Origin of the sequence: uncultured Alcanivorax sp. (assembly GCF_947258575.1) — a bacterium.
Taxonomy (GTDB): Bacteria; Pseudomonadota; Gammaproteobacteria; order Pseudomonadales; family Alcanivoracaceae; genus Alcanivorax.
In genome coordinates this window covers 283215-340659 of record NZ_CAMYIV010000005.1, presented here as the reverse complement: position 1 = coordinate 340659, position 57445 = coordinate 283215, and the positions used below count along the sequence as shown (strand labels likewise).

Genomic DNA, 57445 nt, shown 5'->3' with positions numbered 1-57445 from the left:
CGTAGCTCGTAGCTCGTAGCTCGTAGCTCGTAGCTCGTAGCTCGTAGCTCGTAGCTCGTAGCTCGTAGCTCGTAGCTCGTAGCTCGTAGCTCGTAGCTATTACGCCTTGTCGGTCTTGAACAACGCCGCCGTGCCCGCACCGCAGGACACCACGGTTTTCATCATGCTCTCCACGCCGATTTCCGGGTGTAGCTCCACCAGGCTCTGATCCACGTGATAGATAAAACCGCTGGTGGGATTGGGGCCGGTGGGCACGAAGACGGTAACATGGCCGTCCGCATGGCGGGAGGTAACCAGTGCAGTGACCGACACATCCGTGTCTCTGCCATACAGCCACACCCGTGCAACCTCGCCACGGCTGAACGGGCTGTCGCTGTTGCTGCCCATCAGTTGGCCGATCACTTCCTTGACCGTCTTGTAGCCCGGCAGTCGGGTCATGACGTTCTCTTCCCACTGATGCCACAGCCAACTGCCCACCCTTGTGGCCACCAGGGTACCCACCAGAAAGCACAGCACCAGAACCGCCAGCACCGACAACCAGTCGGCCACGAATTTGGGCAGGTCAAAGGCGCGGATAAATACCGTGGTAAACGGCGCGATCATTTCCGTCACCGTCTGGTAAATCCAGCGGAAGAAAAACACGATGATGGAAATGGGCAACAGAATGGTCAGGCCACCCAGCAGGGACTTGCGGATAAAGAACCAGATACGACGGTTGGCGCTCATGGGCTATAAGCCTTCGATTATCGTGTTGTTAGCAGTGATGGAGAGACAACGCCGTTCGGCAAGGGTTCGCTTGCCGCCATCGCTTCTTTCCCTGGAGCTGGCTCGTTCAACGCCTCTCGCCTTGCTCATACCAGATACGGCTGATGAACAGGCAACGCTCGCCGGCTGGCGTTTCTACCACCACCTCGTCATCCACCTGTTTCTTCAGCAAGGCCCGTGCCAGTGGCGCATCGATGCTGATGTAGTGCCTCTTGGCGTCGGTTTCGTCCGGCCCCACCAGACGGTAGGTTTCGGTGTCACCGTCCTCATTCTCCAGCTCCACCCAGGCACCAAAGAACACCTTACTCTGGTCTTCCGGCACCCGATCCACGACAGTCATGTCATCCAGACGCTTGCTCAGAAAACGTACCCGCCCGTCGATCTCACGCAACTGTTTCTTGCCGTATATGTATTCGGCATTCTCGGACCGGTCCCCCTGGGCGGCGGCTTCCTGCACCGCCTGGGTCACCGCCGGGCGTTTTTCCTTCCACAGGTATTGCAGCTCATCGTTGAGTTTCTTGTAGCCTTCGGCGGTGATGTACTTGGAAGCAGGAATGCCTTTTGGTCGCCAGCGGCCCATGATGATTACACCTCGAAGATACGATCGATCTCGCGCAGTCCCTTGAACTCCAGCGTGTTACCGGTGGGGTCCTGCACGAAAAACGTGCCCTGCTCGGCGGGCTGCCCCACAAAACGTTCACGGGGCTTGAGCAGGAACGGCCAGTCATTGTCGTAAATGCGTTCCACCAGGGTTTCCCAGCGGGCGAAATCCAGCACCACACCAAAGTGCGGCATGGGCACCGGATGACCATCCACCTCACTGTAGCCCTGGATCGGTGTCAGATCCTCACCTTTGTGCAGGGAAAGCTGATGACCATGCAGATCAATATCCACCCAGTTAGGGGCATCCCGCCCCCGGCGGCCACCCAACACCCGGCAGTAAAAGTCTGCCGCTTCTTCCAGGTCATTCACCATAAAGGCCAAATGAAAGGCCGGCTGTTTTTCCATCGTCTACCGCTCTTGCTAAACTCTCGTCATTGCGCCCGATACACGCCTGCATCGGGCGCCCCATGTTACTAGAGGACTCCGCCCCATGTCTGTCACCCGCGCCCCCTGGCCCGCCACCCGTCTGCGCCGCATGCGCCGCGACGATTTCTCCCGCCGGTTGATGCGCGAAAACACCCTCACCGTGGACGATCTGATTTACCCGGTGTTTGTGCTTGAAGGGAATAACCAGACCGAAACCGTCGCCTCCATGCCCGGCGTGGAACGCATGAGCGTGGACCTGCTGGTCAAGGAAGCCGAGGAACTGGCCAGGCTGGGCGTCCCTGCCATGGCCCTTTTCCCGGTGACACCCGCCGAGGTGAAAACCCTGGACGGCAAAGAAGCCTGGAACCCGGACGGCCTGGCCCAGCGGGCGGTACGCGCCATCAAGGCAGCGGTGCCGGAAATGGGTGTGATCACCGATGGCGCCCTGGACCCGTTCACCACCCACGGCCAGGACGGCATCATCGACGACAATGGCTACGTGCTCAACGATGACACCGTGGACGCGCTGGTCAAACAGGCCCTGTCCCAGGCGGACGCCGGCGCCGACGTGATCGCCCCCTCGGACATGATGGACGGCCGCATCGGCGCCATCCGCGAGGCACTGGAAGCCAATGGCCATATCCACACCCGCATCATGGCCTACTCCGCCAAGTACGCCAGCGCCTATTACGGGCCGTTCCGCGACGCGGTGGGCTCCGCCGGCAACCTGGGCAAGGCGGACAAGACCACCTACCAGATGGACCCGGCCAACAGCGACGAGGCCCTGCACGAAATCGCCCTGGACCTGGCCGAAGGCGCCGACATGGTAATGGTAAAACCCGGCATGCCGTACCTGGATGTGGTGCGCCGGGTGAAAGACGAGTTCAAGGTGCCGGTGTACGCCTACCAGGTGAGTGGCGAATACGCCATGCACATGGCCGCCTTCCAGAACGGCTGGCTGGACCAGGACAAGGTGATGATGGAATCCCTGCTCGCCTTCAAGCGTGCCGGCGCCGACGGCATCCTTACCTACTTTGCCAAGGCGGCAGCGCAGAAACTGAAAGGTCTGAACTGAGCTTTTTTGCTCACAAACTGACCAGCCGGGCAGGCACACCAGCCAGCCCGGCCAATGCCTTTCTCCCGCCCTGGCATACACTCTGCCCTGTTTTCTGCTGATTCTTATCTGAGTGTTGGGTCCCTGACCCTAGGAGTTGTTATGCGTACTCTGATCCTGATCGCCACCCTGAGCCTGTCGAGCCTGGCGGCTGCGCAAGGCCGCGCCCCTACCGACCAGGAGATGCAGGAACTGGACATCATCCAGCAATCCTGGATCTTCCAGGGCTGAAAATGCATAAAGCCGCCTGCGGGCGGCTTTATTATTTCATCTCCACTTCCCGCCTCCCCGACCCTCGCGCTATCCTGCTTAACAGGCTGCTGAACAGCCTGTTAACACAAAACCATTTTGCACCTGTCATTACCGTGTCACATTAATGTCATGCAATAGGGGTCTTCCAAACGGCCCGGTCAGGACGACGCCAATGAATGACATTGCCAGCGAACACAGCGCCATCGACCTCAATAACCCGGACTACTATTTCAACCGGGAGCTGAGCCTGTTGCAGTTCAACCTGCGAGTGCTGGAACAGGCCATGGACGACAGCCACCCCTTGATGGAAAGGCTGAATTTTCTGCTGATTTTTTCCAGCAACATGGATGAATTTTTCGAGATCCGTGTGGCCGGCCTGAAAAACAAGCTGGAAACCCACACCGGCCAGCCGGGCCCCGACGGCATGCTGGCCGAGGAAATCCTGAAGGAAATCAGCCGCACGACCCACGAGGCGGTGGACCGTCAGTATCACATTCTCAACAACATTCTTCTGCCGGCCCTGCGCGAGGAAGGCGTGGACTTTCTGCGTCGCGAAGACTGGACCGAAGCACAGATTGAATGGGTGAAAAAATATTTTCGCGAACAGATCTATCCGGTGCTTACCCCCATTGCCCTGGACCCGTCACACCCCTTCCCGCGGCTTGTGAACAAGAGCCTGAACTTTATCGTATCGCTGGACGGCAAAGATGCCTTTGGCCGTTCCACCGGTCTGGCCATTGTGCCCGCACCCCGCTCTCTGCCCCGGCTGATCCGTATTCCTGACGAGATCAGCGAAAGCGGCGACGACAACTTCGTGTTCCTGTCATCCATGATCCATGCCCATGTATCGGACCTGTTCCCGGGTATGAAAGCCACCGGCTGCTACCAGTTCCGGGTCACCCGTAACGCGGACATGGAAGTGGATGAGGATGTGGAAGACCTGGCCAGCGCACTGAAAGGCCAGCTGCTGTCACGGCGTTATGGTGACGAGGTGCGCCTGGAAGTGGCGGACAACTGCCCGCGTCACCTGACCGATTATTTGCTGGAGCAGTTCGAACTCACCGAGATCGATCTGTACGAAGTGAATGGCCCGGTGAACCTGGCGCGCATGTTCACCAGCGTGAACCGCCCGCGCCTGCACTACCCGCCTTACACCCCGAAGCTGGCGCCGGCAGTAAAAAAAGCCGAAACCATTTTCGACGCCATGGATCAGGGCGACATTCTGCTGCATCACCCCTATGAATCCTTCCAGCCGGTGGTCAGCCTGCTGGCGGAAGCGGCCCGCGACCCCAAGGTGCTGGCTATCAAGCAGACCCTGTACCGCACCGGCACCAAGTCGGAAATTCTCGATCATCTGGAAACCGCCGCCCGCAATGGCAAGGAAGTCACCGCCATCGTGGAACTGCGTGCGCGCTTCGACGAGGAATCCAATATCGAAGGGGCCCGGCGCCTGCAGGAAGCCGGCGCCATCGTGGTGTACGGGGTGGTGGGCTACAAGACCCACGCCAAGATGCTGCTGGTGGTTCGCCGCGAAGGCGATGGTATCAAGCGCTACGTGCATCTGGGCACCGGCAACTACCACACCAAGACCACCAAGCTGTACACCGACTACGGCCTGATGACGTGCGAGAAAGGCATCTGCCAGGACGTGCACAAGATTTTTCAGGAGCTCACCGGCATGGGCAAGGCGGCGCGGCTAAAACAGCTGAAACATTCGCCCTTTACCCTGCACCCGTCGCTGATTGAATGGATCGACTTTGAAACGCAGCAAGCCACCGCCGGCAAGCCGGCGCGAATCATTGCCAAATTCAATTCACTCACCGAAGAGAAGATCATCCAGGCCTTGTACCGGGCCAGTCAGGCGGGCGTGGAGATTGATCTGATCGTACGCGGGATCTGCTGCCTGAAACCCGGGGTACCGGGGCTATCCGACAATATCCGGGTGCGCTCGGTGATCGGCCGCTTCCTGGAACATACCCGCATTTACCACTTCCATCATGGCGGCGAGGACCTGGTGTACTGCTCCAGCGCCGACTGGATGGACCGCAACCTGTTCAACCGGGTGGAAACCTGCTTCCCGGTCAACGACCCGGTGCTCAAGGCGCAAGTGATTGAACAGGGCCTGCATTACTACCTGCGCGACAACAGACGCGCCTGGGTACTACAGCCGGATGGCATCTACCTACGTGCCCAGCCCCAGGACGGGGAGGCACCTTTTATCGCCCAGCAGACCTTATTGGAAACCCTGGGGGGAAGTTAGTTTTAATTGATAACTCGCGGGAAAGGGCACCAAGCCCGGAAACGCAAGAGGCCGCGCCCAATCGCCTGGGCGCGGCCTCTTTCATTTAACGACAACAGCAATCCGCACCGTTATCCATTATCCATTAGCTTCAGCTCATAGCCGCCAGCACGAAAATAATCCTGTTCCTGTTCCAGATCAGCCAGTGTCAGCGGATGCTCTTCGAGCCAGTGCGCCGGAAACTGCAGGGACAAGGTATTATCTTCGGCTTTCAGCACCATCTCGGGAATGACTTCATCGCAACGGGCATGGTGCAGGCGAGCAGACAATCGCAGCACCAGGCACAACCGCAACAGGCCCTGCTGCTCATCGTCCGGCAGCTCTGACAACGCGGACAGCGGAAGCTTGCGGCGGTGGCCACGCACCAGCACCGCCACCGCCTGCTGCTCCTGGCGGGAAAAGCCGGGCAAGTCCGAGTTGGTCACCAGGTAGGCGCCGTGCTTGTGGAACTGGCTATGGGAAACGGCCAGCCCCACCTCGTGGAGCAGCGCGCCCCAGCGCAAGGTATCCGCCAACTCGCCATCGTCCAGTTGCCAGCTTTTAGCCACCTGACCATACAGACCCGTGGCCGTGTCACAGACACGCTCCGCCTGAGTGCGCTCCACATGATGGCGACTCATCAGCGACTGGATACTGCGCTCACGCACGTCCTCGTGGGCAAAACGCCCCAGCAGGTCATACAGGAGCCCTTCGCGCAGGGCGCCACCGGACACTTCCATCTGATCAATGCTCAACTGCTCGAAGATGCCGTAGAGAATCGCCAACCCGGAGGGAAAGATGGCCCGACGATCCTCGCGCAGCCCCTTCAGGTCCAGCTGCTCTACCTTGCCAGCCTTGATCACTTTCTTGCGGGCCTTCTTCAGGCCCTCCATGGTGATGCCGGTTTCTGACCAGCCGTTGTCAACGCACACCTGGCTGATGGCCTTGATGGTGCCGGACGCACCCACCGCCTGCAGCCAGCCCAGGCGTCGATAGTTGGCATGGATGGACAGCACCTCCTGGCGGGCAGCGGTCACCGCCCGGTCAAAGGCCTTTTCGGTAATACTGCCGTCGGCAAAGAAGCGCTGAGCAAAACTGACGCAGCCCATGTGCAGGGATTCCGTCTCGGTGGATTCGAAACGCTCGCCGATGATCAGCTCCGTGGAGCCGCCACCGATATCCACCACCAGCCGCTGGCCGGCATCATCAGCCAGACTGTGCGCCACCCCCAGGTAAATCAGACGGGCCTCTTCCCGCCCGGCCACGATCTCGATGTCGTGGCCCAGCACCGCTTCCGCCCGGTCGATGAATTCCCGGGCATTGCGGGCCTGGCGCAGGGTGTTGGTCCCCACCACCCGCACGCTACCGCGAGGAATACCGGCAATGCGCTGGGCAAACCGGCCCAGGCAATCCAGCGCCCGTTCCTGGGTCTCACCGTCCAGCCGGTTATCCCGGTCCAGCCCGGCTCCCAGCTGCACCTTCTCGGACAGGCCATCCAGAATCTGGACCTCACCGTGGACCTGCCGGGCCACTACCATGTGAAAGCTGTTCGACCCCAGGTCAATGGCCGCCAGATGCTCGCCATGTTCCATATGCACTCCTTTCCTGAACGGCCATTGCCCTTTCCGCACCAACTTACGGGTAGACAAAGCATTGAAAAACGCCCCGAATTCTAACCGAATATCATGGCGTTACGGTGTCATAGGCAAACTCTACCGCGATAATTCACTCACTCGCTTGAAATTCGGCACCCACGACCTGATATTATCCACCATCGCAACAGCCCGCCCGTCGGGCCAGCTAACCCCCTATCTCAGGAGAATTCAATGAGCGGCGAGATTATCAATGTGACCGACGCGGACTTCGAAGCCCAGGTCATCAATGCGGACGGCCCGGTGCTGGTAGACTACTGGGCACCCTGGTGCGGCCCCTGCAAAATGGTCGCGCCGATCCTGGAGCAACTGGCCGGCGAGTACGGTGACAAGCTGACCATTGCCAAGATCAACATTGACGACAACCCGGAAACGCCCAAGAAATACGGCGTTCGCGGCATCCCCACCCTGACCGTGTTCAAGAACGGTAATGTGGAAGCCACCAAGGTGGGTGCCCTGTCCAAGAGCCAGCTGGCCGCATTCCTGGACAGCACTCTCTAAGACAGACAGCAACCCCCACTAGCACCCCCGCTACCCGGCGGGGGTGCTACGTTTCATTACTACCAGCAAAGACTAGACAGTCTGTTGTTCCAGTGGTAGATTCCAGAACCAGCTTACAACAAGCATCCCCTTAGCAAGTCTTTCGGAACCTCTGGTTACCTTTTCCTGATGGCCCCCTTTATAGGCTTGCCGGGCCAGATTCCGAATCAACCAGATTATCAAAACAACCGCCGCACCACCTGTGGTGCACCCTCTCAATTCATTCAAAGACATCAAACTAGACGCCAATGAATCTTTCTGAACTGAAGCAGAAGCCGATTGGAGAACTTCTGGACATTGCCAAGGAACTCGGCCTCGAGAACCTGGCAAGAACCCGCAAACAGGACGTAATCTTTTCCATCCTCAAACGCGCCGCCAAGAACGGCTCCGATATCTACGGAGACGGGGTGCTGGAGATTCTGCAGGATGGTTTCGGCTTCCTTCGTTCCGCAGAGGGCTCTTACCTGGCCGGACCGGACGATATTTACGTTTCTCCCAGCCAGATCCGCCGTTTCAACCTGCGCACCGGCGACACCATTTCCGGCAAGATCCGGCCTCCCAAGGATGGCGAACGCTATTTCGCCATGCTCAAGGTCAACGAGATCAACTTTGACCGGCCGGAAAACGCCAAGAACAAGATCCTGTTCGAAAACCTGACGCCGCTGTTCCCAACCGAACGTTTCGTCATGGAAGCAGGTAATGGCTCCACCGAAGACATCACCAGCCGGGTGATCGATCTGGTGGCGCCGATCGGCAAAGGGCAGCGCGGCCTGATCGTGGCACCGCCAAAAGCCGGCAAGACCATGCTGCTGCAAACCGTGGCCCAGTCCATTGCCCGCAACAACCCCGAATCGCACATGATTGTGCTGCTGATTGACGAGCGTCCGGAAGAAGTGACCGAGATGTCACGCACCGTACGCGGCGAAGTGGTGGCATCGACCTTCGACGAGCCCCCCGCACGTCATGTGCAGGTTGCCGAGATGGTGATCGAGAAAGCCAAGCGACTGGTAGAGCACAAGCAGGACGTAGTCATTCTGCTCGACTCCATCACTCGTCTGGCACGGGCCTATAACACCGTGCAGCCCAGCTCCGGCAAGGTGCTCACCGGTGGTGTGGACGCCCATGCCCTGGAAAAACCCAAGCGTTTCTTCGGTGCCGCACGAAATATCGAGGAAGGCGGCAGCCTGACCATCCTGGCCACTGCCCTGGTAGACACCGGCTCCAAAATGGACGAAGTGATCTACGAAGAATTCAAGGGCACCGGCAACATGGAACTGCACCTGGATCGCAAGGTAGCAGAGAAGCGCGTCTTCCCGGCCATGAACATTCGCAAGTCCGGCACCCGCCGCGAAGAGCGCTTGGTCAGCGAAGATGAACTGCAGAAGATGTGGATCCTGCGCAAGGTTCTGCATCCCATGGACGAAATCGGCGCCATGGAATTCCTCATCGACCGCATGAAGCATACCAAGACCAACCTGGAATTCTTCGAGTCCATGAAGCGCAAATAAGAGACGCTTCCCGCAACACACAAAACCCCGCTTACGCGGGGTTTTGTTTTTTTACCGGAACAAGCCCACCGCTGCCTTCCCTTCGCTGAGGCTCGGGTTCGCACCTCAAGAGGAGCTCCTACCGGGACTTCGTAGAACTCGCCTACCTCTGACTCGCCGCTCACCCCCAGCCTGCTATACTCGCGATACAACCTTTCTGGTTATCCAAACAACAAGGAACGCCATGAAATACCGCGACCTGCGTGACTTCCTGCAACAACTCGAACAGCTCGGCGAGCTCAAGCGCATCACTGCACCGGTAAACCCAAATCTGGAAATGACCGAAATCTGCGACCGCACCCTGCGCGCCGGCGGCCCTGCCCTGCTGTTTGAAAACCCGGTGGGCTTCGGCACCCCGGTGCTGGGCAACCTGTTTGGCACGGAACGGCGGGTGGCACTGGGCATGGGTCGCGAGTCCGTGGAAGAGCTGCGCGAACTGGGTGAACTGCTGGCCTTTCTCAAGGAACCGGAACCGCCCAAGGGTATGCGTGACGCCTGGGAAAAACTGCCGGTGTTCCGCAAGGTACTGAGCATGAGCCCCAAGCTACGCGGCTCCGGGCCCTGCCAGGAAAAGGTACTGGAAGGCGACGCGGTGGACCTGTACCAACTGCCGATCCAGACCTGCTGGCCCGGCGATGCCGGCCCGCTGGTGACCTGGCCGCTGGTGATCACCCGTGGCCCCAACAAGGAACGCCAGAACCTGGGCATCTACCGCCAGCAACTGATCGGCCGTAACAAGCTGATCATGCGCTGGCTCAGCCACCGCGGCGGCGCCCTGGATTTCCAGGAGTGGCAACAGCAGCATCCCGGCGAGCCCTTCCCGGTGGCAGTAGCCCTGGGCGCCGACCCGGCCACCATCCTCGGTGCGGTCACCCCGGTGCCGGACACCCTCAGCGAATACGCCTTTGCCGGCCTGCTGCGCGGCTCGAAAACCGAACTGGTGGAATGCATCGGCAATGACCTGCAGGTCCCCGCCAGTGCCGAATTTGTGCTGGAAGGCCATATCTACCCGGGCGAGATGGCCGAGGAAGGCCCGTTCGGCGACCACACCGGCTATTACAATGAAGTGGAACGTTTCCCGGTATTCACCGTGGAACGCATCACCCACCGCCGCGACCCGATCTATCACAGTACCTACACCGGGCGTCCACCGGATGAGCCGGCAGTGCTGGGCGTGGCTATGAACGAAATCTTCGTGCCGATCCTGAAAAAGCAGTTCCCGGAGATCGTGGATTTCTACCTGCCCCCGGAAGGCTGCTCCTACCGCATGGCGGTGGTGACCATGAAGAAGCAGTACCCGGGCCACGCCAAGCGGGTAATGATGGGGGTGTGGTCGTTCCTGCGCCAGTTCATGTACACCAAGTTCGTGATCGTCTGCGACGACGACGTGAACGCCCGCGACTGGAAGGATGTGATCTGGGCCATGACCACCCGCATGGACCCGGCCCGCGACACCCTGCTGATTGAAAACACCCCCATCGATTACCTGGACTTCGCCTCCCCGGTCTCCGGCCTGGGCTCCAAGATGGGCATGGACGCCACCAGCAAATGGCCCGGCGAAACCGACCGCGAATGGGGCCGCGCCATCAGCATGAGCCCGGCAGTGAAGCAGCGGGTGGATGAGATGTGGGAAAGTCTTGGAATTAATAATGAATAATTAATAGTTAATAACTACGCGAGCCTGGTTCGTGCGGGCCCACACTTCACAGCCGCGCAGACCCCATGGTCGCGGCGGCGGAGCTGGCAAACCCCTCCCACGTTGCCCGCGCAGCTGTTAACTATTCACTATTAACTATCAATTGCTTTTCTTGTACGATGGTGCCAAATAACAAAAGGATGCACCATGGCCTTGTTGAATTCCATTGACCGCCGCCGTTTCCTGAAGGCCCTGGCCAGTGCCGGGGCCACTGGCGCATTGGCGCCCCAGGCCCTGCTGGCCGAAACTGAAAAGGCGCCAGCCTGGCAGAACTGGTCCGGCAACCAGAGCGCCAACCCGGCCAATCTGGTCTTTGCCACCAGCGAAGCACAGCTGCGCCAGACCCTGCGCGACAGCACCGGCACCATTCGCCCCTTTGGCGGCAGCCATTCGTTCAGTGCCGTGGTACCCAGTGATGACACCCTGGTGTCCCTGGAAGCCCTGGCCGGTCTGCGCGGTCAGGACGGCGATGTCATCACCTACGGTGGCGGCACCCGCCTGGCCATGGCCAGCGCCCAGGCCAATGGCATGGGCTACAGTTTCGCCAACGAACCGGATATCAACCTGCAATCCCTGGCCGGCGCCATTGCCACCAGCACCCACGGCACCGGCAGCAATCTGCAGAGCCTGTCCGGCCAGGTGGAAAGCCTGCGGCTGATCCTCCCCGACGGCGAGGCCCTGAGCCTGACCCGGGAAGACGGCGACACCTTTCTGGCCGCCTGCTGCAGTGTCGGGGCCCTGGGCGTGGTCAGCGAAATCGGTTTTCGACTGGAACCTGCCTACCGGCTCAAGGAGCGCACCTGGACCCTGCCCCTGCAGGAGGCCATGGATTTCGTGGAGAGGGAAAAAGACAACTTTCGCCACATCGAATTCTTTGCCTTCCCCCTGGGCGAACAGGCCATCGTCAAGACCATGGAAATCACTGACGACCCCGACGACAGCAGCGAACGGGAAGACAGCAACGATCTGTTGGAGCTGGTTTGCAAACTGGCCATGCGCGCCGGCTGGCTGACCCCTAACCTGCAGAAACTGGTCACCCTGTTCGTGGAAGACAGCACCTATGTCGGCCCTGCCCACAAGGTTTTCGCCAACCGCCGCACGGTGCGTTTCAACGAAATGGAATACACGGTGCCAGCGGAAGACGGCATCGCCTGCCTGCAGGAAGTCTGCGAGACCATTCGCAAGCAGGACATCAATGTGTTCTTCCCCATCGAATTCCGCTACGTGGCCGCCGATGATCGCTTGCTGTCCATGTACCACGACCGCCCCGGCGCCAGCCTGTCTATCCATCAATACTTCGCACAGGATTATCAGCCGCTGTTTACTGCCGTAGAGCCGATCCTGCGCCGCTACGCCGGCCGCCCGCACTGGGGCAAGCTGCATACCCTGGGCCAGCGGGAACTGCGCGAGATGTATCCCGCCTTTGATCGCTTTCAGGCCGTGCGCCGGGAGTTGGACCCACAGGGACGGATGCTGAACCAACACCTGAAAACCCTGTTTGGAGAAACCGGATGAAACGCCGTGGATTTCTGGTCGGGCTGGGGGCACTGGCCGCAGGCGGCTGGCTGCTGCGCCCGGGTAATCAGGGGGCACCGCATACACCCTACTTCCAGGCCATCAATGACCACCTGCGTAACGCCGGCCCCGGCCGGCCGCTGATGCTGGTGGATCAGCAACGCCTGGTGCGCAACTGCCACACCCTGAAGGCCATGCTGCCGTCGCGCTGCGCGTTGCGCATCGTGGCCAAATCCCTGCCCAGTGTGCCGATGATACAAACGGTGATGCGCGAGACGGGCAGCGACCGGGTGATGGTATTCCACCAGCCCTTCATGAATGCGCTGGCCGACGCAGAGCCCGGCGTGGACATGCTGCTGGGCAAGCCCATGCCGGTACAGGCCGCCCGACAGTTCTACAACGAACTGAGCGGTGACTTCGATGCGGACCGGCAACTGCAGTGGCTGATCGACTCCCGCCAGCGGCTGGAGCAGTACCTGCAACTGGCCAAGACCCTGAACCGGCGTCTGAACATCAATATCGAACTGGACGTGGGCCTGCACCGGGGCGGCCTCGGCGACCCGAACCAGCTCGATGCAATGATCGGCCTGATTCAGGCCCACCCGGCGCATCTGCGTTTCAGCGGTTTCATGGGTTACGACGCCCATGTGTGCAAGCTGCCCGGTTTTATCCAGAACGCCGAGGAAGGCCACCGGGAAACCGAGGCCATCTATCAGGGCTTTATCGAACGCCTCTACCGACTGGTGCCTGCCTACCGGGATGAAACCCTGTGTTTCAACGGCGGCGGCAGCCCCACCATCGGCCTCTACGACGACAGCACCGTGGTCAACGAACTGGCCGCCGGCTCCTGCCTGGTCAAGGCCAGCGACTTCGACCTGCCCCTGCTGGCGGATTTCGAACCGGCAGTGTTTATCGCTGCGCCAGTGCTCAAACAGTGGGATGGGCTGAACCTGCCAGGGCCACTGCCGCTGGGTGAGCTATGGCAACGCTGGGACCCGAATCGTCGCCAGACCTATTTCATCTACGGCGGTTACTGGAAGGCCACGCCGGTGTCCCCGGCAGGCATTCGCGAGAATGGCGTCTATGGCCACAGTACCAACCAGATGATGTTCAACGGCAGCGCGGACACCGCCCTGCAGGTGGATGACCAACTGTTTCTGCGCCCCACGCAAAGCGAATTCGTGTTGCTGCAATTCGGTGATCTGGCGGTGTGGCAAGACGGTGCCATCCAGGACTGGTGGCCGCCACTGACACAGGGCAAGGGCGCCTGACAGCACCTCCGCAAACCGCTCGAAAACTCAAAGGCCGCACCGGTTTTCCGGTGCAGCCTTTCAATGACCACCGTAGGGTGCACTGAGCCTAAGGCGAACTGCACCGATCCGGTGTTTGATGGTGCAGTTCGCCTTAGGCTCAGTGCACCCTACGGAAGCGTCTCTAAACGCAAGAGGCCGCGCTCAACGGTTGGACGCGGCCTCTTTGCCTTCCTTTTGCTAGGCGTCAATCCGCGACGCTATCCACTTTCAAATGTTCACTGTCAACTGCACTAGAACCGTGCCTGCATGCTCAGCCAGTAGCTGCGGCGGGCATCCTTGTTGTTGTAGTCGTCAAAGTAAACCGGCTCGAAGCCACCCATGCCGTCGTCTTCAAATGCGGTGTCATAGGTAGTGAAGTCCTCGTCCAGCAGGTTGTTAACCCGGGCGGTAAAGGTGAGTGTGTCATTCATGGCCCAACGTGCACCCAGGTGGAAGATTTCATAATCTTTCCAGTACTCGCCGCCGCTGGAATCGGTGTTGAGACCGCTGCGACCAAAGCCGCGGAAACGGTCGTGACGCCCTGCCATGGTCAGGTACATGCCGAAAGTCTGAGTGGTCTGCCAGTCCAGGGTGGCATTGACCATGTGCTTGGCGGTGCCGGTCAGCGGGTAGCCTTTCTGGTCTCCACTCTTCTGTTCGCTGTCGATATAGGTGTAGTTCATTTTCAGCGCCCAGCGCGGCAGGAACTGGTAACGACCGGCCACTTCCACACCCTTTATTTCCGCCTTGTCCACGTTCACCGGCTGAGTGACGATGCCGCCCAGGGAGTCATAGGCGCCCAGATCCACACAGGGTTTCTGCCCACCGTTAGCAGAACACAGCGCGCTGTCCTGGCGCACAATCTTGTCTTTAAAATCGTTCTGGAAATAGGTCACGTTGAAGTTATGACGATTGACGCTCTCCCAGTAAAGGGCGATTTCGGAGTTAACGCTGGTTTCCGGCTCCAGGTCCGGATTGCCCACCCAGGGCAGCGTGCCCTGGCGGCCGAACCCGGTAATCCCTGAATACAGATCGGTAGTCTTGGGCGTCTTGTAGCCGGTACTGACGCCCCCCTTCACGGTCCAGGCGGGCGTCAGTTCATAAACACCATAAAGGCGTGGGCTGAATTGATCGCCAAAGGTTTCATGGTTGTCGTAACGGACACCGGCGGTAAGCGTAAAGGGGTCCACCGGGGTCCAGTTATCCTCGGCAAACAGGGCCCACAGGTTGTGGTCGGAAATCCGGCCGCTACGCCCCTCCTCCAGACCAAACACGCCATCTTCCAGCTCGCCACGAATCACCTGGGTACCCAGCACCGCAAAGTGCTGATCATTCACCGGTAATTCCAGCTTGCCATCCAGACGCCACTCCCGGCTTTCCAGGGTGCGCGCCGGGCGCGGCAGGAAGGCCGCTTCCAGTTCCTGATCCGTGGCCCCGTTGCTAACCATCTGGTCATACTGGTCACGCTCCGCCGCCGTCAGCGGCAAGGTGCGGCCCTTGTTGTTAGTCGCCAGGTGCGTCAGGGAAACGGTGCTGTAGCCGATATCCCAGTCCCCTTCATGGGTCAGCGCCACCTGGTCACGGGTGAATTCCTGATTCTTGGCATAGCCGGCCATGGGCAGGCGGTCCACGCTGTCCTGGGTACCGACCTGGCTCTTGTCATTGTTGTACACCTGCTCGGACTGGTCGTAATCCAGCGAGATTCGCTGGTTGTCCACGGGCGTCCAGCGCAGGGTGAAGCCACCGGCAATATCCTTGTTGCGCACAGTACGGCCACCACCGCCAAAACCCAGCTCCCGATCGACAACCGTTCCATCCGGCGCAATGGCAGGATCAAACTGCGGATCGGATGCCTGCTGGTCATAGAGACTTCCACGCAGGGCCAGACCCAGCTTGCCGGGCACCAGCGGGCCGGAAACGTACAAGTCGGTGGTCACGTCATTACCGAACTCGCTCTGTTCCTGAAAGGTGCCGCCCACGGTAATACTGGCCGCCGGCTGGTCGAAGTTCTTTTTGGTAATGATATTGATCACCCCACCCATGGCATCGGCACCATAGAGCGTGGACGCCGGACCACGGATCACCTCGATGCGCTCAATGGCATCCATGGGCGGAATATGGTTGAACTGGTTGCCGCCGAAGTTGTTCGGGTAGATGTCACCATGATTATTCTGGCGACGGCCGTCGATCAGGATCAGGGTGTAATCCGAGCCCATACCGCGCATGGATACGGAGGCCTGGCCGGTCTTGTCGCGGGTTTCTCCCACATCCACCCCTTCCAGTTCACGCACCGCATCCACCACCGAGGTAAACGGGCGACTGTGCAGCTCCTGCTCACCAATCACGGAAATGCTGGCCGGGGCCTCAGTGATCTTCTGTTCGAAACCGGCAGCGGACACCACATTGATCGCTTTCAGCTCATGGCTTTGCCCGTTTTGCTCAGCCACCGCCGGTGCTGCCGTGACGGCCAGGGTCAAGGTTGCCAGCAAGGCACGCCGTGGTAGTGCTACCCCAATCATTGTCATTACATCCCCCGTTCGTTCCGTTAATCGGTATAGAAGCGGCGGCATTCTGCTGTTGTTGAGAATCAATATCAAACAATAATAAATCTCAAAATGGTAAAGATTGTAAGGCTCCAGCATTTGCGGGAACTTCCGGGGAGCCCCATGGCAGCCGGGCCTATGCCGTGATACTCCGCCTTGGCCGCTGGCGCCGGATTCCCGGTCCCGATGGTCATACCCTGCTCGTTGACCGTTACATTGAGCACTGATACATTCGATGAACTTGACGTCGTCCAGATTTCGCGTCACCACCTTTCAGGAGAGCCTTATGACAACCACAACCACGGTGACCAGCCAGGGGGTCAATCTGCAGGTCTATACCTTTGGCGACAGCAACAAGGTGCCGGTGGTACTGGTTCATGGTTACCCTGACAATCACAGTGTCTGGCAACCCGTGGCTGACCGGCTGGCGAAGAAGTACTTCGTGATCAGCTACGATGTCCGCGGTGCCGGTGCCTCCGAGGCACCGCGCAGGCAGGCGGATTACCGCATGAGCCTGCTGTCGGCGGATCTGGCGGCGGTGGTGGACGCCACCATTCCCGGGCGGGATTTTCATCTGGTGGGACACGACTGGGGCTCCATCCAGAGCTGGGAATCGGTCACCGCCGACGGGCCGCTCAAGACACGGATCAAGTCCTACACCACCATCTCCGGCCCCTGCCTGGATCACATGGGCCACTGGATGCGCCGGCGCACCCTGAATCTGTCTCCTTCTGCCAAGACCAAGGTGTTCAAACAGGCACTCAGTTCCTGGTACATCGGTTTCTTTCACTTGCCGGTACTGGCCCCTGGAGCCTGGCAGGGTGGCCTGGACAAGCTCTGGCCCCGCTATCTGAAACACCGCGAGAATGTGCAGGAGCCGGAAGCCAACCCCACCCAGGGCAAGGACGGCAAGCACGGCGTGCAGCTGTATCGCGCCAATTTCCGCAACAAGCTGATCAACCCGCAAGCCCGACACGCCGCCTGCCCGGTGCAACTGATCGTACCCACCCGTGACAACTACGTGGGTACCCAGCTTTTTGAAGACTTGCACGAGTGGGTGGACGAGCTGTACCGCCGGGATATCAACGCCAACCACTGGGTACCGCTGAGCCACCCGGACACCATCGCCACCTGGATTGGCGATTTCGTGGCCGGGGTGGAAAGCGGCAAGATGCCCGGTGCCCTGCAGCACGCCCGCGTTCGCCCGGAAAGACTGGGCCTGCCGCTGTACGGCAAGACCGTCGTCATCACCGGCGCAGGGTCCGGCATTGGCCGGGCCACCGCCCTGCGCTTTGCCGCTGAAGGCGCCGACCTGGTGTGCGTGGATATCAATGAGGACAGTGCCAATACCACCGCCGATCAGGCCCGTGAACGGGGCGCGGCCGCCTGGCCACGCAAGGTGGATGTGGGCTCGGCCCAGGCCATGCAGCGTCTGGCTAATTGGGTGGAAAAAGAATTGGGCGGTGCGGACATTGTGGTCAACAACGCCGGCATCGGCATGGCCGGCGGCGTGCTGGAAACCTCCACCAAGGACTGGGATCGCCTTCTCAAGGTCAATCTGTGGGGAGTGATCCATGGCTCGCGATTGTTTGCCCGGCAGATGATTGATGGCCACCGCAAGGGCCACATCGTCAACGTGGCCTCTGCCGCCGCCTTCGCCCCCAACCGCAAGCTGGCCGCCTACTCCACCAGCAAGGCCGCTGTGCACATGCTCAGCGAATGCCTGCGTGCAGAGCTGGCCGAACACCATATCGGTGTCACCTCGATTTGCCCCGGCTTTGTCGCCACCGGCATTGCCAACAGCACCGTGTACGCCGGGCTCAGCGACGAGCAACAGGCGGAAAAACGCGCCAAGGCCGACGCCCTGTACAAGCGCCGCAATTTTTCCCCGGACCAGGTGGCCGCCGCCATCTTCGATGCGGTGCAGAGCAACCCGGCCCTGTCCCTGGTGGGCGCCGAAGCCTGGACCACCCGACTGCTCAGCCGCTTTGCCCCGGTATTGTCCCGGCAGGTAGCGCGCCTGGACATTACCGCCTGAATTGATGACGTGTTGACCATAACAACGGGAGAACAACAGCCATGAACAGCCCTGTGCGCCATCAACTGAAAGCCCGCCGAGTGCAGTTTGATTTCGACAATACGCCACTGCACTGGCTCAAGGATGATCCGTTTTCCACCCATATCATCAACGGTATCCACCTGCTGCTGCCCGCCGGGGAACTGTGGTTCTGCCGGGTCTACAACCAGGCACTGCCGCTGGTCAGTGACGATCAGTTACGCGCCGACGTGGAAGGTTTTATTCGCCAGGAAGCGGTGCATTCCCGCGCCCACAGCAAGGCCCAGCTTTATCTGGAACGCCATGGTTTGAGCGTGGATGACTATGTGCAACGGGTGGAATGGCTGTTTGGCACCTTCCTGGGGGAGGCGCCCTTCGGGCTGAAAGTGCTGCAGCGCAAGGCGATTCAGAAGCAGTGGCTGGTACTGCGGGTGGGGTTGATCGCTGCCATCGAACACTTCACCGGCGTGCTGGGTCAGTGGGCCATGGACAATGAAAGCTGGGAAGACAACGGCGACCCGGCCATGGTGGACCTGTTCAAGTGGCACCTGGCCGAAGAAGTGGAACACCGCACCGTGGCCTTCGATCTGTTCGAGCACCTGTGCAAGTCTCAGCTCGGCTTCTACGTGAGCCGCCAGGCGCTGATGGCCATTGTCTTTCCGCTGTTCATCTACTTCATTTCCGAAGGGGGTCGCAGCCTGGCCCGTCAGGACCCGGACCCCAGCGTGCGCAAAATGGGCCGTACCCTGATACCGCAATTGCTGATGCAACTGGAACAGACCGGCAAACGCACCGAGAACGTGCCCACCTTCACCTTCCTGGTCAACGCCACCCTGCGCTGGTTGTCTCCCCGCTTCCATCCGATCCACGAAGGTGACACGGAACAGGCGCTGGCATACCTTGCTCGATCGCCGGCGGCAAAAGCGGCGGCGGTGCACTGACGCTTGCAGAGCACACTGAGGAAAACCGTCTTCTCTCAATGTGCTCTGTGTCCTCTGTGCTGAAAATGCCTTCCCGCGCCGCCTGCCCGTAGAGCACAGGGCGCGACGCGCCTGCCGATCGCCTTTACATCGGCACCTTGTCGAACCAGGGTGCCGCCTCTTCCAGCTGCCCGGCCAGCGCCAGCAGCTTGCCTTCATCGCCATGGCCACCGACAAACTGCGACCCCAGCGGCAAACCGCTGTCGCACCAGTGCAACGGCACCGACATGGCCGGCACCCCGGTGACATTGGCGAACTGGGTGAAGGGCATGTACTTGAAATTCTCCATGGCCATCTGCTCGATCATGCCGGTCTTCATCAGCAGCTTTTCACCGCCCACCTTGAGCAGCATTTTCAGGGCACTCTGCTGCCAGCCCGGTGTAGCCATTTCCCCAATGCGTGCCGGGGGCATAGCCAGCGTCGGTGTCAGCCAGAAATCGTACTGCTCCAGGAAGGTATCCAGCGCGATCATGTACTGCTGCCAGCGCGTCTGACATTTCACGTATTCATGGGCAGGCGTCGCGCGCCCAAAGGCGGCGATGGCCAGCGTATCCAGCTCGAACCCATCGTCACCACAACCGGTCAGCGCCTTCACTTCATCCACCTCGGCGGCACACTGACCGAACCATACGGAGAGCCAGTCCATGCACATCTGCTTGGCATCCATCTGTGGCTCGGCCTCGACCACCTCGTGGCCCAGGTCGCGCAGCAGGGCCACGGTTTTCTCCACCGCTTTTACGGCTTCCGGATCCACCGGGGTGCCCAGCGGCGACGCCGTGGAAAAACCGATCCGCAGCTTCCCGGGCCGGGCTGCTGCGGCCACCTGATAGGGCTGTTCCGGTGGCGCGATATGGAACAGGCTGCCGCGCTCATCCCCGTGAGTGAGGTCCAGCAGGAGCGCGCTGTCACGCACCGAACGGGTCAGCACATGGTTCACCGCAATGCCATGCATGGCTTCGGTAAAGGTGGGCCCCCAGGGCGTGCGTCCGCGACCGGGCTTGAGACCGAACAGGCCGCAGCAGGCCGCCGGGATGCGGATACTGCCACCCCCGTCATTGGCGCCCGCTACGGGCACCACACCGGACGCCACCATGGCGGCAGAGCCACCGGACGAACCACCGGGGGTATGATCCGGATTCCAGGGGTTGCGGGCCGGACCATAGGAATCCGGCTCGGTGATACCCTTGGCGCCGAACTCCGGGGTATTGGTGCGCCCGAAGGGCACCAGACCGGCGGCCTTCCAGCGGGCCACCAGGGTGGAATCCTGGTCGGCGCGAATGTCGTTTTTCTTGCGCGCCTTGTTGCCCTGATAGCTGGGCGCGCCAGCCATTTCCTGGAACAGGTCCTTCACCAGCATGGGCACCCCGGCCAGCGGACCCGTCAGCGGTGCTGCCGCCCGTTCCCGGGCCTGCTCATAGAGAGGAATGATCAGCGCATTCAGGGAGGGGTTGACCTGCTCCGCCCTGGCGATAGCTGTCTCCAGCAACTCGCTGGCAGCGACCTCGCCCTTACCCACCAGCTCCGCCAGCCCCATGGCATCAAATTGGCGATATTCCTCGAACTTCATGCGTGTGCTCTCCCGAAAACGTTATCGTTTTTGCGACAGTCGCAAGGCGACAATCCGGTTACTGTGGCATAGTCTGCCCTGCCAAGTGGGCCAAAGCTTGTGTGTTTACGTTGTAGGGGCAAAGCATGAAAGCGATCGGTTTCAACCAACCCAGAACCATTGATGATGTGCACGCACTGGAGGATATCCAGCTGGACCTGCCGTCTCCCGGTCCCCGGGATCTGCTGGTGTCCGTGCAGGCGGTGTCGGTGAATCCCATCGACACCAAGCTGCGCCAACGGCCTCTGGATCAGCCCGGTTACCGGGTGCTGGGGTTTGATGCCGCCGGGGTGGTGGAAGCGGTGGGCGCGGAAGTGGAAAACTTCCGCGCCGGTGACCGGGTCTGGTATGCCGGCGCGCTGCAGCGTCAGGGCAGCAATGCCCAGTACCAGTGTGTGGACGAGCGGTTGGTGGCAAAAAAACCGGACAGCCTGGGCATGCAGGAAGCGGCCGCCCTGCCACTGACGGCCATTACCGCCTGGGAAGCGCTGGAAGACCAGCTCGGTTTCCGGCCCGGCGACGGTGAAGGGAAAAGTCTGCTGGTGATCGGCGGCGCCGGTGGCGTGGGCTCCATCGCCATCCAGCTAGCCGCCCACCATTTCGGCCTGACCGTGATCGCCACCGCCGGGCGCGAGACCTCCGCCAACTGGTGCCAGGCCATGGGCGCCCATCAGGTGGTGGACTACCGCAAGGAACTGCTGCCGCAACTGGAGCTGCTCGGCCACCCCCAGGTGGACGGCATTCTGGTCACCCAGAGTCTGGATGAATACTGGCACAGCGCCTGCCAGGCGGTGGCCCCGTTCGGCGGCATCTGCGCCATCACCGACGCCCGCGCGCCCCTGGACTTGAACCCGCTGAAACCGAAAAGCGCCCGCTTCTGCTGGGAGTTCATGTTCACCCGCGCCATGTTCGCCGCCACCATGCAACGCCAGGGCGACATCCTCGACCAGCTGCGCACCCTGGTAGACCGCGGCACCATCCAGACCACCCTCAGCGAGGGCCTGGGCACCATCAACGCCGATAACCTGAAGAGCGCCCACCGCAAACTGGAGAGTGGGCAGACGATTGGGAAGGTGGTGTTGGCGGGGTGGGAAAGTAGTTAACAGTTAACAGTGAATAGTTAACAGCGGCGCGGTTTATGTGGGCTGTTTTTTTTCAACGCAAGAGGCCGCGCTCAAACTATGGGCGCGGCCTCTTGCGTTACAGATCAAACCTCTCTTTTCACGCGCAACAGTTAACTCCCCACCACTCCCCCATCATCCCGGGTAATCACCACTGTTGCCGAGCGGGGTCGGGCGTCAGGGCATCACCGATGGGCAGGGGCTACCCGCCGGCAAGGCTTCCAGGGTGGTCAGGCAGAGGATCGGTTGGCGGGCCAGGGTCCGGTCCAGCAGCGCCGGCCAGGCCTGCGGGTTGGCCATGGGCCGCGGCAGCTTATAGCTGGGCAAGGCCTGCCAGGCGCCATCGTCCCGTTCGGCCAGCACAAACTGGAAGGGGTGCAAACCCGGTACCCCCAGGCGAATATCCGTGGCCAGTAACTGGTCAGGGCCGGCTTCCACCTCCATGAAACCCCGGGTAAACCAGGCCAACTTGCGGCCCGCCGGCACCTGCATGGCCTCGGCATAGTCCTGCGGCGAACGGGGGAAGGTTTCCACCGTCAGGGCATCGCCGTTATCCAGCACGCCGGTGACAATCTCCAGCCGCCGCTGCTCGCCCAGCACCGTCACCCGCCACAGCAGGGTGGAAAACGGCATGGGCTGCACCAGACGTGGCGCCTCACTCAAGCCCCGTTGCGCCAGCGTCGGCATCACCCGCTGTGTCATCCATTGCTGGGCGACCAGACTCCAACACAGATACAGGGAGGATAACGTCAGCCCGGCGGCCAATGCCGGCCTGGCCGGCGGCCTGAACAGCGCCCATACCACGGCAATTAACAGAGGCAGGGTATAAAGCGGATCAATGATGAAGATGCTGCTGATTGCCACCGGATCACCCAGGGGCCAGAACAGGCGCGTGCCGTAGGTGGTAAAGGCATCCAGTAGCGGGTGAGTGAGCAGGCACAAACCGGTGAAGGCCCACCAGCGCCACAGCGTGATGGCCGGGCGCCAGCGCTGCAGCACCCAGGCCAGTAGCAGGGACGCGGGCAGCAATACCAGCAGGGAATGGCTGAAACCACGATGCTCGGTGAAGTTGGCCACCGCATCGCCGTAATCGATCAGTACATCCAGATCGGGCAAGGTCCCCAGCAAGGCACCGCCCAGTAACGCCGAACGCCCCAGCGTGCGGCCCATGACCGCACCGCCCACCGAGGCCCCCAGAACAACCTGCGACAAGGAATCCATCAAAACGCCCCTGGCAAAATCAACATACTATCGGTGACATCGCCAGCAGGCCGTCAAGATTGATACGACGGTCAAACGCCCCACAAACCCTTGAGGCTATTCAGCACCTGGCCGGTGACGCCTTTGTCCCCGAGAAAGCCGAGGATTTTCGGCGCGAACTGGCTGACCATCTCTGGGCTCATGCCCAGGGCACTGAACGCCTTGGTGACACCCTGCATGCTGGAAATATTGCCCAGCATGGATGACATCATGCCGCCCCCTTCACCGCCGCCGAGCAGAGATTCCAGCCCCGGCACCTTGTTGAGTACGCCGCTGAACTGGTCACCGGACAGGTTGCTTTGTGCCATGGCCAGCAAGGCACCGGCACCGCCAGCGGCCTGTTGCCCGGTCACACCCAGCTCCGTGGACAGGGAATCGACCAATGCCTTGGCTTCACCGGAAACGGCCATGCCGCCATTGACGCTATCCAGCGTGTTATTGGCAGAGTCACCGGCCTTGTTGATGCCATCGTTGGCGGTCTCGGACGCCTTGTTGATACCCGCATCGGCGCTCTCGGAGGCTTTGTTCACCGCCGCATTGGCGGAGTCCGTCATTTTCTTCAGATCGAAAGCCTGCACCGGGGATGCCAGCACCAGACAGAAGGACGCACCCAAAACCCCAACTCTAAACATATTCATACCTGCTCCTTGATGATTGATTGCACTTCCTTGCTCATGTGGCGACAAACCTTACCGCCTCAGGAACATCAGAACCAACAGTTTATGGCAATCCTATGACCCGTCCGGCAAACATTTCTTCAGCAGATGCAGCAGCTGTTTGCGCTCCTCCCCATCCAGGTTCTGCAGCAGCGAGGCAAACGCCTGCTCGCGGATTCGCTGCCCGTCGCTGGCCACCTTGGCGCCCTGCTCGGTGAGGAACAAGCACACTCGCCGGCCGTCTTCCGGGTCCGACTCGCGACGCAGCAGGCCCTGCGCTTCCAGCACCTTGATCTTGCGAGTGAGTTGAGCCTTATCGCGACCCTGATGACGCGCCAGACACTGGGGGCTGCTACCGGGCCGAGAGGACAGCTGCAACAGCAACGACACATCCGGCGGCCCCAGCGGCACTGGCAGCGCGGCCAGCGGTTCGCGCAGCAACTGGCGTAACCGGTTCAGCGTGGCACTGAAGGCTTCACTGAGCGGGTCGGAAATATTCCCGGGCATGGCCACTCCATATAGTTGACTTTATCAACGTTAAATCTCAATATAATTGATATTATCAACTATATGTCCGGAGATTCCCACCATGGAGCATCACTACGGTACCGCCAGCACCGAACACGCCAGCCTCTATCTGAAAAAACTCTGCCGCCATTTCAGTCACAAGGTAGAGACCGAGTTCGACGACCACCAGGGCAGGATGCAGTTTCCCTTCGGCACCTGCGAGCTGAGCGCAGACGCCACTACCCTGCAACTGCATTGCCAGGCAGACAGCGACCAGATCGCCACCCTGCGCGACGTGATCGAGCGCCACCTGGTGCGGTTTGCCACCCGCGATACCTTGACGGTGAACTGGCAGTAACGCTCTCAGTCTTCCGGTACGTTGTAGTGGAAACGCGGCAGATGCCACTGATAACGAATCGCCAGCAGGCGCACCATAAAGCCTGTCGCCAGCGTCACCGCCGTGGCCAGCCAGACCGGCGACTGCCAGTGCAGTAACAGCAGATACAGGCAGGCCGCCCCCAGCGAGACCACCGCATAGAGTTCTTTCTGGAACACCAGTGGCACCCGGTTGCAGAGCAGATCACGGATCACCCCGCCGAAGATGCCGGTAATCAGCCCGGACAGGATCGCCACCGGCGCCGCCAGGCCCATATCCAGCGCCACCTTCACACCGATCACCGTGAACACCATCAGCCCCATGGCATCCAGGATCAGAAACAGCATCCGTAACCGGCTCATCAGTGGCGCCAGCCAGGTGGTGACCAGGGCCGCCATGGCGGTCAGTGCCAGATACTCCGGGTGGGCCACCCACACCAGCGGATAATGCCCCAGCAACACATCTCGGATGGAGCCGCCGCCCATGGCGGTGACGCAGGCCACCATCACCACCCCGAACAGGTCCATGCGTAACCGCCCCGCCGCCAGCGCACCGGTCATGGCTTCGGCGGTAATGCCGATCAGATACAAGCTCAGTAGCACCGTGATTTCCTCCCGGTCTTCACATTTCTTTGACTCTCAAACAAGAATCGTTATCATCTGCGCCCAGCAGATGTAGCCAGGCTTCCCCCAGCCATCATCACACAGCGCCTGTAACCGGGCGATTCGACCTTTGCGAACGCGCACCAACTGGGGGTAATCATGTCCACGTTCCGTCTTTCCCGACTTTCCGCCTGCCTGCTACTGGCTGCCAGCCCGTCACTTTACGCAGAAACCAGCCAGAGCAATCCACCGCGCTCACTGGAAACCATTGATGTCACTGCCGCACCATCCGGGGGTGACTATGACGCAGGCATGACCACCGAAGGCAAGGACAGCTACACCACCGACGCCACCAACACCGCCACCCGTATGGTGCTATCCCCGCGGGAAACGCCGCAGTCCGTCACCGTGATCACCCGCGAGCAAATGGAAGACTTCGGCCTCAACAGTGTGGCGGAAGTGATGCAGCGCACCCCCGGGGTCACCGTGAATGCCCAGGACACGGAACGCTTGCAGTTTTTTGCCCGCGGTTTTGAAATCACCAATTTCCTCTACGACGGCATGCCCTCCATGCGCAACAGCTCCCTGGGCAAACAGGCCGCCCAGGCGGACACCTTCATCTATGACCGGGTGGAAGTCCTGCGCGGCGCCAGTGGCCTGCTGCACGGCATCGGCAATCCGTCCGCCACCATCAACCTGGTCCGCAAGAAACCCACCCGTGATTTTTCCGGCCAGGTTGGCGTCGAGGCCAACAGCTGGAACGGCTATCGTGGCGAGCTGGATGTGGGCGGCCCCATCGACGGCAATGACAAGGTACGGGCCCGCTTTGTCAGCGCCTATGAGCAGGGTGAGTCCTTCCTGGATCATTACGAGAATGAAAAGCAGGTGTTCTACGGAGTGATCGAAGGGGATATTTCCGACAGCACCATGATCACCCTGGGCATGGACTATATGGATTACGATCCGCAGGGATCCACCTGGGGTGGCATTCCGCTGTTCTACAGCGACGGCGGCATTGCCGACCTGGACCGGGATACCAACCCGGCCACCGACTGGAGCAGCTGGGCCCAGGATGCCCGCACCGCTTTCATGCACCTGGAACACCAGTTCAACAGCGGCTGGTACGGCAAGCTGGCTTATACCTACCAGGAAAACAACTACGATGCCCAACTGGCTTCCGCCGGTGGCGGCACCCTGAACCGGGACGGCAGCGGCAAGACGCTATGGTCCGGGCGCTTCCAGGAAGAAAAGCACCAGGACACCTTCGACCTGTACGCCAACGGCCCCTTCGAGTTGTTTGGTCGTCAGCATGAGCTGGTGGTCGGCGCCAGTCATTCCCGCGCCAAACGGGACTACACCGGCCAGCCCGCATTGAACTTCGATAACACCCTGGACAACCTGTTCACCTGGGACGGCAACCGGGCCAAGCCGGCCTGGGGCGCCAACAATGCCGAAGAGAAAGAGCTGATCGAGCAGACCGGCTTCTATGCCACTGCCCGCTTCAAGCCCACCGACTCCCTGGCGGTGATTACCGGCGGTCGCGTGGTGGACTGGGAACGCTCACGCAGCGGCTTCAACTGGGCCGGTCCTTTCCCTGACCATGAAAGACATTTCGAAGAAAACGGCGAAGTGGTGCCCTTTGCCGGCGTGGTTTATGACCTGAACCTGCACCACTCTGTCTATGCCAGCTACACCAGCATTTTCCAGCCGCAAACCGCCCGCGACATCGACAACCGGGTACTGGATCCGGAGGAAGGCAACAGCTATGAAGCCGGCCTGAAGAGTGAGTTCCGCAATGGTCGGGTAAACACCACCGTGGCGGTATTCCGCACCGACCAGGACAACCTGGCGGAATCCACCGGCCAGCCGATTCCCGGCGGCCCGGCCAATTCCGTTGCCTACCGTGCCGTGGACGGCGCACAGACCAATGGTTTCGAGCTGGAAGCCTCCGGCGAAATCCTGCCTCGCTGGCAACTGCTGGCCGGCTACACCTACCGGATCACCGAAGACCCGGAAGGCGACGAGCTGAACACCACCTCGCCGGAAGATATGTTGCGGCTGTCCACACGTTACCGTTTCAATGGCAGCCTGGACGGCCTGACTCTGGGCACCAGCATTGCCTGGCAGAACAAGACCTACGCCTTCGTGACCCGCCCGGGCCACAGTGGCGACTTCAAGTTCGTCCAGGACGCCTACACCCTGGTGGACCTGATGGCCCGTTATCAATTCAACCCGGCACTGTCGGTCACCGCCAATGTCAGCAACCTGACCGACGAGACATATTTCAACAACCTGGGATTCTATAACGGCGGTTATTATGGCGACGGTCGCAAAGCCAGTCTGAAGCTGAATTACCGCTTCTAACGCACCATCCCCCGGCAGAACGTAGGGTGGATTAGCCGCAGGCGTAATCCACCCTACGCGCAGCTTTAAACGCAAAGAGGCCGCACTCTCACCATGAGCGCGGCCTCTTAAATTGCAGATGAACCCCGAGCTTTCTCGCGTCGCTGTTAACTGTTCACTGTTAACTGTTCACTAACGAAATCTTGCCCTTATCGATCACGATACGACGCTCTTTATAGAGGCCACCGATGGCCTGCTTGAAGGCATTCTTGCTGCACCGGAAGGTGGCGAAGATATCTTCCGGGCTGCTCTTGTCACCCAATGGCAGTTCGCCGCCAGCAGCCTCAAGAGCCGCCAGTATCTGTTCGCTTAGCCCTTCGCTTTTCAGCGCCCCGGGAGGATTCAGTGACAGGCTGAGCTTGCCGTCCTCGCGCAGGCGTTGCACATAGCCGGTGACCCGCTGACCGGGGCGTAGCGGCGCACGCAGCTCCTGTTTGGCGATCATGCCCCAGCAGCGGTGATCCACCACCACCTTGTAGCCCAGATCCGTGCCGTGGGCTGCCACCAGAGACACTTCATCACCCTGCTGGTAGTCATCGCTGGTATCGTCAAGGAACCGGTCCAGCTGGGCGCTGGCCAGCAGGCGCCCTTCCCGGTCGGTGGTGATCATCACCAGCACCCAGTCGCCCTCGCGAATGGGCCGTTTCTGTTCAGCGAAGGGCAACAGCAGGTCCTTGGGCATGCCCCAGTCCACAAAGGCGCCCACCTTGCTGGTGGACACCACTTTCAGGAACGCCACCTGGCCGTGCTGGGCGCGGGGTGTGCGCAGGCTGGCCATGGGGCGGCCCTGGCCATCGCTGTACAGAGTGACCAGCACGCTATCACCGGGGCCCAGATTCTGGCCTTCGACCTCCCGGGACGGTAACAGCACCTCCCCCAGCGAACCGCCGTCCAGCAGCAACCCGTTATGGATCGGCTTGATGACTTCCAGGGAGTGGCGGGCGCCAAGTGTAGTGGATGCGGTCATGGTTCGGGCCTGGTTGGTTTAAGGGTGGAGTTTGGTGCCTGACCGGAATAAAAACGTAGGGTGGATTAGCCGCAGGCGTAATCCACCAGCCTTACCTTCCGAATTATCGTTACGCTGAAACGAAGGTGGATTACGCCTAGGGCTAATCCACCCTACGATTCCTGGTCACCCGTTAGGCGATTTCCGCGCAAACGCGGTTCGTAGCTCGTTGCCGCGGCGCGCTACCACATCAGATCGTCTGGGATCGGGAAGTCCTTGTAGGGGTCATCCTCGTCCACCGCCTTGCTGCCGCGCTCGTTGAGCAGCAGCACCGCAGACTCCTCACGCTGGCGAATCTTTTCTGCCACGACCGTGGGCACCAGCTCGTAGCCGTCGCCCAGGGCGACAATGGCGATCTGGCCGCGCTCAAGCTGGGCCTGCTGCTTGGCGGTGACCCAGGCCTTCTTGATCTTCTTGTCCTGTACGAACTGATAGGCCACATCGCCATGCTGGCGATCCAGACGACTCTGTTCGATCATCTGCTTGATCTGGGCGGCGATTTCCTTCTTCTCACGCTCCGCCTTGCGAGCAGCTTCACGCTGACGATCCGCTTCAGCCTTTTCCTCGCGCTGGCGACGGGCCCGCTCGGCCGGGTCTTCCAGTTCGATTTCGCCACGCTTGGCCTGGTTGGCTTCCTGGCGTTTTTGTTGTTTGGCACGACGGGCCTTCTTCTGGTCCGCCAGGCCGGCTTTCATCAATTGTTCTTGCAGGGAATTGGCCATCTTGCTCTCCGAACTCAACGGCGATTCTGGGTTAACGGGGACGCAGGCGGCACCCCCAGCAGCGGCTGGGCCCGGTGGAACCGGGTATCGTAACCGGGCTGCCAGGGGAACACGCCCTTGGGATCGGGCCACACCATTTGCAGGGCCGGGTACGGCGCCGGCAGGCTCTGGTAGAACCAGTTGGCGAAGCCCAGGTATTCCTTGTAATGCGCAAAGGCCACCGGCAGGAACATGACTTCCAGGCCATCGGCAATATCGTTGTACAGGCGGTATGGCTGATAAGGCTTGTTCAGGCCGCGAATGCGCACGGCGGCGCTGTCCAGCAGGCGGCTGGCCAGGGAATCCTTCAGCCCCAGCACGATCAGTTCCGGGTGATTCAGATTGAGGAAATGCCCCACGCTGAAGGTGAAACCAGGCTGACCATCGCCACCGGGCACCGCAAAATGGTGCCAGCCCTTGCGCTGGATATCTGCCAGCAAGTCTTTGTCTTGTGCATCTTCCGGTGCCGGATAACGGAACTGTCCGGGCATTTCATCTAGAAACATAGGTAACTGTCAGCAGGAGCCGGGCCAAACCTGCCGAACCCCGGCAAATGAATCGTGATTGTTGTGGGCATGGTACCAGAATCCCTGTGGACTTGGTGACACCCTTGTAGACCTGCAATACTGAACGTTCACTCACAAGCAGGAGTTTCCATGAAACGCATCAGTCTGCTGGCAGCCGGTTTACTGGCCGCCCCCCTGGCCTGGTCAGCACCAGGCATTGCCGTTTATGGCGGCGGCTACAGCTGGGACACCGAGTTTGAAGGCACGGTTGCCTCTGGTGGTGAAGATATCCGCATGCAGGATGACCTGGGCTTTGATGAAGCCAATCAGCAGGTGCTCTATCTGGGCGTGGAACATGCCGTACCGCTGATTCCCAATGTGCGGGTGCGCAGCCTGGATCTCTCTGATGACGCCAGCAATCGCCTGCAACGTACCTTTGTGTTCAATGGCCAGCTGTTTGTGGCCAACACCGAGGTCGCAACCGATATCGATCTGGACATCCTCGACGGCACGCTCTACTACACGCCGCTGGATAATGCCCTGAAAGTGAACCTGGGGGTGACCGTCCGCAAGATCGAGGGCAGCATCAGCCTGGACAACCTGCTGGTCAGCACCACCAAGAACTTCGATGAAACCCTGCCCATGCTGCATGCCTCTGGCCGACTCAACCTGCCGGTGCCTGGCGTCTATGTCGGCGGCGAGATCGATACGATCAGCTACGACGGCAACACCTTGCGGGATCTGACCGCTCGCATCGGCTGGCGCTCGGATTTCCTGCTTGGCGTCGAGCTGGGCTACAAGCACATGGACCTGGAGCTGGATGATGTCAGCGATCTGGATGCGGATCTGGATATGGGCGGGCCCTATCTGGCGGCCTCACTGAGTTTCTAGTGGCTTGTCACGGACCAGGCATTGCCTCTGGCCTCGGCGAAGGCAGGGACAATGCCTTTTCCTGTTGAACCTGATTAGTCGCGGCCGGCGCGCTTTGCCGGCTGTGCGCTGCCCTGGTTTTCCTGTTCGGCCATCTGTACCAGTCGCGCGTCCTTCTGCGCCCACAGATCACTGACCCACTGCTGCATTTCCGCCCGAAAAACCGGGTCTTCCTGGTAATCGCTACGCCATAGCGCCGGCTTCAGGGGGCGGGTCTGTACATCCACCACGACCCGATCCACTTGGCCACACAACAAATCCCAGAAGCCCGGCGGCGCCCCTTCCGGGTACAGGATGGTCACATCCAGTATGGCATCCAGATTGTCACCCAGAGCCGCCAGTACAAAAGCCACACCACCGGCCTTGGGCTTGAGAAGATGCCGGTAGGGAGACTGCTGGTTATCATGTTTGGCGGCAGTAAAGCGGGTACCTTCGAGAAAGTTCACCACTGTCACCGGTATACCCTGAAATTTCTCACAGGCCTGCCGGGTGATCTCCAGATCCTTGCCTTTGAGGTGGGGGTACTTCTCCAGAAACGCTTTGCTGTAGCGCTTCATGAAAGGGTAATCCAACGCCCAGAATGCCAGCCCCAGAAACGGCACCCAGATCAGTTCTTTCTTGAGGAAGAACTTGAAGTAAGGCGTCTTGCGATTGAACGCCTGAATCAGCGCGGGGATATCCACCCAGGACTGATGGTTGCTGATCACCAGATAGGAGGTGTCACCGCGCAAATCCTCCACGCCACGAATCTCCCACTGGGTGGGTGTCATCAACGCAAAGATGGCCTTGCAGATCTCGGCCCAGGTTTCAGCGATAGCCATGACGACAGAGGAGCAGACCTGGCGGGCTCGCGAACCTGGCAGGATCACCTTGAGTAGCGCCACCAGCATCATGGGGCCAATCAGTATCAGGGTATTGAGCAGCAATAACAGTGCGGTGATAACGCCCGTGATCGTGGCAGCCATGGTGACACTCCTACTCTTTTCCCTGTCAAAGAGGGTATTAAACCCGGTTCTCGCCATCACGCAAGTCTGTTCACCCGCCGCGGGAAGCAACAGCGTGATGGATTGATCTGCCGAAAACCGGCACACAAAAAAACGGCACGCTGTCGAGCGTGCCGTTTTTTCTCACCGGTAAAAGCGCTACTCGCCTTTACGCTCCACGGCCATATGGTCCACGTTCTGGAATCCACGTGGCAACTTGGCGCCACGGCGGCCCCGCTCCCCGTAGTAGTGCTCCAGATCGCTGGCCTTGAGAGTCAGATGACGTTTACCGGCATGGATGGTGAGCGCATCCTGCGGCCCCAGCACCTGCATGTCCTGCACGAACTCAATCCGGTCCGCCACCCGCGCCCCGGGGATGGACATCATCTTGTTGCCCTTGCCCCGTGCCATTTCCGGCAATTCCTTCACCGGGAACACCAGCAGACGGCCTTCGTTGGAGACCAGCGCAATCAGATCGTCATCGGTGGAGGCAATCGGTTTCGGCGGCAGAACCTTGGCGCCCTTGGGCACCGACAGCACCGTCTTGCCTGCCTTCTTGTTGGCCAGCAGATCCCCGTAGCGCACCACAAAGCCGTAACCGGCATCGGTGCTCATCAGGTAGGCGTCCTTTTCCTTGCCCATCACCGCGGCCATGAAGCTGGCCCCGGACGGTGGGCTGACACGGCCAGACAGGGGTTCGCCCTGGCCACGGGCACTGGGCAGTGTATGGGCCGGCAGGGAGTAACTGCGGCCGGTGCTGTCGATAAAGCATACCGGCTGATTGGACTTGCCCTGGGCCGAGGCCTTGTACTTGTCGCCGGCCTTGTAGCTCAGGCCAACCACATCCACCTCATGGCCCTTGGCAGAACGCACCCAGCCTTTCTCGGACAGCACCACGGTCACCGGGTCGGCGCTGACCAGATCCGTTTCGTCGAGGGCAGATGCCGCATCCCGTTCTACCAGCGGCGAGCGACGATCGTCGCCATATTTGTCCGCGTCTTCCTGCAGTTCCTTGGCCACCAGCTTTTTCATTTTCGCCATGGAGCCCAGGGTGGTTTCCAGATACTCGCGCTCTTCGTTCAGCTCATCCTGCTCGCCACGAATCTTCATTTCCTCAAGCTTGGCCAGGTGGCGCAATTTCAACTCGAGGATGGCTTCCGCCTGCTGCTCGGAAATACCGAAGCGCTCCATCAGCACCGGCTTGGGCACATCTTCGGTGCGGATGATGTGAATCACTTCATCGATATTGAGGAAGGCCACCAACAGGCCTTCCAGGATGTGCAGACGCTCCAGCACCTTGTCGAGACGGTGCTGCAGACGCCGACGCACGGTGACCATACGGAACTGCAGCCACTCGTTAAGGATCATATCCAGGCTTTTTACCTGTGGCCGGCCATCAATGCCGATCATGTTCAGGTTTACCCGGTAGTTCTTTTCCAGATCCGTGGTGGCAAACAGGTGGCTCATCAACTGGGGAATATCCACCCGATTGGAACGCGGTGTAATCACCAGACGCGTGGGATTTTCATGATCCGACTCATCGCGCAGATCACTGACCATGGGCAGCTTTTTCTTCTGCATCTGGTCGGCAATCTGTTCCAGCACCTTGGCGCCGGATACCTGATAGGGCAAGGCAGTAACGACGATGTCACCTTCCTCGCGCTCATACACGGCACGCTGCTTGAGCGACCCCTTCCCTTCCGCATACATGCGGATGATGTCGTTCTGGGAAGTAATCACCTCCCCCTCGGTGGGGAAATCCGGGCCCTGGATGTACTGCATCAGGTCATCCAGTGACGCCCCCGGATCCTTGAGCAGGTGAATACAGGCATTCGCCACTTCACGCAGGTTGTGCGGCGGAATATCCGTGCTCATGCCTACCGCGATACCGGTAGTGCCGTTGAGCAACACATTGGGCAGACGCGCCGGCAGCAGCTTGGGCTCGTCCATGGTGCCGTCAAAGTTGGGCACCCATTCCACCGTGCCCTGGCCCAGCTCGGCAAGCAGCACTTCCGCATAGGGCGCCAGTTTGGATTCGGTATAACGCATGGCAGCAAACGACTTCGGGTCATCTGCACTACCCCAGTTACCCTGACCATCCACCAGCGGATAACGGTAGCTGAATGGCTGCGCCATCAACACCATGGCCTCGTAACAGGCGGAGTCACCATGGGGGTGATATTTACCCAGTACATCACCCACGGTACGCGCGGATTTCTTGTACTTGGAGGTGGCCTTCAGCCCCAGCTCACTCATGGCGTACACAATACGCCGCTGCACCGGCTTGAGGCCGTCACCAATATTGGGCAAGGCCCGATCCAGAATCACGTACATGGAATAATCCAGGTACGCTTTTTCGGTGTATTCCCTTAAGGGAAGACTTTCAAATTCATCAGCCATTTCTTCAATGCCTTCTTCTCGATCACAGCATGTTCAAATGCTGAGAGGCTATATGTCTTTGCGATGCTCGAAGAGTTGCAAGTTGAAAGTTCAAAGTTGCAAAGCGCGGAAGAAGCCCTGCCAACCTGAACAGCCTTGCCCGCGTGCCGCCGTTAACGGCCAGCGCGAAGCGATAGCCTTTCAACACACAAGGAACTGGCTTCGCGTTGCAACTTTCCACTTGAAACTTTCCACTCAAATCTCAGCCAGATTGCCTTTCTCTTCCAGCCAGATCTTGCGATCGGAGGCGCGCTTCTTGCTCAGCAACATATCCATGAGCTGGTGGGTGTCATCGCCGCTGGTGACATCCAGGCGCACCAATCGGCGGGTATCTCGCGCCATGGTGGTTTCGCGCAGTTGCAGCGGATTCATTTCGCCCAGGCCCTTGAAGCGGGTGACGTTGACCTTGCCGCGCTTCTTTTCGGCCTTGATACGGTCCAACACGCCTGCACGCTCTTCCTTGTCCAGGGCGTAGTAAACCTCTTTGCCCACATCAATGCGGTACAGCGGTGGCATGGCCACGAACACATGGCCGTTCTTCACTAGCGCCGGGAAGTGACGCAGGAACAGGGCACAGATCAGGGTGGCGATATGCAGGCCGTCGGAATCCGCATCGGCAAGGATGCACACCTTGCCGTAACGCAGACCGCCCAGATCATCACTGCCCGGCTCGATACCCAGTGCCACGGCAATATCGTGAATTTCCTGGCTGCCCAGCACTTCGCCGGAGTCCACTTCCCAGGTGTTCATGATCTTGCCGCGCAGGGGCATGATGGCCTGGTAGACCCGGTCCCGGGCCTGCTTGGCAGAGCCACCCGCCGAGTCCCCTTCCACCAGAAAGATTTCGCTCTGGGACGGATCATCGCTGGTGCAGTCGGCCAGTTTGCCGGGCAGCGCCGGACCACTGGTGATCTTCTTGCGGGTGACTTTCTTGGCGGCCCGCAGACGCTTCTGGGCATTGTTGATGCACAGGTCCGCCAGCTTCTCTGCTTCATCGGTGTGCTGATTCAGCCACAGGGAAAAGGCATCCTTGACCACGCCGGACACGAACGCGGCGGTCTGCCGGGAACTGAGCCGCTCCTTGGTCTGGCCGGCGAACTGCGGGTCCTGCATCTTGACGCTGAGCACATAGGCAACCCGGTCCCAGATATCTTCCGGGGTCAGCTTTACGCCACGGGGCAACAGGTTGCGGAATTCACAGAACTCGCGCATGGCTTCCAGTAAACCAGAGCGCAGGCCATTCACATGGGTGCCGCCCTGGGGGGTGGGAATCAGGTTAACGTAGGATTCCTGCACCAGCTCGCCGCCTTCCGGCAGCCACATCACCGCCCAGTCCGCCGCTTCGGTTTCGGCGCTCATGGCACCATTGAAGGGCTCATCCGGCACCCGCTCCCAGCCACGACCGGATTCCAGCAGGTATTCGATCAGGCCATCAGCGAATTGCCAGGCATCCGTTTCACCGCTGACCTGGTTGTCCAGGGTAACCAGCAACCCCGGGCACAACACCGCCTTGGCGCGCAGCAGATGCTTGAGCCGGGAAACGGAAATCTTCGGTGAATCAAAATACTTGGCGTCGGGCCAGAAACGCAGAATGGTGCCGGTGTTGCGTTTGCCGACGGTATCGACCACTTCCAGATCGCTGCGTTTTTCGCCATCACCGAATTCCATCCGGTGCAGCTGGCCGTCCCGTTTCACCAGGATTTCCAGCTTGGTGGAGAGGGCGTTAACCACGGACACGCCGACACCATGGAGACCACCGCTGAACTGGTAGTTGTTGTTGGAGAACTTGCCGCCGGAATGCAGCGTGGACAGGATCACTTCCACCCCGGGCTTCTTCTGAACCGGGTGCATGTCCACCGGCATGCCGCGACCGTCATCCTCCACTTCCACGCCGCCATCTTTCAGCAGGGTGACCTTGATGGATTTGGCATGGCCGGCCAGGGCTTCATCCACCGAGTTGTCGATGACTTCCTGGGCCAGGTGGTTGGGACGGGAGGTATCGGTGTACATCCCCGGACGCTTGCGCACCGGGTCGAGGCCCGACAACACTTCAATATTTTCGGACGTATACGTATTGGCCATAGATTTTCCAGAAGCGCCAGACGCATGACGCCAGACGCTGAACGCTTGGCAGGATCAAGCGTCTGGCGTCTGGCCTCGGGCATCAGGCGTGTATTTCAATACCACAAAACCGCAGTATCAGCGGAATGAAGGCGTCAAAGTTATCAAAGCCGTGGCTGCCACCCAAGCCGCAATAGCGGTGGCAGTCCCCGTAATAGTCCCAGCCGTCTTCCCAATCGAGGGTTTCATCGCCGGTCTGGGTGAGCAGAAGCAGGTTTTCCGGCTGGCTGATGGCCGGCACTTCATAGCGCTTCAGCTCGTCCAGCCAGGCCGGATTGAATTCCCAGGCCTCGCCGGTGTGATAGTTATGCTGGATACCTGTGTATTTGTCCAGTAGTCGCCAGGGTCGAACCGCAGGATTTACGATTACCGCCTGCAAATCATGGTGCTCGGCCAGCCAGGTAGCATAGAAACCACCCAGAGATGAGCCCAGCAACGCCACCGGACCGGCCCCGGCAATCACCGCATCCAGCTCCGCCATGGCCGCCTTGGGCTCCACCGGCAGCGCCGGCACGTGCAACCGCTCCGGACAACCGGCACGCTCAAACACCTCTCGCAACCGGGTCGCCTTGTGGGACGCCGGGGAACTGTTGAAGCCGTGGATATAGATGAGAGAGGTTTCTGGAGCCATAGGAATTCAACAGGTCGGAGGATCAAACAGTGAACAGTGAACAGTGAACAGTGAACAGTGAACAGTGAACAGTGAACAGTGAACAGTGAACAGTGAACAGTGAACAGTGATGATGCTGGCAGGCCCGGTTGAGGAGTCAAGCGGTTTCGCTGTTAACTATTCACTATTAACTGTTCACTGATCAGTATCCCTTGACGCTGAAGTCCACCTCAAAGGTAATCCCCTCCACCCGGCTGACAGCGGTGTCGATGCGACCGTCCGGGTACAGGTCCAGCCAGCGGTAGCCCGGGTTGCTGTCGTCGACGGCGAAGTCTTCGCTTTTCGGTTTGAACTGCACGCAGGTGCTGGGCACTGCCAGCAGGCGTACGCCGTTGCGCAGGTCATCATATTCCTGATGCACATGGCCCCAGATAATGGCGCGCACACGGGGGTGGCGGTCGATGACGGCGAAAAACTGCTCGGCACTACCCACCACCTGGGTGTCCAGCCAGGCACACTCCATGGGCACCGGATGGTGATGCAGGCATACCATCAGATGTTCGCCACGGGCGTTGGCCAGGGCGTCATCGAGAAATTTCAGGTCTTCGTCAAACAGGTCGCCAGGGACTTCACCGGGGATGGTGGAGTCGAGCATGATGATGGTCCAGTTGCCGATCTCCAGCACACAGGGACTGATGCGCTCGCGATGGCAATCCAGGGCCTGGAGCATGGGGGCGGGCTTGTCGTGATTGCCTTCCAGCCAGTATACCGGTGCCGGGAAGGCAGAAAGGGCCTGCTCCAGCCGCTGATACGACTCAAAGGAAGCATCCTGGGACAGATCCCCGGTGGCCAGAATCAGGTCCGGACTGGGCTGCTCACCACGGATCAGCTCCAATACCTTATCCAGACTGAACTGGGTATTCAGGCCCAACAGCTTGCCTTGTGTATCGGCAAACAGATGGCAGTCTGATAACTGCACCACTCGAAGGGGCTGCAACTGCTGCGTCAAGATCCCCGCTCCCGTCCTCGATTTATTATTCCCGTTTGGGAGGCAGCGAATGCTCTCCCGAGCATTCCCTCAACGCTCATGAATCACTTATAACCAAGATGATGGCACTTTTCTAGGAAAGACGTCCAAGATCAGGACATGGTTAGCATTTCTTTACAGCTACCTTGAGGAATTACCGGTCACCTGCTGGCGCCAGTCGTTGCCTGCATCACGACCATGGTCGTGGACATGGCGCAACCACTCGGCCAGGAAACGGTTCCACTGCACTTTTTCATCACGCTGGTGCATATGGCGATTGGGATAGGCATAGCGGGCATTGACCCGCCGAAAAGGACGCGCCTCGGTGACTTCAGCCAGGCGCGCATCGTGATACAGCCGCACGGTCAGGCGTGAGGCCGGCAACACATCCAGCAACTCCTGGTCTTCCAGGCGTACGGTGGTGGTATAAGGGGAGCGTTCCAGCACCCGCAGTTGCAAGGTATGAGTATGCTGGGTGTGACCCAGCTCCACATCCATGCTGTCGCGCTCACCCATGGCGTTCATCAACGGCAGCATGCGGGCGTAGTTTTCCTCGCACTGGCTCATCAGGGCCCGAAAATCCAGCCGGTAGCGATCGCGGCGTTTCATACTCCGTCCCAGGCTGCATCCAGCCGGTCGCGGTGCAGCAGCAGCCACTGCAGAGCAATCAGCGACGCCGCGTTATCCACCAGACCGGACGCCAGCAATTCGGGAATCTCTGCCACCGGCACGGTCAGGGCACGAATGTCCTCACCTTCGTCCGGGCACCCGAAGATACCGCCGGCGTCAGCCAGATCTGCCTGGCCGACAAATACCTGCAGACGCTCATTGGTGCCACCGGGGCTGGGCATATAGGCGGCGATGGTTTCCATCTCGCCCAGGGTAATGCCTGCTTCCTCCATGGCTTCACGGCGGATCAGGTCAGCGGCACTTTCGCCGTCCTTGTCAGCAATGCCGGCGATCAACTCCAGACACCAGGGCGACTGGCGCCATTCCAGCGCGCCCACACGGAACTGCTCCACCAGCAGGATTTCACCCCGGCGGGGATCATAGGGCAGCACCGCCGACGCCTGCGGGCGCACAAACAGCTCCCGGCGTACCGGTTTGCCCCAGCCGCCGCTGTACTGCCGGTGTCTCAGGGTCAGGGTGTCGACACGAAAGAAGCCCTGAAACGGGGTAACCCGTTCCAGCACTTCCACGTCATCGGGGCCGAACAGCGGCTTCAGATCACTCATTGGCTTCATGGTAAAGGGCGCTACCCTTTTCACGGAACTCCTTGGATTTCTCTTCCATGCCGGCCTCCGCGTCCGCCTGCGCCACCTGCTCTCTGCCATCGCCGTAAATCTCACGGACTTCCTGGCTGATCTTCATGGAGCAGAACTTGGGCCCGCACATGGAGCAGAAATGCGCCACCTTGTGGGCCTGCTTGGGCAGGGTTTCATCGTGGAATTCCCGGGCACGGTCCGGGTCCAGGCCCAGATTGAACTGGTCTTCCCAGCGGAATTCGAAGCGCGCCTTGGACAGGGCATTGTCGCGCAGCTGGGCGCCCGGATGCCCCTTGGCCAGATCCGCCGCATGGGCGGCAATCTTGTAGGTAATGATGCCTTCCTTCACGTCTTCCCGGTTGGGCAGACCCAGGTGCTCTTTGGGCGTCACATAGCAGAGCATGGCGGTGCCGTACCAACCGATCATGGCGGCGCCAATGGCGCTGGAAATGTGATCGTAGCCCGGAGAGATATCGATAGTCAGCGGACCCAGGGTGTAGAACGGCGCCTCACCACAGTGCTTCAGCTGCTCGTCCATGTTGGCCTTGATCATGTGCATGGGCACGTGGCCGGGGCCTTCGATCATCACCTGCACGTCGTGCTCCCAGGCGATCTTGGTGAGTTCACCCAGGGTGCGCAGTTCACTGAACTGGGCTTCATCGTTGGCATCGGCAATGGATCCGGGGCGCAAGCCATCACCCAGACTGAAGGTCACGTCGTAAGCCTTCATGATCTCGCAGATGTCTTCGAAATGGGTGTAGAGAAAGCTCTCTTTGTGGTGAGCCAGGCACCACTTGGCCATGATCGAGCCACCGCGGGAGACAATACCGGTGACCCGGTTGGCGGTCATCGGCACGTAGCGCAGCAGTACGCCGGCGTGAATGGTGAAGTAGCTCACCCCCTGCTCGGCCTGCTCGATCAGGGTGTCGCGGAAGATTTCCCAGGTCAGGTCTTCGGCCACGCCGTTGACCTTTTCCAGTGCCTGATAGATCGGCACCGTGCCGATGGGCACCGGCGAGTTACGCAGAATCCACTCGCGGGTTTCATGGATATTGTCGCCGGTGGACAGGTCCATCACCGTATCGCCGCCCCAGCGGGTGGCCCAGGTCATCTTGGACACTTCTTCCTCGATGGAAGAGGTCACCGCCGAGTTACCGATGTTGGCATTGATCTTGGTAAGGAAGTTACGGCCGATGATCATCGGCTCGATTTCCGGGTGGTTGATATTTACCGGAATCACCGCCCGGCCGCGGGCCACTTCGTCACGGACAAATTCCGGGGTGATTTCCGCCGGGATGCTGGCGCCGAAATCCTGCCCCGGATGCTGATCCATGGGCAGCCCCGCTTCCCGGTGCTCACGCAACCGCTGGTTCTCGCGGATGGCGATAAATTCCATTTCCGGGGTAATGATGCCCTGGCGGGCATAGTGCATCTGGCTGACGTTCTTGCCGGCTTTGGCACGGCGCGGAACGCGGGTGTGCTGGAAACGCAACCCGGCCGTTTTCAGGTCCTTGGCGCGCTTTTGCCCGTATTCACTGGTCAAACCATCCAGTTGCTCGGTATCATCCCTTTCCTGAATCCAGTTCATACGGATTGGCGCCAAGCCCCGCCGCACATCAATGGTCACGTCCGGGTCGGTATAGGGGCCGGACGTATCGTAGACGCTAACCGGTGGGTTATCCTCGAACTTTCCGTCCGCCAACGGGGTCGGACTCTGGCGTATTTCTCGCATGGGGACACGAATGTCCGGGCGAGAGCCGGTAACATAAATTTTTTGCGAGCCGGCGATAGGCTGGCAGGATTCATCAATCGTATTAGCGGTGATGGGGCGCTGATCGTCTGGCACGTCGGCCTCCGGAAAACATGGGAAAAGACAGGAATGGCGGACACTATACGCCAGCGCCTATCGGCCAAACAACCGCGACACCGGTGTGACAGAAGCCGTATCAATTTTCTGTACCACCCAGTACTATAATGACCAAACTCACCCAGGAAAGAGTGCACCAGAATGAAGCGCAGCCCAACCAAGATCCTCGTTCTCATGCTGACCTCACTGGCCAGTTCCGTCCACGCCGCCGATCTGGTCGAGATCGCCAACGCCGCCTGGAGCTATGACGGCACCTGGCGAGCCGCCCGCATGAGCTGGGACGCGGACCAGCAACTGCTGGTGCAGGGCCGTGCGGCATTATTCCCCACTGTCTCCGCCACTTATGGCCGGTATGACACAGAGCGTGATTTGAAGGACTTGGGCGTCACCCAGGAATTCGGCACCGAGACCACCACGGTGCAACTGACGCAGCCGTTGTTCCGCGTGGATGCCTGGTACGGCTACAAGGAAGCCAAGTCGAGCACCGATATTGCCCAAGCCAATTTCCAACAGGCCCGGCAGGATTTTGTCCTGCGCGTGGCCCAGGGCTACTTCGGTGTACTGCGCGCCTGGGACACCTTGGTGTCCGCCAAGGCCGAAGAAAAAGCCATCGGCCGGCAACTGGAACAGACCCAGGAACGTTTCGATGTGGGACTGGTACCCGCCACCGATGTGGAAGAAGCCCAGGCCACCTATGACCTGACCCGGGTGAACCTGATTGTCGCCCAGCAACAATATGACATCGCCCGCGATCAGCTGGAATCGCTGAGCGGTCAACGCTGGGAAACACTCTCTGAACTCAAAGACGAACTGCCCATGAAAGGCCCGCAACCGGCCGACATGAATGACTGGATCGACAAGGCCCAGTCCCAAAACCCCCAGGTTCTGGCCGCCCGGTATAATTCCGAACTGACAGAAAAAACGGCCAAACGCCAGTTGGGAGCCCAGCTTCCCCAAGTTCAATTTGTTGCCCAGTACCAGAACGCCAACTCCATCCCTGAAGATAATAGCGCCTCAGGCTTTGGTACCGGGGTCAACCCGGACAGCGACACCAAACAGATCGGCGTGGAAGTCACCATGCCTCTGTTTCAGGGGGGCGGCCTGAACAGCCGCCGCAAGGAAGCCTCTCTGCGTGCAGATGCTGCGGTCTACCAGTACCAGCAGGCCCTGCGCGATATCATTCAGCAGGCCCGCAGTGCCTATCGCACAGTGGAATCCGATGCCCTGCGCGTGAGCGCCCGCAAGCAGGCCATCCGCTCCGCCCGCTCGGCCCTGGAAGCTACCCAGTCAGGTTACGAGGTCGGTACCCGTAATGTGGTGGACGTGCTCAACGCCCAGCAGGCCCTGTTCGCCGCCGAACGCGACTACGCCAACGCCCGTTACGACTACATCATCAACTCCCTGACCCTGAAATCCACCACCGGTGACCTTCAGCAGGGAGACCTGGCAGGCATCAACCAGTGGCTCTCGGACACCAACACCCTGAACATCTACCAGCCGGACCTGGAAGGCCGCAGCGACGCGCTGGTGCCTGACGCGCGGTACTGAAGAGCAGTGAATAGTTGCGCGTGTGAGCGCAACCATTCTCTGAAAGCCAAGAGGCCGCGCCCATACACTGGGCGCGGCCTCTTGCGTTTAATGCTGTAAAAGTCCTTTCGCGTCGCTGTTAACTATTCACTGTTAACTGTTCACTAATCAGTTCAAGCCCTTTCTCCAGCGCCCCACGATTGGCTTCCACCACCGCTGCGGCCGCCTGCCCCTGACGCTGGCGTTGATCCGGATATCGGAACAGGGCCTGCAAGGCAATCGCCAGGGCATCCGCATTGTCCACCAGGGCCAGGGCATCGGCATCATCCAGCAGCCCGGCGATGGCGGTAAAGTTGTGCAGGTGCGGCCCGGTAACGACCGGCTTGCCCCAGCCGGCCGGCTCCAGCAGATTGTGCCCGCCCACCGGCACCAGCGAACCACCGACAAACGCCACATCCGCCACACCGAACAGCATCAGCAGTTCGCCCATGGTATCGGCCAGGTAAACCCCGGTGTCGGCCGAGATTGCCTCTTGCCTGCTGCGCCGGGCCAGCGCGAGCCCCTGCTGGCGAATCAACTGCGCCACGCTGTCGAACCGTTCCGGATGCCGGGGCACCAGCACCAGCAGCGCATTGGGCAGCACTTGCAGCAATGCCTGGTGGGCTACCAGTACAGGCTCATCCTCGCCAGGGTGCGTACTGGCAGCGATCCATACCGGGCGCTCGCCAATTTCCGCCCGCAAACTCGCCGCCGCCTGCCGGACCGTATCGTCCAGGCTCATGTCGAATTTCACGCTGCCGATGGCATGGACCCGTTCCGGCCAGGCCCCCAGGGCGATATAACGCTCCCGTTCCACCGGGGTCTGCACCGCCAGGGCATCGAACCGCGCCATCATCGGTCGCACCAGGCGGGGAAGCTTGCTGTAGCCCCGGTAGCTTTTTTCCGACAAGCGCCCGTTCATCAGCATCAGCTTGGCGCCGTGACGTTTCACCGCTGCACACAGGTTGGGCCACAATTCGGTTTCCAGCACGATCACCGTTTTCGGATCAAACGCTCGCAGAAAACGGTTCAGCGCAGTGGGCAACTCCCAGGGGCAATAGACATGGGTCACCCGATCTCCGAACAGGGCTTTCACCCGCTCCGAACCGGTGGGTGTCGTCGTGGTCACCAGCAATGGCGTATCCGGATAATCCGCCAGCAACCGCTCGATCATCGGCACTGCCGCCAGGGTTTCCCCCACCGACACCGCATGCACCCAGATGCTGTTTTTCAGGGTGCCGGGGCGATACCCCCAGGCCATGCGTTCCTTCCAGCGCTGACGATAGGCCGGCGCCTGCCGACCGCGCAGCCAAAGGCGCAAAAACAGTAACGGGAGCAGTAAATACCAAAGAAAGGAGTAAAGGGTTTGCATAGGCGCTCTTGTCTCGGTGTGAGGACTGCTTGCATGCATAACGCTACAGGAAAAGCAGGGTAATGCCTGTTGCCTGCTTGCGTGCCCGCAGCGCAGCCTATGCTAGCATAGCGGCAACTTTCTCTGATGGTGAGCCATGAGTCACTCCCCTCTGAAACCCGACATTCTGATCTTCGGCGGCGGCATTGCCGGCCTGTGGCTGATCAACCGGCTCAACGCGGCCGGATACCAGTGCCTGCTGCTTGAAACCGACACCCTGGGCGGCGACCAGACCCTGGCCAGCCAGGGCATTATTCACGGCGGCCTCAAGTATGCCCTGGGCGGCAACCTGTCCAGTGAATCGGAATCCATTGCCACCATGCCGGACCGCTGGCGTGCGGCCATGGCCGGCGACGATCCGGTGGACCTGCGCCAGCTGCAAGTGCTCAGCGATACCCAGCACATGTGGTCCAGTGGTTCCGTGGCCTCGCGCATGACCAACTTCTTCGCCAGCAAGATGCTGCGTGGGCGCATCGAAAAACTGAAGCGGGAGCATTTCCCTTCCGCGCTGGCGGACAAGGCCTTCAAGGGCAATGTCTACAAGCTGGATGATCTGGTCATCAACACCGAATCATTGATCGACACCCTGGCCGCGCCGGTGCGTGAACGCCTGCTGGCCTTCGATATGGAACGCGATTCTCTGGAATGGGGAGAGCAAGGGCTGAAGGCGGTAACCGTCAATGGCCAGCGTATCGAACCGGCCCTGACCATCCTGTCCGCCGGCAATGGCAACCCGGCACTGCTGGACGGCGCCCATCAGGCCCACCTGCTGCCCGAGGAACACAGCCAGTTACGGCCGCTGAAAATGTTGCTGGTGAAACACGACCTGGGCCACCGCCTTTACGCCCACTGCGTCGGCACCAGCAACAAGCCGGTGCTCACCGTGACCACCCATGACTGCCCGGATGGCAAGGTGGTCTGGTATCTGGGCGGCGACCTGGCCGAGCGGGGCGTGGAACGCAGTGACCAGGAACAACTGGCCGCCGGCCGAGACGAAATGAAGCAGTTGTTTCCCTGGCTCGATTTCAGCCAGGCCGAATTCGCTGTCCTCAACGTGACCCGCGCCGAACCGAAACAACAGGCGCTGGTAAAACCGGACAACGCCTACGCCCACCGCGATCACAACCTGATCGTCGCCTGGCCCACCAAACTCACCCTGGCCCCGGATCTGGGCGACAGAGTGATGGCGTTGGTCAAAGAAAGCGGCCTGGAACCGGGGACACCGCTAACGGTACCGGCAGCGCTGGAACAGGCGCCCATGGGCGTGCCGTACTGGCACCGCTGTTTTTGATCCCCCTGCAGGAGCGCCGCTTGAGGCGCGAACCTGCTTGCGACGGCTTTCCCAAGTACAATTCGCGCCTCAAGCGGCGCTCCTACAGCGAGAATGTTTCAGGAGACTTCATGTCCTTCATGCGCCCGCTGGGCAACACAGGGTTAACCGTCAGCGCTCTCGGCCTTGGCACGGTAAAGATCGGCCGCGACAAGGGCGTGAAATACCCCAGCGCCTTCACCATTCCCGATGACAAGTCGGTGGTGGAATTGATCGCCCGGTCCCGGGACCTGGGCCTGAACCTGATCGACACCGCACCGGCCTATGGCCGCAGCGAAGAGCGCCTGGGACAACTGCTCCGCGATCGCCAGCACTGGGTCATCGTTACCAAGGTGGGCGAGGAGTTCGACAACGACAGCGGCGACAGCCACTTCGATTTCTCCCCGGAACATGTACGCACCTCGGTGGAACGCAGCCTCAAGCGACTCAATACCGACTACCTGGATTGTGTGCTGGTGCATTCCGACGGCAACGATCTGGACGTCCTCAACATGGGCACCCTGGATGCCCTCAACGATCTGAAAAAAGACGGCCTGATCCGCGCCACCGGCATGTCCAGCAAGACCGTGGCCGGCGGTATCGACACCCTCAACCAGGCAGACGTGGCCATGGTCACCTACAACCTGGCCCATGATGAAGAGCTACCGGTGATCGAACACGCCGCCGCCCGGAACAAGGGCATCCTGATCAAGAAAGCTTTTGCCAGCGGCCACCTGCACAACCAGGGAAAGGACCCGGTGCAGGAAAGCATGAACAAGATCCTTGGCACCCCCGGCGTCGGCAGTATTATTGCCGGCACCATCAACCCGCAGCACCTGCGGGAGAACGTGGAAAAAGCACGCCGCGCCTGCGGCGAATAACAAAAAAAGGAAACACTATGCGCAGCTTACTAAGTATCGCGCTGTTATTACTGGCCTCAGCCGGCCAGGCCGACAAGGTCTATCTTCTGGAAAACGCACCCAGCGACTGCCGGGGCGGCGATACCGTTACTATAGAAACCGGCGGCAAACTTCAGGGCCTGCTGTTCAGTGACGCCTGGATCGAAAACAACGCCAAAAAGAAACTGTTCAAGGCCATCAAAAAAGCCGACGGCAACCGGGCAGTCCTGAAAGACCGGCGCGTGTTTCTGATGGATAATCATCATCGCGGGATTCAACGCATTGAGCTGGAAGCCTGGACCTGGCGCTGTGAAGGGCAATTAAAAATTGATAATGAATAATTGATAATGGAAAGCCGCCAGGTTTCGAGGCCGCAGGCTGCGTTGCAAGCGCCGCGCTTGCGCTGACCTTACCCGACTGGTGTAGGGTGGGTTAGCCCGAAGGGCGTAACCCACCAGTTAACCCACCGCTTCCAATGGCTGCTCGCCCAGTGCCACCGACGCCGCCTGATGTCCTTGCCAATAGCCCTGCTCCAGCTTCTGCCCATTGGTGGTCAAGCGGCTCACCGGAAAATCCCGGCCCGGCGCAATCACGGTTAGCCGACAATCCGCCGGCGGATTATCAATAAAGTCCAGCGCGTCATTGTAGGCTTGCGAGCGCTTGAGCATGCCCGCATACAAACCCGGCATATCCTTGACCCAGGGTTTCAGCAGCGGCGTCAACGCGCTGGGTTTCTTGCGATAGCCCTGATGCCGCGACAGCACCACGGTGATATCCCTGGCGCCCTGCTCATAGGCCCAACGCACCGGAATGGAATCGCCCAGCCCGCCATCAGTCATGGGATGCCCGTTCACCGTGGGGAATTGCCGGTAAGCAAAAGGAATGGAACAGGACGCCGTCATGATCTCATTCAGGTTATCCGGCGTCGCCCGATGATAACGGGGCGCACCGTCCTCCACAGACGTGGTTACCACCCATAGCGGTGTCTGCGACTGCCAGTGCCGGCCCAGATTGAGCGGCACATCCTGCAAGGATTGATGCCATAACCAGTGCACGTCACACAGATGACCGCCGCTCATGAAACGCTGCCAGTTGATGAACTCAGCCCGGCAGGCGTGATCGGTGATGATGCGCCGACTGCGCCCATGATCCCCGGCCAGGTAACCAATCAGATTGGTAGAGCCGGCGGACACGCCCACCGCAAAATCGAATTCCCGGTACTCATTTTCCAGAAAGGCATCCAGCACCCCGGCGGCAAAAATACCGCGCATGGCGCCTCCTTCCACAACCAGCGCTCGCGAAGACATGCACGCCTCCTGTTGGATCCGACTTCCTTATCAACTCTGTCAAAACGCGGCCAAAAGCGGAAATAGCACAGCCCTTTTCCCGCCATCGTTGCCGGCAATAGCAGTGCCAAACCGCAACGCAACCTTTTGCACTCTTACAGCGCAGCTGCATCAGCGTGGCGCATACCAGCCTGACGGCTGCCGCCGATAACGTCAGCCCTCAGAGATTTAATTTTTGTAAAAACAATCACTTAAATTATTTCCATTCGTTTGGCACCGCCTTTGCACAAGTCCGCATACCAACTTGTGTACAACCAGGTGTGCTAACGAATGATTGGCTGGACTCTTCAACAATGGCAGGCGGCCTACCGCAGCGGTGACCTCACCCCGGTACAGGCCATGAAACAACTGGCGACACTGCTGCACGACAGCGAGCGCGCCCTGTGGATTCACCTGCTGGACGAGTCCTCTCTGCTTGCCCAGGCCAATGCCCTGACCGACCCGGATCTGCCTTTATACGGCGTGCCTTTTGCGGTGAAGGACAATATCGATGTGGCCGGCATTCCCACCACCGCCGCCTGCCCCGCCTTTGCCTACATCCCGCAGGAAGACGCCACCGTGGTCAGACTTCTGCGCGAGGCCGGCGCCATTGTGGTGGGCAAAACCAACCTGGATCAGTTCGCCACCGGCCTGGTTGGCACCCGCTCCCCTTACGGTGAGGTACCCAACCCTTTCAACCCCGACTACCTCAGCGGCGGCTCCAGTTCCGGCTCCGCTGTCAGTGTCAGCCTGGGGCTGGTGCCTTTCTCCCTGGGTACCGACACCGCTGGCTCCGGGCGAATTCCCGCTGCCTTCACCAATACCGTGGGCCTGAAACCCACCCGCGGTGCCGCCAGTACCAAAGGTGTGGTGCCAGCCTGTCGAACACTGGACTGTGTCAGCGTCTTTGCGCTGAACGTAGAAGACGCCCAGAGCGTTTACCGCATCATCGGCCAGTTCGATAGCGCCGATGCCTACTGTCGCCAGGCACCGTCGCGCCAGAACACCAGGCTGCCGCCTCGCCCCCGACTGGGCATCCCCAGGGACCTGCCCTGGTTCGGTGATACCCGGGCGAAAGCGCTCTGGGAACAGCAACTGGAAAGCCTCAGCCGCATTGCCGAACTGGTTACCGTGGACACCATGGTGCTGCAGGATGCTGCCGCCCTGCTCTATCAGGGGCCCTGGGTCGCCGAGCGTTTCACCGTCACCGAAGCCCTGCTGCACAGGCAGCCGGACGCAGTACTGCCGGTCATTCGCGACATCCTCGAACCGGCCGCACAACTCAGCGCCGTTGACAGTTTCCGTGCCCAATACCGGCTGGCCGAACTCAAGCGCCAGTCCGACACCCTGCTGGCGGAGGTAGATGCGTTACTCCTGCCCACGGCGCCGGGGATCTACACCCGCGACGCAGTGCGCGACGACCCCATCACCCTGAACAGCCAACTGGGCACCTGGACCAACTTCGTCAATCTGCTGGACCTGTGTGCGCTGGCCTTACCCGGCGGCTTTCGGGATGACGGTCTGCCCGGGGGCGTCACCCTGATCGCCCCGGCCTGGAACGACCATGCCCTGGCCGAATTCGGACAACGCTGGCAACAACACCAGCCCTGGCAGGCCGGCGCCACCGGACTGGATCTGCCCGCGCCGCAAACACCCACCACCATTGACGATGACAACACCATCACCGTGGCCGTAGTCGGCGCCCACCTCACCGGCATGCCACTCAACAGCCAGCTCACCGAGCGTGACGCGGTGCTGCTGGAAGCCACTCACACCGCACCCTGCTACCGCCTCTACGCCCTGGCCAACACGGTACCTCCCAAGCCCGGCCTGATCCGCAATGAAAAGGACGGCGGCGCCAGCATTCCCATCGAACTGTGGCAAATGCCGATCGAACACTTCGGCAGCTTTGTCGGCCTGATTCCCGCCCCGCTGGGCATCGGCAGCCTGGAAACCGTGGATGGCCGCTGGGTGAAGGGCTTTATCTGCGAGCCCTGGGCCATCGATGACGCCACCGACATTACCGAACTGGGCGGGTGGAGACACTACAGTGCTTCACTCCATCAGACCGCTTCTCGATAAAGACGGCCCGCTACAGAGTGAAACCGATGGAAACAACGTCATGACTCTATCTCCCAGTAACAGACAACCTAGCCTGTCAGAACAGATCTATGCCCGGCTCAAGCAAGATATCTTTGATTTTCGTCTGCTGCCCGGAGACCGTTTCACCGAAAACCACATAGCCGAAAAAATGGGCTCCTCACGCACACCCGTTCGCGAAGCGTTGTTTCGCTTGCAGCGTGAATCGTATGTGGATGTCCTGTTCCGCAGCGGCTGGCAGGTGAAACCGTTTGATTTTCGCTATTTCGAAGAACTCTACGGTGTCCGCACCGCTCTCGAATGCGCGGCAGTGGACACCCTCTGCAAGCTCCCAAGGGGAGCTGCAGCAAACCAAACGCTGCAGCAACTGATGCAACAATGGAGCCTCTCACCCATCGAAAGACTGACGGACGGCCCTGCCGTCGCCGTCATGGACGAGAACTTCCACGGCCAACTTGTCGCCGCCGCGGGCAACCGGGAAATGGAACGCATTCATCAGGATCTTACCGAACGACTGCGTATCATCCGGCGCCTGGATTTCACCCAGCAAGACCGCATTGCGGCCACCTATGACGAACACGCCGCCATCCTCAAGGCCGTTGAGAATGGCCAGGCTGAAGATGCCAAGCATCATCTGCAGAGCCACATCGAATCCTCCCGACATGCCGTCCGCAACATTACCCTGCACATGCTGCAGGAAGCCCATGCTAACAATCAGAACACTGCTGCAATCAGAAGCCATATTCATAGGGGAGGGGCCACTACCGCCGCAATACCACAGCCGGATAGCTCTTCCTGAATCACCGCTTTCACGGGTTGCTCCTGTGCGTCGATACCCTAGTCAGCTTACACTGGCCGCCTTGCACACTGACAGGCGACCACAATGCTCAACCGGATGACCCAATTGTTCCCGCTATGGGCCCTGTTGTTTTCCCTGCTGGCCTACTGGCAACCTGCCCTGCTGGTCGGCGGCAAGGACGCTATTGTGCCATTGCTCATGCTGATCATGTTCGGCATGGGCCTGTCGCTCACCTGGGAGGATTTTCAGCGGGTGCTGCGCCAGCCGGGAATTATCGCCCTGGGGCTGCTGCTGCAGTACAGCCTGATGCCATTGCTCGCCTTTGCCATCGGCATCGCCCTGCAGCTGCCCCAGGAATTACTGGTGGGGCTGGTACTGGTGGGCGCCTGCCCCGGCGGCACTGCGTCCAATGTGATCGCCTATCTGGCGCGGGCGGATGTGGCCCTGTCCGTGGCCATTACCTTTGCCTCTACCCTCGTGGCGGTGGTTGCCACGCCTTTACTGACCTGGGTGTATCTAGGCGAGCGCATTCCGGTGCCCATCGATGGCATGCTGATTTCATTGCTGCAAATCGTGCTGCTGCCGGTGACCGTGGGCTGCTTTCTCAACACCCGCTTTGCCCGCCAGCTGGCACCGCTGCGGGATGTCTTTCCGCTGGTTTCCGTGGCGGCCATTGTGGTGGTGATCGGGATTATCGTGGCACTGAACCAGGGACGCATTGCCCAGGCAGGCATTGCCATCTTTATTGCGGTGGTGGCCCACAACGGTCTCGGCCTGGCCAGCGGCTACGGCATCGCACGGCTGTTGCGCCTGGATAAAAAGCGCGCCCGCACCCTCGCCATTGAAGTGGGCATGCAGAATTCCGGGCTGGGAGTGGCTCTGGCGGTGAAGCACTTCAGTGCCATGGCCGCGCTACCCGGTGCGCTATTCAGTATCTGGCACAATTTGTCCGGATCCTTCCTGGCCACAATCTGGCAACATGATACTTCTGGTTCAAACATTTGTAGCGACAACGAATAACATCATTAGCAAAATCACTTGGGAGCAAGGCCCTGCCCATAAAAAAAGCGGACCAGAGGCCCGCTTTGATATTGCTCACAACCTGAATCAGTCGATCACGCTGCTACCCGCTCCAGCGCTGATATCCTTGAGGATAACCGTGCCCGTGGCCGAACCATCGGACACCCAAGGCTCCAAGCCTGAACTGCCATCATTCGCAATGAACAGGTACTTGTTGCCCAGCTCACCATTCACGGTGGGAGGCACCTGATACATAAACGCCAGCGGGAAAGGCTCCGAACCTGCACCCGCCGCAGTATCATTGATATCCTTGACCAGCTCCGTCCCCTGCGAGGTGCCATCGGTCTTCCACAGTTCGGTACCGAAATCACTGCCACCGGCGCCCTCGGTATCCGCCGCAAAGAACACGGTACCGTTAGCCTCCACCATGGTCCAGGCTTCAACATCAGAGAAGGAATAATCTCCCGTGCTACGCACTGCCGGATCAATTTCTGCAGTGCCACTGGTGTTATCGATGCGCAGCAGATACGGGGTTACCCCGGCTTGCTCCACGTACATAAACACACCCAGTGAGGTGCCTACCAGCCGATCTTCATAAGGCTTATTCGCTTCGCTGGCGGTCAGGTTGGTTACCGTGCTGCCGTCATACTCGAAGATATTCAGGTCTGTGGTGTTGGTTCCCTTATCCGCAACGAAATACACCTTGCCGTTGCTGATTACCACATTCTCAGTAATATCGAGCCGTACCGTGCTGCCACCATCATCAAAGGCTACTTCCTCGATATTGCCATCTTGATCCAGCTCGTACAGACGAGTTTCTGCATCGGTGGCGTTAAAACGCCCGGTAAACAGCAGCTTGCCGTTATAACCCAACCAATCATCATCGCCAATCAGTTGCGGGTATTTCGTCAGAGAGCCGCCGATGATGGTGTCGTTATTGGTGGCGATCTTCGCGGTTCCTGCCGTGGTACCATCGGTGAAGTAGACATCGCCGGCAGGCTGATCAAAGAAGAACAGGCCGCCATCCACCGGGGTCAGGGACTCAGGCGCCGTATTGCTGGTCGGGTTGCCGTTAATATTTGACGACAACACTACTGAGTCATTAGTAACGGGGTCGAAAACCACCAGCTCGCGGCCAAACTGATCCACCACAGCATTCATAAACAATTTTCCAGCCGCCGGCACCATATTGTGCGGCTGACCGTTGCCATTGGGATAGATGTCCGCCACACGCTCGGTGCCCGCGCCGGTGCCGTCGGTGGCCCACAGCTCCACATCGCCGTTGCTGTCCTTGCCTGCAAAGTAGAACGTGCCGTCTAGCTCCGCCATGTAACCACCGCCGAAACGACCCACTTCAAAACCGTTGTTATTGTCATCAACAATCTTGCTGGTGCCGGCAGGGGTACCGTCCGTTTTGTAAAGGTATTCCGTGGGAAGCGCCGCCCTTGCCGTGGCACGGAGCACCGCAATGGCGCCGGCGCTTTCAGCCGCAGGAAATACCACAAAGCCATTGCCCCCTTCTGCCACGGTGGTGCCACCGCCGCCAGAGCTGGAAGAACCGCCACCACAGGCGGTCATCATGGTGGCCACGCCGATGGCGGCAGCCAGTTGAGTGAGTTGCTTGTTGATCATTACGTTTACCCCGATTAGTGACTCATCCCAGAGAGAGGCTCATTAGAGCATCGGGGGGAACGCCGCTTCTTCACCCTGATGGGTGAATTTCACCGGGGGACACTTACACGCCGTCATAATCGGGCTAGACTGGTAGTCGTCATTTTACAAACCTGCCAGCCATGCCAGAAACCCTTCGTCGTGCGGTGACGGAAAACCGCGAACGCATCCTTCAGGAGCGCCACAACCTGTTCATGGAAGAGGTGGGGTCACGCATGGTGCTGTCGTTTTTTATTGCGGCGGCACTGCCATTATTTTTTCTGGAGATGCGTACCGAACCGCCCTTTATCGGCTGGTATACCGTGCTGCTTTGTGTCGCAGCACAATCGCTTTTCCTGATCCGGTTTTACAGCGCCCATCGGGAACACGAAGCGCCTAAAACCCGAAAATGGCATCGACTAAACCTCTACCTGGCCGTGATCTGGGCGATGCTCTGGTCAAGTTTCCCTTATCTCTTTCTGCAAGGGGCCACGCCGGTAACCCTGCTGACCTGTCTGGTTATCCTGTCGGTGGCCACCTCGATTCCGTCCGTGTCCATGGGGGTCTATCCAGATATTTTTATCGGCTTCATTACTCCGGTCTATCTGGCCTGGCTGGCCTTTATTCTGGTTTACGTACCGGAAGCACCCGGGATCATCAAAATGATCCCGCTAATCAATCTTATTTTCATGGCGCTGTTCAGCCTTTACATCCACCGCTCACAAATCAGCACCATTGCCCTGCGCATTGAAGCCGAGCAGGCCAGTGAACGGGCCAGCAAGGCCAGCGAAAGCAAGACCCGCTTTCTCGCTGCGGCTAGCCACGATCTGAGGCAACCGCTGCAGGCGGCCACCTTGTATGCCGCCATGCTGAAGAACAATGCCGCCCCACAACCCGAGATCGTCGCCAAACTGGATACCGCCATTGCCTCCTGCAATGAACTGCTGGGGCACTTGCTCATGCTGTCACGCTTGCAGTCACAGCGACTGAAACCGCGTAAGCGTATTATCAATCTGCTCGATACCCTGCAGCCGATCCTTGATGAGGTACGCCCCCAGGCAAGCGCCAAGCAACTGACGGTGGTCACCGAAAACCTGGCCGGCCAGCACATTTTCACCGATGGCATCATGTTCGCCCGTATTGTTCGCAACCTGATCAGTAATGCCCTCAAGTACACCGAACAGGGGCACATTCGTATCGTCGCCCGGCAGCAAGACAAACAATTGTTGCTGGACATCGAGGATACCGGCATCGGCATTGACGACATTTACCAGTCTGACGTGTTTGAGGAATTCATGCAGATAGACAATGACCAACGTTCGATCCAGAACGGACTGGGGTTGGGCTTGGCCATTGTCAGCCGGCTGGGTGCCCTGTGCGAGATCCCGGTGCAAATGCGGTCTCGGAAGGGGGAAGGCACCACCTTCACCTTGACGTTACCGGCGGCGGCCACCTGCCTGCCGCCGCCCGCTGACAACGTGGTCAATGCGCTGCCGCTGTTTGAAACACTGACAGTGCTGTTGATAGATGATGACAAACGCGTCACGGAAGCCCTGAGCGGCCTGCTGGGCAGTTTGGGCGCAACGGTATCTGCTCACCATTCACTGGAACCGGCCATGCAGGCATTGAAAGAGCGCGGCTCACCGCCATCAGTGGTGATCACCGATGATCAGATTGGGCCGCATACCAATGCTGGCTCGGTGATCGAAGCTGTCACCGCCTTATTTCGTCAGCCCGTGCCAACACTCATCATTACCGGCAACACCAATCCGGATTTTATCCAGACTCTGCCGGATGACATCGATGTGCTTTTCAAGCCGGTGGCAGCAGATGCGCTGACCGCAAAACTGGAAGAGATGCTGGCGCCCAGCAGCGCAGCCTAAAGCAGCCCCATCTGGCGGGCTTTTTCGATACAGGCAGTGCGGTTGGCCACATCCATTTTTTCGTAAAGCAGGCGCAGGTGAGTCTTGATGGTGTTCACGCTGACAAACAGCTGGCGGGCGATTTCCTTGTTGCCATGGCCTTCCTGAAGCATGGCCAGAATGGCAAGTTGCTGACGAGTGAGGGTGAGCGCTTCTTCCGGGCCAGAGCCAGCCATCAGCCGGAAGGATTCAGAAAAATAGCTACGGCCAGTCATGACTTCACGAATGGCAAACAGGATCTGTTCTACCGATTCACTTTTGTCCACGAAGCCATTGACCTTCAACTGCACGGCCCGGCGCACGGTGGTTTCTGTGGCAGAGCCAGAACACACCAGCACTTTAGCCTCGCCCATCAGGCGGCCAATCAAGCTCCACAGGGTAAGCCCATCCAGATCAGGCATGGCCTGATCAAGAATCACGAGATTATACTCTGGTAATAATTGGCGATTATCCAGCAACCACTTTGGCTGCTCGCAAGTGGTAATACTCGCCTCTGCATAGGCATGCTTGAGCGTAATGCTTAACGCATCAGCAAACAGCTGATGATCGTCCACAATCAAAATCTTCAACGGTACTGCCTTATCCCGATCCTGGTTATAAGCTTATTAGACAGTGAAGATTATTTCCACGGCAAGTCCTTGCATTCAACGAGCACAACCGCGCCGCGACGGCACAACGATAGATCGACAAGGCCTTTCGAGCGCATTTTACGGCGCAAGCCGCTCCCTCACCCAACTCCCGTCCGCCTGTTTGCGGTAACGGAAACGGTCATGCAGTCGGCTTGGCCGACCGTGCCAGAACTGGATTTCCGTGGGCGTGATGCGATAGCCACCCCAGTTGGCAGGTCGGGGCACTGGCGCTTCCGGGTGCTGCTGTTGCAAGGCTTCCACTTCCGCTTCCAGCCATTCCCGGCTGGTCGGCTGGCTTTGCGGGGAAATGGCCGCGCTGATCTGGCTGGCGTAGGGTCGCGACGCAAAGTAGCTTTCCGATTCCTCTTCATCCACCTTGCTGGCTTCACCGATCACAATCATCTGCCGGTCAAAGGGCTGCCAGAACATGGTGAACGATACCTTGGCATTGGCCGCAATCTCTTCACCCTTGCGGCTGTCGTAATGGGTAAAAAAGGTAAAGCCGCCGCCTTCGATCCCTTTCAGTAATACCACCCGGGTAGAGGGTTGGCCGTCAGCACTGACCGTGGCCAGGGTCATGGCGTTGGGCAGCGGGAACCCGGCTTCAATGGCTTCATCCACCCAGCGCCGGGCCTGCTCTACGGGATTGTCGTGGAGGTGTCCTTCGCTAAGGCCCTCGGCATGATATTCTTCGCGTACGTCTTTCATGGTCTCCCCGGCGTTTAGACTGAGCAAGCAGTATAGCGCCGCTACCGTGAAGACACCGAACCGGGATCAAGAAAACCATGCTGGATACCTCCGCCGAAAACCGCCGTCGCCATTCTCTGGACCCACATCAGCCGGTGTGGCTGTTTGGCTATGGTTCTCTGATCTACAAGGCGGACTTCCCCTTTCTGGAACGACGGCCCGCGACCATCCACGACTGGGCACGTCGTTTCTGGCAGGGATCCCATGACCATCGTGGCACCCCGGACCGCCCCGTCCGGGTGGTCACCCTGATTCAGACACCGGGCGCCCTCTGCACCGGTATGGCGTACCGGATTACCCCGGATGTGTTCGAGCATCTCGACCATCGGGAGAAAAATGGTTACCTGCGCTTTCGCACTCCACTGACTTTTGCCGACGGGGATCAGGCGGACGGTCTGGTCTATATTGCCACCGAGGACAATGCCGCTTTTCTCGGCCAGACCGACGAACTGCTGATTGCCCGTCACATCGCCACCAGCCAGGGCCCCAGCGGCAGCAACCGGGATTATCTGCTGCAGCTGGCCGAGGCGTTGCGGGACATGGACGCTGACGACGACCATGTCTTTACCATCGAACGGCACCTGCTCAGCCTGTAGGCTTTGCCGTCTCCCGTTGGCGCTTTGCTCGCAAAGCGAAGGCTTCTGCCGGTCCGGGGTCTGAGATTCGCTTTGCATGCAAAGCTCCAACAGCGGCATTCACACCGCCTGCATATACCGATCCCAATAGCCATGCTGCGGCTCAATCTGCTCCACCACATCCACCC

50 protein-coding genes (1 of these 50 running past the window's edge) are annotated in these 57445 nt (G+C 59.8%); 23 read left to right on the top strand and 27 right to left on the bottom strand.

Features of this window, described 5'->3' with window-relative positions:
* Positions 1–99 precede the first annotated feature (99 nt).
* The 3 genes from Q0Y02_RS06570 to Q0Y02_RS06560 form a co-directional block, all read right to left on the bottom strand.
* Positions 100–726, bottom strand: coding sequence for a DUF502 domain-containing protein (locus Q0Y02_RS06570; RefSeq protein WP_297766127.1), 627 nt, complete (start codon positions 724–726; stop codon positions 100–102).
* Between the two features lie 106 nt (positions 727–832).
* Positions 833–1345: a transcription elongation factor GreB gene (greB, locus tag Q0Y02_RS06565; RefSeq protein WP_297766124.1), complete on the bottom strand. Its 513-nt coding sequence runs from the start codon at positions 1343–1345 to the stop codon at positions 833–835.
* Positions 1346–1350: 5 nt separating this feature from the next.
* The gene (locus Q0Y02_RS06560) at positions 1351–1773 is read right to left on the bottom strand and encodes a VOC family protein (protein WP_035248308.1); all 423 of its coding nucleotides are present in this window, start codon (positions 1771–1773) and stop codon (positions 1351–1353) included.
* Positions 1774–1858: 85 nt separating this feature from the next.
* Here Q0Y02_RS06560 and hemB point away from each other — a divergent pair, with 85 nt between their 5' ends.
* The 3 genes from hemB (at position 1859) to ppk1 (ending at position 5420) form a co-directional block, all read left to right on the top strand.
* A complete protein-coding gene (hemB, locus tag Q0Y02_RS06555) occupies positions 1859–2869 on the top strand; it encodes a porphobilinogen synthase (RefSeq protein ID WP_297766120.1) in 1011 nt (336 codons plus the stop codon).
* Between the two features lie 141 nt (positions 2870–3010).
* Positions 3011–3139: a hypothetical protein gene (locus Q0Y02_RS06550; RefSeq protein WP_297766117.1), complete on the top strand. Its 129-nt coding sequence runs from the start codon at positions 3011–3013 to the stop codon at positions 3137–3139.
* A gap of 193 nt (positions 3140–3332) precedes the next feature.
* A complete protein-coding gene (ppk1, locus tag Q0Y02_RS06545) occupies positions 3333–5420 on the top strand; it encodes a polyphosphate kinase 1 (protein ID WP_297766114.1) in 2088 nt (695 codons plus the stop codon).
* Between the two features lie 110 nt (positions 5421–5530).
* On the opposite strand, the gene ppx is transcribed toward ppk1, so the two are convergent.
* The gene (gene ppx / locus Q0Y02_RS06540) at positions 5531–7030 is read right to left on the bottom strand and encodes an exopolyphosphatase (RefSeq protein WP_297766111.1); all 1500 of its coding nucleotides are present in this window, start codon (positions 7028–7030) and stop codon (positions 5531–5533) included.
* A gap of 234 nt (positions 7031–7264) precedes the next feature.
* Between ppx and trxA the strand changes: the two genes are divergently transcribed.
* The 5 genes from trxA (at position 7265) to Q0Y02_RS06515 (ending at position 13659) form a co-directional block, all read left to right on the top strand.
* Positions 7265–7591, top strand: a complete 327-nt coding sequence (gene trxA / locus Q0Y02_RS06535) for a thioredoxin TrxA (protein ID WP_035248300.1) — start codon at positions 7265–7267, stop codon at positions 7589–7591.
* A gap of 287 nt (positions 7592–7878) precedes the next feature.
* Positions 7879–9138, top strand: a complete 1260-nt coding sequence (gene rho, locus Q0Y02_RS06530) for a transcription termination factor Rho (RefSeq protein WP_035248298.1) — start codon at positions 7879–7881, stop codon at positions 9136–9138.
* 223 nt (positions 9139–9361) lie between these two features.
* On the top strand, positions 9362–10834 hold the full coding sequence (gene ubiD / locus Q0Y02_RS06525; protein WP_297766106.1) for a 4-hydroxy-3-polyprenylbenzoate decarboxylase: 1473 nt from the start codon (positions 9362–9364) through the stop codon (positions 10832–10834).
* Positions 10835–11020: 186 nt separating this feature from the next.
* Positions 11021–12388, top strand: a complete 1368-nt coding sequence (locus Q0Y02_RS06520) for a D-arabinono-1,4-lactone oxidase (RefSeq protein WP_297766103.1) — start codon at positions 11021–11023, stop codon at positions 12386–12388.
* Positions 12385–13659: an alanine racemase gene (locus Q0Y02_RS06515; protein ID WP_297766099.1), complete on the top strand. Its 1275-nt coding sequence runs from the start codon at positions 12385–12387 to the stop codon at positions 13657–13659. The genes Q0Y02_RS06520 and Q0Y02_RS06515 overlap by 4 nt, the downstream gene beginning before the upstream one ends.
* A gap of 272 nt (positions 13660–13931) precedes the next feature.
* Here Q0Y02_RS06515 and Q0Y02_RS06510 read toward each other — a convergent pair whose 3' ends face one another.
* The gene (locus tag Q0Y02_RS06510) at positions 13932–16205 is read right to left on the bottom strand and encodes a TonB-dependent receptor (protein WP_297766096.1); all 2274 of its coding nucleotides are present in this window, start codon (positions 16203–16205) and stop codon (positions 13932–13934) included.
* A 304-nt stretch (positions 16206–16509) separates the two neighbouring features.
* Here Q0Y02_RS06510 and Q0Y02_RS06505 point away from each other — a divergent pair, with 304 nt between their 5' ends.
* Positions 16510–18261 (top strand): SDR family oxidoreductase, encoded by a 1752-nt coding sequence (locus Q0Y02_RS06505; protein ID WP_297766093.1) that lies wholly within the window; start codon positions 16510–16512, stop codon positions 18259–18261.
* Between the two features lie 41 nt (positions 18262–18302).
* Positions 18303–19220 carry a metal-dependent hydrolase gene (locus tag Q0Y02_RS06500; protein WP_297766090.1) on the top strand — a complete coding sequence of 306 codons (918 nt, stop codon included), beginning with the start codon at positions 18303–18305 and terminating at the stop codon, positions 19218–19220.
* A 124-nt stretch (positions 19221–19344) separates the two neighbouring features.
* Here the strand turns inward: Q0Y02_RS06500 and Q0Y02_RS06495 are convergent, their stop codons facing one another.
* On the bottom strand, positions 19345–20826 hold the full coding sequence (locus Q0Y02_RS06495; protein WP_297766087.1) for an amidase: 1482 nt from the start codon (positions 20824–20826) through the stop codon (positions 19345–19347).
* Positions 20827–20951: 125 nt separating this feature from the next.
* Here Q0Y02_RS06495 and Q0Y02_RS06490 point away from each other — a divergent pair, with 125 nt between their 5' ends.
* Positions 20952–21968, top strand: a complete 1017-nt coding sequence (locus Q0Y02_RS06490) for a zinc-binding alcohol dehydrogenase family protein (protein ID WP_297766084.1) — start codon at positions 20952–20954, stop codon at positions 21966–21968.
* A gap of 195 nt (positions 21969–22163) precedes the next feature.
* On the opposite strand, the gene Q0Y02_RS06485 is transcribed toward Q0Y02_RS06490, so the two are convergent.
* From Q0Y02_RS06485 to Q0Y02_RS06475, 3 genes are all read right to left on the bottom strand, one after another.
* Positions 22164–23207 carry a metal-dependent hydrolase gene (locus Q0Y02_RS06485; protein WP_297766081.1) on the bottom strand — a complete coding sequence of 348 codons (1044 nt, stop codon included), beginning with the start codon at positions 23205–23207 and terminating at the stop codon, positions 22164–22166.
* Between the two features lie 71 nt (positions 23208–23278).
* A complete protein-coding gene (locus Q0Y02_RS06480; protein WP_297766078.1) occupies positions 23279–23884 on the bottom strand; it encodes a DUF2780 domain-containing protein in 606 nt (201 codons plus the stop codon).
* A gap of 93 nt (positions 23885–23977) precedes the next feature.
* Entirely contained in the window at positions 23978–24409 is a 432-nt protein-coding gene (locus Q0Y02_RS06475) for a MarR family transcriptional regulator (RefSeq protein WP_297766075.1), read from the bottom strand.
* Between the two features lie 82 nt (positions 24410–24491).
* Here Q0Y02_RS06475 and Q0Y02_RS06470 point away from each other — a divergent pair, with 82 nt between their 5' ends.
* Positions 24492–24767, top strand: a complete 276-nt coding sequence (locus Q0Y02_RS06470; protein ID WP_297766072.1) for a DUF2218 domain-containing protein — start codon at positions 24492–24494, stop codon at positions 24765–24767.
* A 5-nt stretch (positions 24768–24772) separates the two neighbouring features.
* Here Q0Y02_RS06470 and Q0Y02_RS06465 read toward each other — a convergent pair whose 3' ends face one another.
* Complete coding sequence (locus Q0Y02_RS06465; protein WP_297766067.1) at positions 24773–25387, bottom strand: trimeric intracellular cation channel family protein; 615 nt, start codon at positions 25385–25387, stop codon at positions 24773–24775.
* Between the two features lie 159 nt (positions 25388–25546).
* Here Q0Y02_RS06465 and Q0Y02_RS06460 point away from each other — a divergent pair, with 159 nt between their 5' ends.
* A complete protein-coding gene (locus Q0Y02_RS06460; RefSeq protein WP_297766064.1) occupies positions 25547–27751 on the top strand; it encodes a TonB-dependent siderophore receptor in 2205 nt (734 codons plus the stop codon).
* A 160-nt stretch (positions 27752–27911) separates the two neighbouring features.
* Here Q0Y02_RS06460 and Q0Y02_RS06455 read toward each other — a convergent pair whose 3' ends face one another.
* The 3 genes from Q0Y02_RS06455 to Q0Y02_RS06445 all read right to left on the bottom strand — a co-directional run bounded on the left by Q0Y02_RS06455 (position 27912) and on the right by Q0Y02_RS06445 (position 30063).
* A complete protein-coding gene (locus tag Q0Y02_RS06455) occupies positions 27912–28757 on the bottom strand; it encodes a S1-like domain-containing RNA-binding protein (protein WP_297766061.1) in 846 nt (281 codons plus the stop codon).
* 221 nt (positions 28758–28978) lie between these two features.
* On the bottom strand, positions 28979–29518 hold the full coding sequence (locus Q0Y02_RS06450; RefSeq protein WP_297766057.1) for a DUF2058 domain-containing protein: 540 nt from the start codon (positions 29516–29518) through the stop codon (positions 28979–28981).
* A 14-nt stretch (positions 29519–29532) separates the two neighbouring features.
* A complete protein-coding gene (locus Q0Y02_RS06445) occupies positions 29533–30063 on the bottom strand; it encodes a DUF4262 domain-containing protein (RefSeq protein WP_297766053.1) in 531 nt (176 codons plus the stop codon).
* 150 nt (positions 30064–30213) lie between these two features.
* Between Q0Y02_RS06445 and Q0Y02_RS06440 the strand changes: the two genes are divergently transcribed.
* On the top strand, positions 30214–30954 hold the full coding sequence (locus tag Q0Y02_RS06440; protein ID WP_272963156.1) for a TIGR04219 family outer membrane beta-barrel protein: 741 nt from the start codon (positions 30214–30216) through the stop codon (positions 30952–30954).
* A 74-nt stretch (positions 30955–31028) separates the two neighbouring features.
* On the opposite strand, the gene Q0Y02_RS06435 is transcribed toward Q0Y02_RS06440, so the two are convergent.
* From Q0Y02_RS06435 to thiC, 8 genes are all read right to left on the bottom strand, one after another.
* Complete coding sequence (locus tag Q0Y02_RS06435; RefSeq protein ID WP_297766048.1) at positions 31029–31958, bottom strand: acyltransferase; 930 nt, start codon at positions 31956–31958, stop codon at positions 31029–31031.
* Between the two features lie 177 nt (positions 31959–32135).
* Positions 32136–34376 carry a DNA topoisomerase IV subunit A gene (gene parC / locus Q0Y02_RS06430; protein ID WP_272963155.1) on the bottom strand — a complete coding sequence of 747 codons (2241 nt, stop codon included), beginning with the start codon at positions 34374–34376 and terminating at the stop codon, positions 32136–32138.
* A gap of 234 nt (positions 34377–34610) precedes the next feature.
* Entirely contained in the window at positions 34611–36497 is a 1887-nt protein-coding gene (gene parE / locus Q0Y02_RS06425) for a DNA topoisomerase IV subunit B (protein ID WP_272997355.1), read from the bottom strand.
* Between the two features lie 82 nt (positions 36498–36579).
* Entirely contained in the window at positions 36580–37167 is a 588-nt protein-coding gene (locus tag Q0Y02_RS06420; protein WP_297766042.1) for a YqiA/YcfP family alpha/beta fold hydrolase, read from the bottom strand.
* Positions 37168–37348: 181 nt separating this feature from the next.
* A complete protein-coding gene (gene cpdA, locus Q0Y02_RS06415) occupies positions 37349–38155 on the bottom strand; it encodes a 3',5'-cyclic-AMP phosphodiesterase (RefSeq protein ID WP_272975323.1) in 807 nt (268 codons plus the stop codon).
* 159 nt (positions 38156–38314) lie between these two features.
* A complete protein-coding gene (locus tag Q0Y02_RS06410; protein ID WP_272961445.1) occupies positions 38315–38782 on the bottom strand; it encodes a DUF1249 domain-containing protein in 468 nt (155 codons plus the stop codon).
* Positions 38779–39408: an NUDIX domain-containing protein gene (locus Q0Y02_RS06405; protein WP_035250484.1), complete on the bottom strand. Its 630-nt coding sequence runs from the start codon at positions 39406–39408 to the stop codon at positions 38779–38781. Before Q0Y02_RS06405 ends, Q0Y02_RS06410 begins: the two co-directional genes overlap by 4 nt.
* On the bottom strand, positions 39401–41284 hold the full coding sequence (thiC, locus tag Q0Y02_RS06400) for a phosphomethylpyrimidine synthase ThiC (RefSeq protein WP_297766031.1): 1884 nt from the start codon (positions 41282–41284) through the stop codon (positions 39401–39403). Before thiC ends, Q0Y02_RS06405 begins: the two co-directional genes overlap by 8 nt.
* A 162-nt stretch (positions 41285–41446) precedes the next feature.
* Between thiC and Q0Y02_RS06395 the strand changes: the two genes are divergently transcribed.
* On the top strand, positions 41447–42853 hold the full coding sequence (locus tag Q0Y02_RS06395) for a TolC family outer membrane protein (RefSeq protein ID WP_297766028.1): 1407 nt from the start codon (positions 41447–41449) through the stop codon (positions 42851–42853).
* Positions 42854–42971: 118 nt separating this feature from the next.
* On the opposite strand, the gene waaA is transcribed toward Q0Y02_RS06395, so the two are convergent.
* The gene (gene waaA / locus Q0Y02_RS06390; RefSeq protein ID WP_297766025.1) at positions 42972–44243 is read right to left on the bottom strand and encodes a lipid IV(A) 3-deoxy-D-manno-octulosonic acid transferase; all 1272 of its coding nucleotides are present in this window, start codon (positions 44241–44243) and stop codon (positions 42972–42974) included.
* A 136-nt stretch (positions 44244–44379) separates the two neighbouring features.
* Between waaA and Q0Y02_RS06385 the strand changes: the two genes are divergently transcribed.
* From Q0Y02_RS06385 to Q0Y02_RS06375, 3 genes are all read left to right on the top strand, one after another.
* Positions 44380–45573, top strand: a complete 1194-nt coding sequence (locus Q0Y02_RS06385; protein ID WP_297766023.1) for an FAD-dependent oxidoreductase — start codon at positions 44380–44382, stop codon at positions 45571–45573.
* 110 nt (positions 45574–45683) lie between these two features.
* The gene (locus Q0Y02_RS06380) at positions 45684–46472 is read left to right on the top strand and encodes an aldo/keto reductase (RefSeq protein WP_297766021.1); all 789 of its coding nucleotides are present in this window, start codon (positions 45684–45686) and stop codon (positions 46470–46472) included.
* A gap of 17 nt (positions 46473–46489) precedes the next feature.
* Entirely contained in the window at positions 46490–46831 is a 342-nt protein-coding gene (locus tag Q0Y02_RS06375; RefSeq protein ID WP_297766018.1) for a hypothetical protein, read from the top strand.
* A 117-nt stretch (positions 46832–46948) separates the two neighbouring features.
* On the opposite strand, the gene Q0Y02_RS06370 is transcribed toward Q0Y02_RS06375, so the two are convergent.
* Positions 46949–47797 carry a patatin family protein gene (locus Q0Y02_RS06370; protein WP_297766016.1) on the bottom strand — a complete coding sequence of 283 codons (849 nt, stop codon included), beginning with the start codon at positions 47795–47797 and terminating at the stop codon, positions 46949–46951.
* A 309-nt stretch (positions 47798–48106) separates the two neighbouring features.
* Here Q0Y02_RS06370 and atzF point away from each other — a divergent pair, with 309 nt between their 5' ends.
* From atzF to Q0Y02_RS06355, 3 genes are all read left to right on the top strand, one after another.
* Positions 48107–49897, top strand: a complete 1791-nt coding sequence (gene atzF / locus Q0Y02_RS06365) for an allophanate hydrolase (RefSeq protein ID WP_297766014.1) — start codon at positions 48107–48109, stop codon at positions 49895–49897.
* On the top strand, positions 49866–50714 hold the full coding sequence (locus Q0Y02_RS06360; protein ID WP_297766011.1) for a GntR family transcriptional regulator: 849 nt from the start codon (positions 49866–49868) through the stop codon (positions 50712–50714). Before atzF ends, Q0Y02_RS06360 begins: the two co-directional genes overlap by 32 nt.
* Positions 50715–50798: 84 nt before the next feature.
* On the top strand, positions 50799–51734 hold the full coding sequence (locus Q0Y02_RS06355) for a bile acid:sodium symporter family protein (RefSeq protein WP_297766008.1): 936 nt from the start codon (positions 50799–50801) through the stop codon (positions 51732–51734).
* A gap of 87 nt (positions 51735–51821) precedes the next feature.
* Here the strand turns inward: Q0Y02_RS06355 and Q0Y02_RS06350 are convergent, their stop codons facing one another.
* Entirely contained in the window at positions 51822–53366 is a 1545-nt protein-coding gene (locus tag Q0Y02_RS06350; RefSeq protein WP_297766005.1) for a hyalin, read from the bottom strand.
* Positions 53367–53527: 161 nt separating this feature from the next.
* Between Q0Y02_RS06350 and Q0Y02_RS06345 the strand changes: the two genes are divergently transcribed.
* Complete coding sequence (locus Q0Y02_RS06345) at positions 53528–55267, top strand: hybrid sensor histidine kinase/response regulator (RefSeq protein ID WP_297766001.1); 1740 nt, start codon at positions 53528–53530, stop codon at positions 55265–55267.
* On the opposite strand, the gene Q0Y02_RS06340 is transcribed toward Q0Y02_RS06345, so the two are convergent.
* Both Q0Y02_RS06340 and pdxH read right to left on the bottom strand, forming a co-directional pair.
* Positions 55264–55875 (bottom strand): response regulator transcription factor, encoded by a 612-nt coding sequence (locus Q0Y02_RS06340; protein WP_297765998.1) that lies wholly within the window; start codon positions 55873–55875, stop codon positions 55264–55266. The genes Q0Y02_RS06345 and Q0Y02_RS06340 overlap by 4 nt on opposite strands.
* Before the next feature lie 138 nt (positions 55876–56013).
* Complete coding sequence (pdxH, locus tag Q0Y02_RS06335) at positions 56014–56643, bottom strand: pyridoxamine 5'-phosphate oxidase (protein WP_035250448.1); 630 nt, start codon at positions 56641–56643, stop codon at positions 56014–56016.
* A 77-nt stretch (positions 56644–56720) separates the two neighbouring features.
* Here pdxH and Q0Y02_RS06330 point away from each other — a divergent pair, with 77 nt between their 5' ends.
* The gene (locus Q0Y02_RS06330) at positions 56721–57278 is read left to right on the top strand and encodes a gamma-glutamylcyclotransferase (protein WP_297765993.1); all 558 of its coding nucleotides are present in this window, start codon (positions 56721–56723) and stop codon (positions 57276–57278) included.
* Between the two features lie 99 nt (positions 57279–57377).
* Here the strand turns inward: Q0Y02_RS06330 and Q0Y02_RS06325 are convergent, their stop codons facing one another.
* Positions 57378–57445 carry the 3' portion of a VOC family protein gene (locus Q0Y02_RS06325; protein WP_272961611.1) on the bottom strand. It continues 349 nt past the right edge of the window, so 68 of the gene's 417 nt are visible here — the last part of the coding sequence; the start codon falls outside the window, past its right edge; it ends in the stop codon at positions 57378–57380.

Excerpts from the sequence above, each read along its gene's own strand:
- Q0Y02_RS06570 (WP_297766127.1), bottom strand. The coding sequence starts at position 726 with ATGAGCGCCAACCGTCGTATCTGGTTCTTTATCCGCAAGTCCCTGCTG.
- greB (WP_297766124.1), bottom strand. The coding sequence starts at position 1,345 with ATGGGCCGCTGGCGACCAAAAGGCATTCCTGCTTCCAAGTACATCACC.
- Q0Y02_RS06560 (WP_035248308.1), bottom strand. The coding sequence starts at position 1,773 with ATGGAAAAACAGCCGGCCTTTCATTTGGCCTTTATGGTGAATGACCTG.
- hemB (WP_297766120.1), top strand. The coding sequence starts at position 1,859 with ATGTCTGTCACCCGCGCCCCCTGGCCCGCCACCCGTCTGCGCCGCATG.
- Q0Y02_RS06550 (WP_297766117.1), top strand. The coding sequence starts at position 3,011 with ATGCGTACTCTGATCCTGATCGCCACCCTGAGCCTGTCGAGCCTGGCG.
- ppk1 (WP_297766114.1), top strand. The coding sequence starts at position 3,333 with ATGAATGACATTGCCAGCGAACACAGCGCCATCGACCTCAATAACCCG.
- ppx (WP_297766111.1), bottom strand. The coding sequence starts at position 7,030 with ATGGAACATGGCGAGCATCTGGCGGCCATTGACCTGGGGTCGAACAGC.
- trxA (WP_035248300.1), top strand. The coding sequence starts at position 7,265 with ATGAGCGGCGAGATTATCAATGTGACCGACGCGGACTTCGAAGCCCAG.
- rho (WP_035248298.1), top strand. The coding sequence starts at position 7,879 with ATGAATCTTTCTGAACTGAAGCAGAAGCCGATTGGAGAACTTCTGGAC.
- ubiD (WP_297766106.1), top strand. The coding sequence starts at position 9,362 with ATGAAATACCGCGACCTGCGTGACTTCCTGCAACAACTCGAACAGCTC.
- Q0Y02_RS06520 (WP_297766103.1), top strand. The coding sequence starts at position 11,021 with ATGGCCTTGTTGAATTCCATTGACCGCCGCCGTTTCCTGAAGGCCCTG.
- Q0Y02_RS06515 (WP_297766099.1), top strand. The coding sequence starts at position 12,385 with ATGAAACGCCGTGGATTTCTGGTCGGGCTGGGGGCACTGGCCGCAGGC.
- Q0Y02_RS06510 (WP_297766096.1), bottom strand. The coding sequence starts at position 16,205 with ATGACAATGATTGGGGTAGCACTACCACGGCGTGCCTTGCTGGCAACC.
- Q0Y02_RS06505 (WP_297766093.1), top strand. The coding sequence starts at position 16,510 with ATGACAACCACAACCACGGTGACCAGCCAGGGGGTCAATCTGCAGGTC.
- Q0Y02_RS06500 (WP_297766090.1), top strand. The coding sequence starts at position 18,303 with ATGAACAGCCCTGTGCGCCATCAACTGAAAGCCCGCCGAGTGCAGTTT.
- Q0Y02_RS06495 (WP_297766087.1), bottom strand. The coding sequence starts at position 20,826 with ATGAAGTTCGAGGAATATCGCCAATTTGATGCCATGGGGCTGGCGGAG.
- Q0Y02_RS06490 (WP_297766084.1), top strand. The coding sequence starts at position 20,952 with ATGAAAGCGATCGGTTTCAACCAACCCAGAACCATTGATGATGTGCAC.
- Q0Y02_RS06485 (WP_297766081.1), bottom strand. The coding sequence starts at position 23,207 with ATGGATTCCTTGTCGCAGGTTGTTCTGGGGGCCTCGGTGGGCGGTGCG.
- Q0Y02_RS06480 (WP_297766078.1), bottom strand. The coding sequence starts at position 23,884 with ATGAATATGTTTAGAGTTGGGGTTTTGGGTGCGTCCTTCTGTCTGGTG.
- Q0Y02_RS06475 (WP_297766075.1), bottom strand. The coding sequence starts at position 24,409 with ATGCCCGGGAATATTTCCGACCCGCTCAGTGAAGCCTTCAGTGCCACG.
- Q0Y02_RS06470 (WP_297766072.1), top strand. The coding sequence starts at position 24,492 with ATGGAGCATCACTACGGTACCGCCAGCACCGAACACGCCAGCCTCTAT.
- Q0Y02_RS06460 (WP_297766064.1), top strand. The coding sequence starts at position 25,547 with ATGTCCACGTTCCGTCTTTCCCGACTTTCCGCCTGCCTGCTACTGGCT.
- Q0Y02_RS06455 (WP_297766061.1), bottom strand. The coding sequence starts at position 28,757 with ATGACCGCATCCACTACACTTGGCGCCCGCCACTCCCTGGAAGTCATC.
- Q0Y02_RS06450 (WP_297766057.1), bottom strand. The coding sequence starts at position 29,518 with ATGGCCAATTCCCTGCAAGAACAATTGATGAAAGCCGGCCTGGCGGAC.
- Q0Y02_RS06445 (WP_297766053.1), bottom strand. The coding sequence starts at position 30,063 with ATGTTTCTAGATGAAATGCCCGGACAGTTCCGTTATCCGGCACCGGAA.
- Q0Y02_RS06440 (WP_272963156.1), top strand. The coding sequence starts at position 30,214 with ATGAAACGCATCAGTCTGCTGGCAGCCGGTTTACTGGCCGCCCCCCTG.
- Q0Y02_RS06435 (WP_297766048.1), bottom strand. The coding sequence starts at position 31,958 with ATGGCTGCCACGATCACGGGCGTTATCACCGCACTGTTATTGCTGCTC.
- parC (WP_272963155.1), bottom strand. The coding sequence starts at position 34,376 with ATGGCTGATGAATTTGAAAGTCTTCCCTTAAGGGAATACACCGAAAAA.
- parE (WP_272997355.1), bottom strand. The coding sequence starts at position 36,497 with ATGGCCAATACGTATACGTCCGAAAATATTGAAGTGTTGTCGGGCCTC.
- Q0Y02_RS06420 (WP_297766042.1), bottom strand. The coding sequence starts at position 37,167 with ATGGCTCCAGAAACCTCTCTCATCTATATCCACGGCTTCAACAGTTCC.
- Q0Y02_RS06410 (WP_272961445.1), bottom strand. The coding sequence starts at position 38,782 with ATGAAACGCCGCGATCGCTACCGGCTGGATTTTCGGGCCCTGATGAGC.
- Q0Y02_RS06405 (WP_035250484.1), bottom strand. The coding sequence starts at position 39,408 with ATGAGTGATCTGAAGCCGCTGTTCGGCCCCGATGACGTGGAAGTGCTG.
- Q0Y02_RS06395 (WP_297766028.1), top strand. The coding sequence starts at position 41,447 with ATGAAGCGCAGCCCAACCAAGATCCTCGTTCTCATGCTGACCTCACTG.
- waaA (WP_297766025.1), bottom strand. The coding sequence starts at position 44,243 with ATGCAAACCCTTTACTCCTTTCTTTGGTATTTACTGCTCCCGTTACTG.
- Q0Y02_RS06385 (WP_297766023.1), top strand. The coding sequence starts at position 44,380 with ATGAGTCACTCCCCTCTGAAACCCGACATTCTGATCTTCGGCGGCGGC.
- Q0Y02_RS06380 (WP_297766021.1), top strand. The coding sequence starts at position 45,684 with ATGTCCTTCATGCGCCCGCTGGGCAACACAGGGTTAACCGTCAGCGCT.
- Q0Y02_RS06375 (WP_297766018.1), top strand. The coding sequence starts at position 46,490 with ATGCGCAGCTTACTAAGTATCGCGCTGTTATTACTGGCCTCAGCCGGC.
- Q0Y02_RS06370 (WP_297766016.1), bottom strand. The coding sequence starts at position 47,797 with ATGTCTTCGCGAGCGCTGGTTGTGGAAGGAGGCGCCATGCGCGGTATT.
- atzF (WP_297766014.1), top strand. The coding sequence starts at position 48,107 with ATGATTGGCTGGACTCTTCAACAATGGCAGGCGGCCTACCGCAGCGGT.
- Q0Y02_RS06355 (WP_297766008.1), top strand. The coding sequence starts at position 50,799 with ATGCTCAACCGGATGACCCAATTGTTCCCGCTATGGGCCCTGTTGTTT.
- Q0Y02_RS06350 (WP_297766005.1), bottom strand. The coding sequence starts at position 53,366 with ATGATCAACAAGCAACTCACTCAACTGGCTGCCGCCATCGGCGTGGCC.
- Q0Y02_RS06345 (WP_297766001.1), top strand. The coding sequence starts at position 53,528 with ATGCCAGAAACCCTTCGTCGTGCGGTGACGGAAAACCGCGAACGCATC.
- pdxH (WP_035250448.1), bottom strand. The coding sequence starts at position 56,643 with ATGAAAGACGTACGCGAAGAATATCATGCCGAGGGCCTTAGCGAAGGA.
- Q0Y02_RS06330 (WP_297765993.1), top strand. The coding sequence starts at position 56,721 with ATGCTGGATACCTCCGCCGAAAACCGCCGTCGCCATTCTCTGGACCCA.